Origin of the sequence: Dyella sp. ASV21 (genome assembly GCF_016428975.1) — a bacterium.
In the GTDB taxonomy this organism is placed as follows: Bacteria; Pseudomonadota; Gammaproteobacteria; order Xanthomonadales; family Rhodanobacteraceae; genus Dyella.
Window position 1 is genome coordinate 1 of record NZ_JAELTT010000021.1, and the last position, 55,740, is coordinate 55,740.

Annotated in this window: 52 protein-coding genes; 22 read left to right on the forward strand and 30 right to left on the reverse strand. The window is 64.7% G+C overall.

Annotated elements, in window-relative coordinates; translation table 11 throughout:
* Nucleotides 1-607 precede the first annotated feature (607 nt).
* From JHD67_RS09245 to JHD67_RS09255, 3 genes are all read left to right on the forward strand, one after another.
* The gene (locus JHD67_RS09245; protein ID WP_199098891.1) at nucleotides 608-1,024 is read left to right on the forward strand and encodes a hypothetical protein; all 417 of its coding nucleotides are present in this window, start codon (nucleotides 608-610) and stop codon (nucleotides 1,022-1,024) included.
* Nucleotides 1,025-1,100: 76 nt separating this feature from the next.
* Complete coding sequence (locus tag JHD67_RS09250) at nucleotides 1,101-1,784, forward strand: hypothetical protein (RefSeq protein ID WP_199098892.1); 684 nt, start codon at nucleotides 1,101-1,103, stop codon at nucleotides 1,782-1,784.
* A gap of 529 nt (nucleotides 1,785-2,313) precedes the next feature.
* On the forward strand, nucleotides 2,314-4,110 hold the full coding sequence (locus JHD67_RS09255) for a sodium:proton antiporter (RefSeq protein ID WP_199098893.1): 1,797 nt from the start codon (nucleotides 2,314-2,316) through the stop codon (nucleotides 4,108-4,110).
* A gap of 66 nt (nucleotides 4,111-4,176) precedes the next feature.
* Here the strand turns inward: JHD67_RS09255 and aceA are convergent, their stop codons facing one another.
* Nucleotides 4,177-5,481: an isocitrate lyase gene (gene aceA / locus JHD67_RS09260; protein ID WP_199098894.1), complete on the reverse strand. Its 1,305-nt coding sequence runs from the start codon at nucleotides 5,479-5,481 to the stop codon at nucleotides 4,177-4,179.
* A 50-nt stretch (nucleotides 5,482-5,531) separates the two neighbouring features.
* The gene (aceB, locus tag JHD67_RS09265) at nucleotides 5,532-7,127 is read right to left on the reverse strand and encodes a malate synthase A (RefSeq protein WP_199098895.1); all 1,596 of its coding nucleotides are present in this window, start codon (nucleotides 7,125-7,127) and stop codon (nucleotides 5,532-5,534) included.
* A 123-nt stretch (nucleotides 7,128-7,250) separates the two neighbouring features.
* Here aceB and JHD67_RS09270 point away from each other — a divergent pair, with 123 nt between their 5' ends.
* The gene (locus JHD67_RS09270; RefSeq protein ID WP_199098896.1) at nucleotides 7,251-8,282 is read left to right on the forward strand and encodes a LysR family transcriptional regulator; all 1,032 of its coding nucleotides are present in this window, start codon (nucleotides 7,251-7,253) and stop codon (nucleotides 8,280-8,282) included.
* 293 nt (nucleotides 8,283-8,575) lie between these two features.
* Here the strand turns inward: JHD67_RS09270 and JHD67_RS09275 are convergent, their stop codons facing one another.
* The 8 genes from JHD67_RS09275 to JHD67_RS09310 form a co-directional block, all read right to left on the reverse strand.
* Nucleotides 8,576-9,214 (reverse strand): LysE family translocator, encoded by a 639-nt coding sequence (locus JHD67_RS09275; RefSeq protein ID WP_199098897.1) that lies wholly within the window; start codon nucleotides 9,212-9,214, stop codon nucleotides 8,576-8,578.
* Nucleotides 9,215-9,223: 9 nt separating this feature from the next.
* Nucleotides 9,224-9,808: a 1-acyl-sn-glycerol-3-phosphate acyltransferase gene (locus JHD67_RS09280; RefSeq protein WP_233171768.1), complete on the reverse strand. Its 585-nt coding sequence runs from the start codon at nucleotides 9,806-9,808 to the stop codon at nucleotides 9,224-9,226.
* 8 nt (nucleotides 9,809-9,816) lie between these two features.
* Entirely contained in the window at nucleotides 9,817-10,239 is a 423-nt protein-coding gene (arfB, locus tag JHD67_RS09285; protein WP_199098899.1) for an alternative ribosome rescue aminoacyl-tRNA hydrolase ArfB, read from the reverse strand.
* 51 nt (nucleotides 10,240-10,290) lie between these two features.
* Entirely contained in the window at nucleotides 10,291-10,992 is a 702-nt protein-coding gene (locus tag JHD67_RS09290; protein ID WP_199098900.1) for a pseudouridine synthase, read from the reverse strand.
* A 151-nt stretch (nucleotides 10,993-11,143) separates the two neighbouring features.
* Complete coding sequence (gene ubiB / locus JHD67_RS09295; protein ID WP_199098950.1) at nucleotides 11,144-12,760, reverse strand: ubiquinone biosynthesis regulatory protein kinase UbiB; 1,617 nt, start codon at nucleotides 12,758-12,760, stop codon at nucleotides 11,144-11,146.
* A 29-nt stretch (nucleotides 12,761-12,789) separates the two neighbouring features.
* The gene (locus JHD67_RS09300) at nucleotides 12,790-13,443 is read right to left on the reverse strand and encodes an SCP2 sterol-binding domain-containing protein (RefSeq protein WP_199098901.1); all 654 of its coding nucleotides are present in this window, start codon (nucleotides 13,441-13,443) and stop codon (nucleotides 12,790-12,792) included.
* Between the two features lie 58 nt (nucleotides 13,444-13,501).
* Complete coding sequence (trmL, locus tag JHD67_RS09305; RefSeq protein ID WP_199098902.1) at nucleotides 13,502-13,969, reverse strand: tRNA (uridine(34)/cytosine(34)/5-carboxymethylaminomethyluridine(34)-2'-O)-methyltransferase TrmL; 468 nt, start codon at nucleotides 13,967-13,969, stop codon at nucleotides 13,502-13,504.
* Nucleotides 13,970-14,021: 52 nt separating this feature from the next.
* A complete protein-coding gene (locus JHD67_RS09310; RefSeq protein WP_199098903.1) occupies nucleotides 14,022-14,222 on the reverse strand; it encodes a hypothetical protein in 201 nt (66 codons plus the stop codon).
* A 332-nt stretch (nucleotides 14,223-14,554) separates the two neighbouring features.
* On the opposite strand from JHD67_RS09310, the gene JHD67_RS09315 reads away from it, so the two are divergent.
* The 7 genes from JHD67_RS09315 (at nucleotide 14,555) to pssA (ending at nucleotide 23,473) form a co-directional block, all read left to right on the forward strand.
* A complete protein-coding gene (locus JHD67_RS09315; RefSeq protein WP_199098904.1) occupies nucleotides 14,555-17,422 on the forward strand; it encodes a pitrilysin family protein in 2,868 nt (955 codons plus the stop codon).
* Nucleotides 17,423-17,515: 93 nt separating this feature from the next.
* Nucleotides 17,516-17,941 carry a DUF4156 domain-containing protein gene (locus JHD67_RS09320; protein WP_199098905.1) on the forward strand — a complete coding sequence of 142 codons (426 nt, stop codon included), beginning with the start codon at nucleotides 17,516-17,518 and terminating at the stop codon, nucleotides 17,939-17,941.
* Between the two features lie 165 nt (nucleotides 17,942-18,106).
* Nucleotides 18,107-18,601: a MarR family transcriptional regulator gene (locus JHD67_RS09325; protein WP_199098906.1), complete on the forward strand. Its 495-nt coding sequence runs from the start codon at nucleotides 18,107-18,109 to the stop codon at nucleotides 18,599-18,601.
* 3 nt (nucleotides 18,602-18,604) lie between these two features.
* The gene (locus JHD67_RS09330; RefSeq protein ID WP_199098907.1) at nucleotides 18,605-20,746 is read left to right on the forward strand and encodes an FUSC family protein; all 2,142 of its coding nucleotides are present in this window, start codon (nucleotides 18,605-18,607) and stop codon (nucleotides 20,744-20,746) included.
* The gene (locus JHD67_RS09335) at nucleotides 20,736-20,936 is read left to right on the forward strand and encodes a DUF1656 domain-containing protein (protein WP_199098908.1); all 201 of its coding nucleotides are present in this window, start codon (nucleotides 20,736-20,738) and stop codon (nucleotides 20,934-20,936) included. Before JHD67_RS09330 ends, JHD67_RS09335 begins: the two co-directional genes overlap by 11 nt.
* A 9-nt stretch (nucleotides 20,937-20,945) precedes the next feature.
* The gene (locus JHD67_RS09340; RefSeq protein WP_199098909.1) at nucleotides 20,946-21,974 is read left to right on the forward strand and encodes an HlyD family secretion protein; all 1,029 of its coding nucleotides are present in this window, start codon (nucleotides 20,946-20,948) and stop codon (nucleotides 21,972-21,974) included.
* A gap of 104 nt (nucleotides 21,975-22,078) precedes the next feature.
* Nucleotides 22,079-23,473: a CDP-diacylglycerol--serine O-phosphatidyltransferase gene (gene pssA / locus JHD67_RS09345; RefSeq protein WP_199098910.1), complete on the forward strand. Its 1,395-nt coding sequence runs from the start codon at nucleotides 22,079-22,081 to the stop codon at nucleotides 23,471-23,473.
* A gap of 34 nt (nucleotides 23,474-23,507) precedes the next feature.
* Here pssA and JHD67_RS09350 read toward each other — a convergent pair whose 3' ends face one another.
* The 5 genes from JHD67_RS09350 to JHD67_RS09370 form a co-directional block, all read right to left on the reverse strand.
* Nucleotides 23,508-24,092: a YdcF family protein gene (locus tag JHD67_RS09350; RefSeq protein ID WP_199098911.1), complete on the reverse strand. Its 585-nt coding sequence runs from the start codon at nucleotides 24,090-24,092 to the stop codon at nucleotides 23,508-23,510.
* Between the two features lie 87 nt (nucleotides 24,093-24,179).
* Nucleotides 24,180-24,776 carry a GNAT family protein gene (locus tag JHD67_RS09355; protein ID WP_199098912.1) on the reverse strand — a complete coding sequence of 199 codons (597 nt, stop codon included), beginning with the start codon at nucleotides 24,774-24,776 and terminating at the stop codon, nucleotides 24,180-24,182.
* 100 nt (nucleotides 24,777-24,876) lie between these two features.
* Nucleotides 24,877-25,629 (reverse strand): DOPA 4,5-dioxygenase family protein, encoded by a 753-nt coding sequence (locus JHD67_RS09360; protein ID WP_199098913.1) that lies wholly within the window; start codon nucleotides 25,627-25,629, stop codon nucleotides 24,877-24,879.
* A 166-nt stretch (nucleotides 25,630-25,795) separates the two neighbouring features.
* Complete coding sequence (locus JHD67_RS09365) at nucleotides 25,796-26,221, reverse strand: DUF1801 domain-containing protein (protein ID WP_199098914.1); 426 nt, start codon at nucleotides 26,219-26,221, stop codon at nucleotides 25,796-25,798.
* A gap of 183 nt (nucleotides 26,222-26,404) precedes the next feature.
* Complete coding sequence (locus JHD67_RS09370) at nucleotides 26,405-26,611, reverse strand: DUF465 domain-containing protein (protein ID WP_199098915.1); 207 nt, start codon at nucleotides 26,609-26,611, stop codon at nucleotides 26,405-26,407.
* 100 nt (nucleotides 26,612-26,711) lie between these two features.
* Between JHD67_RS09370 and ttcA the strand changes: the two genes are divergently transcribed.
* The 8 genes from ttcA (at nucleotide 26,712) to JHD67_RS09410 (ending at nucleotide 33,023) form a co-directional block, all read left to right on the forward strand.
* Nucleotides 26,712-27,575, forward strand: coding sequence for a tRNA 2-thiocytidine(32) synthetase TtcA (ttcA, locus tag JHD67_RS09375; protein WP_199098916.1), 864 nt, complete (start codon nucleotides 26,712-26,714; stop codon nucleotides 27,573-27,575).
* Between the two features lie 29 nt (nucleotides 27,576-27,604).
* Nucleotides 27,605-28,804 carry an amino acid aminotransferase gene (locus JHD67_RS09380; RefSeq protein ID WP_199098917.1) on the forward strand — a complete coding sequence of 400 codons (1,200 nt, stop codon included), beginning with the start codon at nucleotides 27,605-27,607 and terminating at the stop codon, nucleotides 28,802-28,804.
* Between the two features lie 69 nt (nucleotides 28,805-28,873).
* Nucleotides 28,874-29,791 carry a recombination-associated protein RdgC gene (locus JHD67_RS09385; RefSeq protein WP_199098918.1) on the forward strand — a complete coding sequence of 306 codons (918 nt, stop codon included), beginning with the start codon at nucleotides 28,874-28,876 and terminating at the stop codon, nucleotides 29,789-29,791.
* Nucleotides 29,792-29,916: 125 nt separating this feature from the next.
* The gene (locus tag JHD67_RS09390) at nucleotides 29,917-30,687 is read left to right on the forward strand and encodes a YgjP-like metallopeptidase domain-containing protein (RefSeq protein ID WP_199098919.1); all 771 of its coding nucleotides are present in this window, start codon (nucleotides 29,917-29,919) and stop codon (nucleotides 30,685-30,687) included.
* 68 nt (nucleotides 30,688-30,755) lie between these two features.
* Nucleotides 30,756-31,430 (forward strand): sigma-70 family RNA polymerase sigma factor, encoded by a 675-nt coding sequence (locus JHD67_RS09395; protein WP_233171770.1) that lies wholly within the window; start codon nucleotides 30,756-30,758, stop codon nucleotides 31,428-31,430.
* Nucleotides 31,427-31,789: a hypothetical protein gene (locus tag JHD67_RS09400; protein WP_199098920.1), complete on the forward strand. Its 363-nt coding sequence runs from the start codon at nucleotides 31,427-31,429 to the stop codon at nucleotides 31,787-31,789. The genes JHD67_RS09395 and JHD67_RS09400 overlap by 4 nt, the downstream gene beginning before the upstream one ends.
* Nucleotides 31,786-32,349, forward strand: a complete 564-nt coding sequence (locus JHD67_RS09405; RefSeq protein ID WP_199098921.1) for a hypothetical protein — start codon at nucleotides 31,786-31,788, stop codon at nucleotides 32,347-32,349. Before JHD67_RS09400 ends, JHD67_RS09405 begins: the two co-directional genes overlap by 4 nt.
* 95 nt (nucleotides 32,350-32,444) lie before the next feature.
* Entirely contained in the window at nucleotides 32,445-33,023 is a 579-nt protein-coding gene (locus JHD67_RS09410; protein WP_199098922.1) for an isoprenylcysteine carboxylmethyltransferase family protein, read from the forward strand.
* 84 nt (nucleotides 33,024-33,107) lie between these two features.
* Here JHD67_RS09410 and JHD67_RS09415 read toward each other — a convergent pair whose 3' ends face one another.
* The 7 genes from JHD67_RS09415 to JHD67_RS09445 all read right to left on the reverse strand — a co-directional run bounded on the left by JHD67_RS09415 (nucleotide 33,108) and on the right by JHD67_RS09445 (nucleotide 41,994).
* On the reverse strand, nucleotides 33,108-34,112 hold the full coding sequence (locus JHD67_RS09415) for an alpha/beta fold hydrolase (protein WP_233171771.1): 1,005 nt from the start codon (nucleotides 34,110-34,112) through the stop codon (nucleotides 33,108-33,110).
* A 76-nt stretch (nucleotides 34,113-34,188) separates the two neighbouring features.
* A complete protein-coding gene (locus JHD67_RS09420) occupies nucleotides 34,189-36,045 on the reverse strand; it encodes a M1 family metallopeptidase (protein WP_199098923.1) in 1,857 nt (618 codons plus the stop codon).
* 115 nt (nucleotides 36,046-36,160) lie between these two features.
* Nucleotides 36,161-36,472 carry an EF-hand domain-containing protein gene (locus tag JHD67_RS09425; protein ID WP_199098924.1) on the reverse strand — a complete coding sequence of 104 codons (312 nt, stop codon included), beginning with the start codon at nucleotides 36,470-36,472 and terminating at the stop codon, nucleotides 36,161-36,163.
* A gap of 94 nt (nucleotides 36,473-36,566) precedes the next feature.
* Complete coding sequence (gene acpA, locus JHD67_RS09430) at nucleotides 36,567-38,261, reverse strand: acid phosphatase (protein WP_199098925.1); 1,695 nt, start codon at nucleotides 38,259-38,261, stop codon at nucleotides 36,567-36,569.
* The gene (locus tag JHD67_RS09435) at nucleotides 38,258-39,820 is read right to left on the reverse strand and encodes a peptidase S10 (RefSeq protein ID WP_199098926.1); all 1,563 of its coding nucleotides are present in this window, start codon (nucleotides 39,818-39,820) and stop codon (nucleotides 38,258-38,260) included. Before JHD67_RS09435 ends, acpA begins: the two co-directional genes overlap by 4 nt.
* 20 nt (nucleotides 39,821-39,840) lie before the next feature.
* Nucleotides 39,841-41,382, reverse strand: coding sequence for a peptidase S10 (locus JHD67_RS09440; RefSeq protein ID WP_199098927.1), 1,542 nt, complete (start codon nucleotides 41,380-41,382; stop codon nucleotides 39,841-39,843).
* A gap of 102 nt (nucleotides 41,383-41,484) precedes the next feature.
* On the reverse strand, nucleotides 41,485-41,994 hold the full coding sequence (locus JHD67_RS09445; RefSeq protein WP_199098928.1) for an Lrp/AsnC family transcriptional regulator: 510 nt from the start codon (nucleotides 41,992-41,994) through the stop codon (nucleotides 41,485-41,487).
* A gap of 106 nt (nucleotides 41,995-42,100) precedes the next feature.
* On the opposite strand from JHD67_RS09445, the gene JHD67_RS09450 reads away from it, so the two are divergent.
* Together JHD67_RS09450 and JHD67_RS09455 are read left to right on the forward strand one after the other, a co-directional pair.
* Nucleotides 42,101-43,024, forward strand: coding sequence for an EamA family transporter (locus JHD67_RS09450; protein WP_199098929.1), 924 nt, complete (start codon nucleotides 42,101-42,103; stop codon nucleotides 43,022-43,024).
* 63 nt (nucleotides 43,025-43,087) lie between these two features.
* Complete coding sequence (locus tag JHD67_RS09455) at nucleotides 43,088-43,771, forward strand: glutathione S-transferase family protein (protein ID WP_199098930.1); 684 nt, start codon at nucleotides 43,088-43,090, stop codon at nucleotides 43,769-43,771.
* Nucleotide 43,772: 1 nt separating this feature from the next.
* Here JHD67_RS09455 and JHD67_RS09460 read toward each other — a convergent pair whose 3' ends face one another.
* From JHD67_RS09460 to JHD67_RS09490, 7 genes are all read right to left on the reverse strand, one after another.
* Nucleotides 43,773-44,429, reverse strand: coding sequence for a Pr6Pr family membrane protein (locus tag JHD67_RS09460; RefSeq protein WP_233171772.1), 657 nt, complete (start codon nucleotides 44,427-44,429; stop codon nucleotides 43,773-43,775).
* Nucleotides 44,430-44,436: 7 nt separating this feature from the next.
* Nucleotides 44,437-45,075 carry a TMEM175 family protein gene (locus tag JHD67_RS09465; RefSeq protein ID WP_199098931.1) on the reverse strand — a complete coding sequence of 213 codons (639 nt, stop codon included), beginning with the start codon at nucleotides 45,073-45,075 and terminating at the stop codon, nucleotides 44,437-44,439.
* 83 nt (nucleotides 45,076-45,158) lie between these two features.
* The gene (gene ubiE / locus JHD67_RS09470) at nucleotides 45,159-45,911 is read right to left on the reverse strand and encodes a bifunctional demethylmenaquinone methyltransferase/2-methoxy-6-polyprenyl-1,4-benzoquinol methylase UbiE (protein ID WP_199098932.1); all 753 of its coding nucleotides are present in this window, start codon (nucleotides 45,909-45,911) and stop codon (nucleotides 45,159-45,161) included.
* Between the two features lie 197 nt (nucleotides 45,912-46,108).
* Nucleotides 46,109-47,470: an amidohydrolase family protein gene (locus tag JHD67_RS09475; protein ID WP_199098933.1), complete on the reverse strand. Its 1,362-nt coding sequence runs from the start codon at nucleotides 47,468-47,470 to the stop codon at nucleotides 46,109-46,111.
* Nucleotides 47,471-47,559: 89 nt separating this feature from the next.
* On the reverse strand, nucleotides 47,560-50,205 hold the full coding sequence (gene plsB, locus JHD67_RS09480) for a glycerol-3-phosphate 1-O-acyltransferase PlsB (RefSeq protein WP_233171773.1): 2,646 nt from the start codon (nucleotides 50,203-50,205) through the stop codon (nucleotides 47,560-47,562).
* Between the two features lie 53 nt (nucleotides 50,206-50,258).
* Entirely contained in the window at nucleotides 50,259-51,278 is a 1,020-nt protein-coding gene (locus tag JHD67_RS09485) for a hypothetical protein (protein WP_199098935.1), read from the reverse strand.
* Between the two features lie 296 nt (nucleotides 51,279-51,574).
* Nucleotides 51,575-52,480, reverse strand: coding sequence for an HAD family acid phosphatase (locus JHD67_RS09490; protein ID WP_199098936.1), 906 nt, complete (start codon nucleotides 52,478-52,480; stop codon nucleotides 51,575-51,577).
* 163 nt (nucleotides 52,481-52,643) lie between these two features.
* On the opposite strand from JHD67_RS09490, the gene JHD67_RS09495 reads away from it, so the two are divergent.
* Nucleotides 52,644-53,675, forward strand: a complete 1,032-nt coding sequence (locus tag JHD67_RS09495) for an AI-2E family transporter (RefSeq protein ID WP_199098937.1) — start codon at nucleotides 52,644-52,646, stop codon at nucleotides 53,673-53,675.
* Between the two features lie 25 nt (nucleotides 53,676-53,700).
* Here the strand turns inward: JHD67_RS09495 and JHD67_RS09500 are convergent, their stop codons facing one another.
* Nucleotides 53,701-55,680, reverse strand: coding sequence for a UvrD-helicase domain-containing protein (locus tag JHD67_RS09500; protein ID WP_199098938.1), 1,980 nt, complete (start codon nucleotides 55,678-55,680; stop codon nucleotides 53,701-53,703).
* Between the last annotated feature and the right edge of the window lie 60 nt (nucleotides 55,681-55,740).

Sequence of the window (55,740 nt, forward strand, 5' to 3'; positions counted from 1 at the left end):
ATTGCGCACAATCCCAGGGTCGAATCCAATGGGTGGGAATTGCAGCGCTTGTTGTCGCGTGGCTGGCGATTGCCGCCTTCAACAACCTGCGTCACTAGGCATTTTCGTGAGGTCCGCTACCGACCCGTAGCGGACATCACAAAAAGCTACTGCTCAGCAAAGGAAACGGGGATGGTTGAAATAGGCATGTCCAGGGCGATGAAGTATTGTCTTGTTGGCAACGCCATCGGGCTCGTCCTATACGTCGTTGCTTGCTGGAGTGTGCTGGCTGCCGGCTCGGATGGTCGTATCGAGGCTGACGACGGTCCTGCATTCATATCTCTCGGCCTGACTGTACTGCCAGTCCTTCTCGCATGCACCCTTCTCAATATCGTTGTGTTCGTCAGAGCTGTGCGCCATTTATTTACGGGTAGAGGATGGAGCTTGCTCGCGGCATGGCTAGCTTCAATCACCATTTGGACGTGCGTTCATTTGTATGTTCGAGGCCACATTGGCTAAATCTTCGCCGATTTTTCCGGTAACGAAAGTGTCCGCTCCCGACCCGTAGCGGACGCTACAGAGTTCAAAACGCTCTAACCTTGCGAGGCGACGGATAAGGGGGCTGCCGATGCGCGGATTCATATTCGCAATTTGCACAACGTTGTCGATCTTTGGCTTCTTTGTGGCATTTAGCCTTCCGCCGGTATTTCCATCGTGCGCAGAGTGTTTGTCGCATCACCAACGCAACGTCTTGGCGGCTGGCTTTGCCTTCCACATTGTGATGCTAGCCTCCGCGTTGATCGCCTATTTTCGTATGGGTATCGCCTGGGCCCTGGATCGCCGTCTTGGCTTGTTTTGGCCAGTCTTCGGAACAGTCGCCGCGACCTTGACGCTTGCCGGCGTTGGAATGAACCTCAACGGCGTGATGGGCCCTGACTTTGGACTGGCGAGGCTCGGCATGGTCGTTACAGCGCCTGCCATATTGCTTTCCATTTGGATGGTTGTATTCCATGCCAGACGAGCGAAGCGTGGCGCGGCTAGGTAGTCCCTGTTGGTGCGAAAAGCGGTAAGGTCCGCTTCCGACCCAAAGCAGACCCCGTGAACATTCGACAAGGTTGCCCATGCGCAATGACAGCAGGTTTGGCCTGATCGTATTCGCAGTCGCTGTTTTGGCTTCCCTGACGCCACGCTATGCGATCGGGCAAAGCGCGCCTATCGGCGAGGGGCCAGAGAATATGTGTATGAGGGGATTGTGGAAGGCGCTGTTGCCCTTGGTGGAAACCCATGGCGGCTATATCGTCGCCGGGGACCTAGAGCGTATCGCGAAGATCAAGCTGCCTGCGCCCGTTTCCGTAAGCTCTACCGATACCATCAGTAGTCTCGAATGGATGGCGCCCTATTCGATCCCCTCGGCCGTCCCGGGGCGGCCCGCTTGGACCGGGGAAGCCAAACTTTCGACGCGATTGGAGCTGCATCATGAATCTTCTCCCGCACCGCTTCTGTATACCTGGCAGCGGATGCAGCGTCGCATCAATGGCAGCCGATCCTCGAATCTCGACCTGGCGTGCATAGGTGGTGCCGATGGCCTGAATCTCAGCGAGGCCGAAGCGGACCTGGAGGCGATGGGCCTTAAGCGGATCGGCAGCCTTTCCGCGCCGCAGCCAGTCGAAGTCTTCTATCAGGGCATGCATGGGCGCGTAGACCTGTATTACGCCACCCCGGTAGCGACGGTTCCATACGTCGTCTCCGTGCATATTTCCGGCACAGATATGACGCGGACATCAGCACAACCGAATTCACCGTAGGTCAGCTTTCGACCCGAAGCGGACATGGCCTCGCCTGAAGCCGGTTGATGAACCGCGGTGCTGGCAAGTAGGCCAATCTCGCCAATGCGCGAGACACCCCTTTGCGGGCATGCTGGAAATGTCTGAAAGCTCACGTCAGTTCCGGAAGTCGCGTTTTTCTGGAGACCAGATTGCTTTCTAAATGATTGTATATACTTGGTTTATTGCTGTTCCGAGTCTCGCGGAAAACACCATAGTTTGTACCAACGTCCATTTGATCCAAAACACCGTGGTCCGGATCAGGGCAGTCGCAATTTTTGAACTGACGGGTATTGACTTGCCTCGTTGGCGGCGTATTATCTGTACCCGCTAGTTCTTTAATGAACTCAGCCCGCCACCCCGGTATCGGTACTCCCTCCCCCTCCCCCGTCCGATACCGGGGCTTGGCCTCTCTCCTTCCCCTTTTTCTCGGAGCTCGCGCAAGCCGCGGTGGACGCATGGCGTATGCGCGTGGTCCGATAGATTCATGGCGGATGGCGAAGGAGCGTGCATGTCGTTGGATCTGGGACTGTTGTTGGTGTGCATGCTTGGCATTGGCTTTCTCGCGCAATGGCTGGCGTGGCGCGTGCGGCTTCCGGCGATCCTGTTCCTGCTATTGGCAGGCATCCTGCTCGGACCGGTCGGTGGCGTGCTGCAACCGGACAAGCTGCTGGGGCCGTTGTTGTTCCCGGTGGTGTCGCTGGCGGTGTCGTTGATCCTGTTCGAGGGCAGCCTCACCCTTCGCTTCAGCGAACTACCGGGCATCGGCAAGGTAGTGCGTGGGCTGGTCAGTTACGGCGCGGTAGTTGCGGTGCTGTTGCTGGGCGTGGCGGCGCACTACCTGGCGGGCCTCAGCTGGGAAGTGGCATGGCTGTTCGGTGCGCTTACCTGCGTCACCGGCCCAACCGTGATCGCGCCGATGCTGCGCACGGTGCGCCCCAATGCGCGCATCGCCAACATCCTGCGTTGGGAAGGCATCGTGATCGACCCGCTTGGCGCCTTGTTCGCCGTGCTGGTGTTCGAGGCGGTGGTATCGCATCACGAAGGGCGCACGCTGGGCGTTTTCCTGGGCGTGGTGGCTTGTGGCACGGGGATGGGTTTGCTCGCGGCGTGGCTGCTCGCCTTTCTGTTGCGTCGACAGATGATTCCCGACTACCTGCAGAACTACGGCGCGCTGGTAGCGGTCTTGTTGGCGTTTTCGCTGTCCAATGCCATGGCGCACGAATCGGGCTTGCTGGCCGTCACCGTGATGGGCATTGCGCTGGGCAATATGCGCGGCATCCACATCGATGACATTCTCGACTTCAAGGAAAACCTCACCACTCTGTTGGTGTCATCCCTGTTCATTCTGCTGGCGGCGCGATTGACCTGGCCTTTGCCGCACGGTGTTTTGTGGTCAGGCGTTGCGATCTTCCTCGTTGCGCAAATCGTGGTGCGTCCGGTAACGGCAATCATCGCCACCGTGGGTAGCAGCTTGAGCTGGCGCGAGCGCGCGTTGATCGCGTGGATCGCACCACGCGGCATCGTGGCGGCGGCGGTATCGGCCTTGTTCGCCCTGAAGCTCGACGCCTTGGGCATACGTGGGGCGGAATACCTGGTGCCGTTGGTATTTATCCTCATTATCGGCACGGTGGTATTGCAGAGCGCCACCGCACGGCCGCTGGCGTTGTGGCTGAAAGTGTCCGAGCCCGATCCGCATGGCGTGTTGATCTATGGTTCGGATGCCGCGGCTCGCGCCATGGCGTTGGCACTGCACGAAGCAGGTTTTCGCGTGGTGGTGGCCGATGAGAACTGGGAAGGTATTCGTCAGGCGCGCATGGACGGCCTCGTCACCTTCTACGGCTACCCTGCTTCCTCGTACGCGGAGCGGCATCTGGATCTGACGGGCATTGGCCGCTTGCTGGCGATGTCGCCCAATCGGGAGCGCAATGCGCTGGCGTGCGTGTACTACCGCCAGGAATTTGGGCGCACCAAGGTCTATCGCCTGCAACACGAAAATACGCAGAGCAGTTCGGACCGCGCCCAATTGGGTGGGCATCTCTTGGCGCCAGTGTTGTTCGATGCACAGATGACGCACGAGCATTTGCTTGAACGGCTCGCGGAGGGTTGGCGCATCAAGTCCACGCGCCTCACGGCGACGTTCGATTGGCCGCATTTCATAGAGCAATATGGTTCGGCCACGGTGTTGCTGTTTGGCGTGGAAGAGAAAGGCGCGTTACGCGTGGCGTCGGTGAAGCGTGAGCTGGAGCCGCGTCCGGGCTGGCTGGTCATTGCGCTGGTGCCGCCGGAGCCGGCCGCCGCAAGCTGAGCGATCGACGCGGGTTCGCCGCGTCGATCGCTCAAGGTTGGCTGGTGCGCCAGTGGTCGAGGTTGCTCAGGCCGCACTGGCCTGGCGGGCCGCCTGGAACTGCGCTTCTTCGGTGGAACCCTTGAGCGCGGTGGTGGACGACTGGCCTTGCTGGATCGCCTGCGTGACCGCATCGAAGTAGCCGGTACCCACCTCACGCTGATGCTTCACCGCGGTGAAGCCGCGTTCTGCAGCAGCGAACTCGCGTTCCTGCAATTCCACGAAGGCGCTCATCTGGCGGCGTGCGTAGCCATAGGCCAGATCGAACATGCCGTAGTTGAGGCTGTGGAAGCCGGCCAGCGTAATGAACTGGAACTTGTAGCCCATCGCGCCCAGTTCCTTCTGGAACTTGGCGATGGTGGCGTCGTCCAGGTTCTTCTTCCAGTTGAAGCTGGGCGAACAGTTATAGGCCAGCAGCTTGCCCGGGAACCTGGCGTGGATGGCTTCGGCGAACTTGCGCGCTTCTTCCAGGTTCGGTTTGCTGGTTTCGCACCACACCAGATCCGCATACGGCGCATAAGCGAGGCCGCGACTGATCGCTTGATCCAGCCCCGGACGCACGCGGAAAAAGCCCTCCACGGTGCGCTCGCCGGTAACGAACGGCTTGTCGTTGTCGTCGATATCGGAGGTGAGCAGGTCGGCAGCATCCGCATCGGTGCGCGCGACGATCAGGGTCGGCACGCCGAGCACGTCGGCGGCCAGTCGCGCGGCATTGAGCTTGTCCACCGCTTCGCGGGTGGGCACCAGCACCTTGCCGCCCATGTGGCCGCACTTCTTCACCGAGGCGAGCTGGTCTTCGAAATGCACGCCGGCCGCGCCTGCTTCGATCATCGCCTTCATCAGCTCGAAGGCATTGAGCACGCCGCCAAAGCCGGCTTCCGCATCCGCCACGATCGGTACCATCCAATCGATGTCGTTCTGGCCTTCGGCATGATGCAGCTGATCGGCACGCAGCAGCGTGTTGTTGATGCGCTTAACCACCAGCGGCACCGAGTTGGCCGGATACAGCGACTGGTCGGGATACATTTCGCCAGCGACATTCGCATCGGCGGCTACCTGCCAGCCGCTCAGATAGATCGCCTGCAAGCCGGCTTTCACCTGCTGCATGGCCTGGTTGCCGGTGAGCGCGCCGAGTGCGTTGACGAAGTCCTCCTTGTGCAGCGACTTCCACAGGCGTTCGGCGCCGCGACGGGCGAGCGAATGTTCCACCGCCACCGTGCCGCGCAGGCGCGCCACATCCTCGGCGCCGTAATTGCGCTGGATACCGTTCCAGCGGGGATTGTTCTTCCAGTCCAGCGCGATCTGTTCGGCGGTGGGCAGCGTGTTCTTCATGGGAATCTCTCCTGCGTATCCGTGATGCGTGAAGGCAAAACTGGTAAGGCTCAGAGCTGCTGATAGGCCGCCAGGGTGAGGAAGTCGCCGAGTTCGTCGGCGTGTGTGAGTTGCTTGAGCAGGGTCGCGGCCTGTTCGGCGCGGTGCGCGTACGGGCCGCCGCTCTTGATCAGGCGATGGGTGTGCTTGACCAGCGAGTGATCGAACAAGGCGAAGTCGATCGGCGCGTGATCGGTGAATTCCAGGGGGCCCAGGTGCAGCCACTGCCACAACTGCGAGCGGGCGATCTCGGCGGTGGCCGCGTCTTCCATCAGGTGATGGATGGGCACGCAGCCCTGCCCGTCCAGCCACGAGGCGGTGTAGCGCAGTGCCACGTCCACGTTGTTGTCGAAGCCTGCACGCGTGATAGTGCCGCTGCACGGGGCAATCAGTTGGTTGCGCGTCACGTGCACGTCCGCACGCACCACGTTGAGCTGGTTCGGTGAGGGCATGTACTTGTCGAACACTTCCTGTGCCACCGGCACCAGCGCCGGATGCGCCACCCAGGTGCCGTCATGGCCGGCCTGCACTTCGCGCAGCTTGTCCGCGCGCACCTTGGCCAGCGCCGCTTCGTTGGCCGCTTCGTCGCCCTTGATCGGTATCTGCGCCGCCATGCCGCCCATGGCGAAGGCGCCACGGCGATGACAGGTCTGGATCAGCAGCTCCGAGTACGCCTTCAGGAACGGCACCGTCATCAACACCTGGCCGCGATCCGGCAACAGGCGGTCGCGATGGGCACGGAAGGTCTTCAGGTAGGAGAAGATGTAATCCCAGCGTCCGCAGTTGAGGCCCACGACGCGGCCGCGCAGGGCATGCAGGATCTCGTGCATCTGGAACACCGCGGGCAGCGTCTCGATCAGCACCGTCGCCTTGATGCAATCAGGCGGAAGATCCAGTGCCGTTTCGGCGGCGGCCATCACCTCGTCCCACAACGCGGCCTCTTCCATCGACTGCAGCTTGGGAAGGTAGACATACGGGCCGCGATCGCGTGCCTGCAGCATGCGGGCGTTGTGAAAGACGAAAAGGCCGAAATCCACCAGCGCGCCCGCCATCGGCTCGCCATCCACCTCGATATGGCGCTCAGGCAGGTGCCAGCCGCGCGGACGCACGATCAGCACGGCCGGGTTGCCGTTCACGCGGTAGTGCTTGCCCTCGGGTGAGGTGTATTCGATGGTGCCGCTCACCGCGTCGTGCAGGTTGATTTGGCCATCCATTTGGTTGGCGAAGGTGGGCGCCGAGGAATCCTCGAAGTCGGCCATGAACACCTTCGCGCCGGAGTTGAGCGCGTTGATGATCATTTTGCGCTCGACTGGGCCGGTGATCTCCACGCGACGGTCGCGCAGGGCTGCCGGAATCGGCGCCACGGACCAATCGCCTTCACGGATGGCGGCGGTGTCGGCACGGAAGTCCGGCAGCTCGCCTGCGTCGTAACGGGCCTGGCGGGCGCCGCGGGCTTGCAGCAGTTCCAGGCGGCGTTCGTCGAACTGGCGATGCAGGTGGGCCAGGAAGCTCAGGGCTTGGGGGGTGAGGATGGCATCGTGTTCCGGACGCGTGGCGCCGAGGATCTGGGCCGGGGTCGGGGCGACGCGTTCCTTGGGGACAGCCATGGGAATCTCCGTGATGACGATGGGATGACACTAGGTCCCATGACTTGGCTTTGACAAAGCAAATGTTTCAATTTTTGGTATTGTTATTCTCAATACAAAGTGTAAGTACTTGTCCCAAAAGCTATGAGCAGACCACTAAAACGGCTGAACAAGGCAAAAAAGGGCCGTGTTGCGGCGCAAAAACGACGCAAAGGCGAGGGCGCCGACGAGGAGCGCTTCTACTACAAGGGCAATCGCCAGAAGCAAATGCGCGCGTTTGTGTACACCGTGAAGCTGGGCACGCTGACCCGGGCGGCGGAGGCCCTGTTCCTGTCTCAGCCAACGGTGAGCTTGCAGTTGCAGGCACTGGAGCGGGAGTTGGGCGTGAGCCTGCTGGAGCGCCGCCGCCGCCGCATCAATCTCACCGACGCAGGCGAAGCCCTGTACGAACTGGCCCGACCCCTGGTGGAGGGCTGGGAGAACCTGGATCGTGACTTCCAGGCCAAGGTAAAGGGGCTGCAGAGCGGGCGCCTGACCATTGCCGCCGGCAGCTCCACCATCCAGTACCTGCTGCCGGACTTGGTGCGTCGCTACCGCGAACGTTTCCCCGAAGTGCAACTGCAACTGGCCAACGTTACCGGCAAGGACGGCCTGGCGTTGCTGCGCGCCGACCAGGCGGATTTTGCGGTCGGCTCCATGCTCGACGTGCCGCATGACATCGCGTGGGCGCCGGTCTATCACTACGACCCCATGTTGATTACGCCGCTGGATCACCCGCTGGCGTCCAAGGCCACGGTGACCTTGCAGGATCTCTCGCCCTACGGCCTGATTCTGCCGCCGCAGCGGCTATCCACGTTTCGTTTGGTCGATCTGGTGTTCCAGCAGCGACAGGTGCCCTACCGCGTGGCTATCGAGGTGGGCGGCTGGGATGTCATCAAGGAGTACGTGGCGATGGGGCTGGGCATCTCCATCGTCACCGGCATCTGCATCACCGACGCCGACCGCACGCGTTTAGCCGTCCGTAACATGAAGCAGTATTTCCCCCAGCGCAGCTACGGTGTGGTGATGCGCAAGGGCAAGTTTCTCAGTGCGGAGGCGCGGGCCTTCGTGGATCTGGTGAGGCCGGGTTTGCTGACGCATCGCGACTACGATGAGTCGGGGCATTCGGAGCGTTGATGCGCTCGGATGCGCTATCGAGAGCGACTCGTGTTGGCCCTAGGGGGAAGATCGAGTGGCAGTTCTATGGCCTGGTTGGCAATCGCCGCCCGGCGGGCGTTTTGATCGCCTGCCGGCGCTCGAGTCACTTTTCATTTGCCGGCCCAAAAGAAAAGTAACCCAAAAAAATGGCCTCAAAGGCTCATAGCGATAGAAGGGATAGAAGCCTGGCGGTCTGCGTCCAGTCGGCCAGCCAGCGTGTTACCTCAAAGCGACGGCTGCACCGTGGGGCGAGCGACCTTTGCGGATAGGCGTTACCCCGGCCGATGCAGCGCCAGCTTTACTCCGAAACCCATCAACACCGTTCCGCAGACACGGTCCATCCACTGGCCCACGCGTGGCCGTGCGTTCAACACGTGGTGGATATGGCCGCCCAGCAACGCCAAGACCAGCGACCAGCATGAACCGGTGCCGATAAAGCTCAGGCCCAACACCATCAGGCCCAGTTGCGGATGCGGCGCGCTCATCGAGACGAACTGCGGCAGGAAAGCCAGGAAGAACAGCGCTACCTTGGGGTTGAGCACGTTGGTCAACATGCCCTGGCGAAACGCCGCGACAAGGCCGGTGCCGCGCGTGGCGCTCGGTTGACGCGGGCCATCGGCGCGGGTGAGCAGCATGCGCAGGCCGATCCATACCAGGTAAGCCGCACCCAGGTACTTGAGTGCCGTGAAGGCGATCGCCGAGGTCATCAGGATCGCCGAGATACCCAGCACGGCCGCCAGCGTATGCACGATGCAGCCGGCCTGGGTGCCGAGCGCGGCCATCGCACCCACGGCGCGGCCTTCGCGGCCGCTGCGGGTAAGGATGTAGAACGTATCCAGCCCGGGCGTCAGGTTCAGCGCGACGCAGGCGAGCAGGAACGCTTCGAAATGCTGGATGCCGAGCGAACTCATGGAAAGCCTTTAGTCGTTGGCGTTGCGGTGCTTGCCGCGGTAGGGCGTGAACAGCGCGCGGATCTTCGCCATGTCGGCGTCGTGATCGGCGGTGGCGTGCACCACGGGGCCAAGCGTGAAGGTCTTGCTGGGGTAATCAAGGAACAGCGTCTGGATCGGCACGTTGGCCTCGTGCGCAATGCGCAGAAAGCCGGACTTCCAGTGCGTGACGCGCTTGCGCGTGCCTTCGGGCGTAATACCCAGCCACATGCGGCCCTTTTCATCGAACCGCTGCACCATTTGATCCACCACGTTGAGCGCGGCGCTGCGATTGATGGGGATCATGCCGATCGGGCGCAGGATGATGCCCAGCGGGCCTTCCAGTACTTCGCGCTTGATCATGATGTTGATGTCCACGCCCAGGCCGATCTTCATCAGCAGGCCGTAGTAGCCGTCCCAGTACGACGAGTGCGGCGCGCCGATAAGGATCAGCTTGGGCACGTTGGGCAGCTCGCCCAGCAACTTCCAGCCGGACAGGCGCAGCAGGCAGCGCGCCAGCCAGGGCCAGAATCGGCTATTGAGCTTGGGTGCTTCGGGCGGGGCAGGGGGGAGCATCGGGATGCTCATTCACGACTCCAGTCACGCGAACGCGTCTGCTTGAGCTTGCCTCGTTGCTGCTTGCCGACGAGGCGGCGTTCTTGCGAGCCGCGAGTAGGTTTGGTGGCGATGCGCGCCTTGGGTACCACCAGCGCACCTCGAATGATCTCGACCAGTCGCTCGCGTGCGTCCTCGCGGTTGCGGCCCTGGTCGCGAAAGCGGCGTGCCTGGATCACCAGCACGCCGTCGTCGGTGAGGCGCCGGTCGCGGCGCGCCAGCAGTCGCGCGCGCAAGGGCTCGGGCAGGGAAGGCGAGTGCGCCACGTCAAAGCGCAGTTCCACCGCGCTTTCGGTGCGATTGACGTGCTGCCCGCCGGGACCGTCGGCACGCAGGAAGCGCTCGGTCAGCTCGGTCTCTGGCAGGACAATGGATCGGCTGATGGTGAGCATGCTGCACAGTTTAGCGGGCGCGCATGACACGCTCCACGCCGCGTTGCCGCATCAGGCCGTGGGCAGCGACCAGCCGAAGCGCTGCAGCAGTTGCTGGTAGGCGGCATCCAGTGGGGCCTCCAGGCACATGGCCGCCCCGGTGACCGGATGCGCGAAGCGCAGCCGCCAGGCGTGCAGCAGCATGCGGTGGCAGCTGAAGTACTGCTTATACAGGCGGTTGTGGTCGCCGCGGCCGTGCTGACAGTCGCCGATGATCGGGTGGTGGATATGCGCCATGTGCTTGCGGATCTGCCGGAACCGCCCGGTCTGAGGCTCGGCCAGCACCAGCGCGTAGCGCTGCTGCGGATAGCGGCCCAGCGCAATGGGTACTTCGATGGTGGCCAGGCGTTGGTAACGGGTTCTTGCCTCGCGGCGTGGGCCGGAGTCCTTGGAGCCGGGCAGGGGGTAATCCACCACGGCCTCCTCCGGCTCAGGCCAGCCGCGCACCACCGCCAGATATTGCTTGTGCACGTCGCGCCCCATGAATTGCTCACCCAGTGCGGCGGCGATCTCGCTGGAGCGCGCCACCAGCAGCACCCCGCTCGTGGCGCGGTCCAGGCGATGCGCGAGGTAGGTGGTGCCACCCACTTGTTCGCGCAGCAGGTCGATCAGGAATTCTTCCGCGTTGCCCACCATCTTGGAGCGATGCACGGCGAGCCCCGCGGGCTTGTTGACCGCGATAAGGGCGTCGTCCTGATAGAGGATGTCGAGCATGGGAATGATTCACCTGGGCAGAAATACGCCGTGGATCACAGAGAGCCGTCATGCCCGCGAAAGCGGCGAGCCGGTGTCGTTGGCCCTTGTCGACCCACAGCCGAAGCGAAGCACGGGTGCTCCGCTTTCATGGGGATGGCGAGGGTGAGCGTCAGCGCCGCGGCCAGCCTGCGGCGAACGCGATCAACCCGGCCACGCCCACCGTGGTCGCGTGCCACGCGCCATGCGCCGGCGCCAGCGTCCACAGCACCGCGCTGCTCACCAGCAGGCTGCTGCCCAGCAGGCTGAACGACAGTGCGCGACGCGTGCGCTGGGCGTCCTCTTGCCGTTGTTCCAGCTCGCGCGGGTCGCACACAGTGCGCTGTTCGCCCTTGGCTACCTGCTGCAGGGCATGGCGCACCAGTTCGGGGAACTGCGGCGCGGCGTGGAACCATTCCGGCAGGTGCTTGCGTACCTCGCGCAGGGTGCGCAGCGGGCTGTAGCGCTCGCGCAGGATGCGCTTGAGCACCGGGTGCGCCACCGCCCAGATGTCGATCTGCGGATCGAGCATGCGACCCACGCCTTCGATATTGAGCAGGGTCTTCTGCAGCAGGATCAACTGCGGCTGCAGGGTGAGTTCGTAGCGGCGTGCTGTCTGGAACAGTTTCACTACCAGCTCGGCCAGTGAGATCTGCGACAGCGGGCGGGTGAAGTAGGGTTCGCACACCGTGCGCACGGCCGCGGTGAGTTCGTCCAGGCGCACGGTGGAGGGCATCCAGCCGGCGTCGACGTGCAACTGCGCGATGCGCGCGTAGTCGCGCTCGAACAGCGCGATGAAGTTCTGCGCCAGCCAGTACTGATCCTCTTCCGGCAGCGAACCCATGATGCCGAAATCGAGGGCGATGAAGCGCGGTTCGCCCGGACGTGCCGTGTCCACCCAGATGTTGCCGGGGTGCGCATCGGCGTGGAAGAAGTTGTCGCGGAACACCTGTTCGTAGAACAGGCGCACGCCCTTTACCGCCAGCGCCTTGCGATCCACGCCGGCGGCATCGAGCGCGGCGATGTCATCGCAACTCACGCCGTACACGCGTTCCAGTGTAAGTACGCGCGTGGCGGTGAGGTCCCAGTGTACGGCTGGCACGTACAGGTCCACGCCGCTCTCGAAATTGCGGCGCAGCAGGCTGGCGCTGGCGCCTTCGCGCTGCAAATCCAGCTCGTTTTCCAGCATTTTCTCGACTTCTGCCACCACGTCGAGCGGGCGGATTTTGTCGGCGTTGGGGTGCCAGCGTTGCGCCAGTTCGCCCAGCGAGCGCAGCAGCTTGATATCGCGTTCGATGCGCTTGTCGATGCCTGGGCGCAGTACCTTTACCACCACCGCACTGCCGTCGTGCAGGGTCGCGGCATGCACCTGGGCGATCGAGGCGGAGGCCAGCGGGGTTTCGTCGAAGCCGGCAAACAACTGGCTGACCGGCGCCTTCAGTTCCTGCTCGACGATGGCGCGAGCCTGGGCGCCCGGGAACGGCGGCACCTGGTCCTGCAACTGCGCCAGTTCATCGGCGATGTCGGCCGGCACCAGATCGCGGCGGGTGGACAACACCTGGCCGGCCTTCACGAAGATCGGGCCGAGATCGGTCAGCGCCAGACGCAGGCGGGCACCGCGCGAGAGCGTGCTGATATCGCTGCGCGGGCGCGCCACGAAGGGGCGCACCAGTTTGAGCGGACGAAACAGATGCGCTGCATCGACCAGTTCGTCGAGGCGATAGGCCAGCAGTACGGAAGCGACGCGCATGGCGCGCGGTATAACCTTGAGCGGTGTCCTCACGCGGCGGGTCCTTTCTTCAAGCGTTGCTCCAGGCGCGCCAGGCGTGCTTCCAGGCGTTCGCTGCGTTCGCGCACCTCGTCCACCCCATCGAGGAAGCCTTCCACTTCGCCCGGTGCGGCAGCCACGCGCACTTCATCGCGCAACCAGTCGGCGGTGTCGGTGGTGAGGTGGCTGGCGGTGTCCTTGGCATGCGCGAGGCCTTTGCGCACGGCCTTGGCAAGCGGCACGCCGAGCACATCGCCGAACGTGCGGGCAAAGGCCTCTTCGAAGTCCGGGGCAAACTTGCTGGCGAGTTTCTCCAGACGGCGAGCCAGGTCGGCATCACCGGCGATCTCCACCTTGCCCGGAGCCACGCCGTCGTCGTCGCGCTTGACCAGCATGGCGAGCAGGCTGCCCGGCGTGGCGGCCACGCGCAGATGGCTGTCTTCCTGCGCCGGACCGACCTTGAGCCGTTCGCCCTGCACGGTGACCGACAAGGCCAGCTCGGGGCCACGCAAATGCAGTTGCACGCTGCGGCCATCGAGTGCGGCCAGTCGCGTGGCGGTATCCGGATCGAGCGACAGCGTGTGATTGAGCGCGGTTTCCAGCGCGCGGCCGGCGAGGGCGCGCAGTGGGCGAGGCAACAGGGAAAAGGGTGAGGCGGCAGTCATGCCGACGATTGTAGCGGCTCGGACCGCACAAGCTCCTCTCCTTCAGGGGAGGCGGGCGTCAGCTCGCGGCACCGTCGAAATCCAATTGTCGCCAGGCTTCGTACACCGCCACCGCCACGGTGTTGGAGAGGTTGAGGCTGCGGCTGTTGGGCCGCATCGGCAGGCGCAAGCGTTGTGCCTCGGGAATGGCATCGAGCACGTCACCGGGGAGGCCGGCGGTTTCGCAGCCAAACAGCAGGGCGTCGCCATCGACGAAACGTGCATCCACGTGAGCGACGCGTCCACGGGTGGAAAATGCAAACACACGTGGCTGGCCGATGCTATCCAGGCAACTGGCGAGGTCGTCATGTACGGCCAGCTGCGCATACTCGTGGTAATCCAGGCCTGCACGGCGCAGGCGAGCATCGTCCAGCTCAAACCCCAAGGGCCTGATCAGGTGCAGCGTGGCGCCGGTATTGGCACACAACCTGATCACATTGCCGGTGTTGGGAGGAATCTCGGGGCGAAAAAGAATGACATGTAGCATCGGGCCATTATCGGGCCTCTCCCATGGCCCAGGGAATGGCGAGCATCCATGCTCAGCCGTTCGAACGCGGGCACACCACGCCATCCGGCGGCAGCGCACAAGCGGTGGGGGCGGCAATCAGCTGGCCGGCGCTGCCTGCGGCGGCGAGGCGAACCGCGTCCGGCGAGGCGTTCACCATGGCACCCAGCACGAGTCCACAAACCAGCAGGCAGGCAACGAACAGGCCGCGCAGCATAAAGGTTTCGAATTTCATGATCATATCTCCGATGAATGAGTGGGTAGGTCCTGCACCCTACCTATGGCAAGGCCCGTGCCAAGCCTTGAATCGAAGATAAGTATTTATTTATAAAGCATATTTTTCAGGGTGTTCGGTGCGGGTTCGCTGTCCGCGGACAGCCGCCGGGCGCGGCCGGACAGACGAGCGGACACCCGCGTCGCCGGTGCGGACAGCCCGCCACCTGATCGTCACCCTACCGGGACGATGCTAGAAGGCGAACTGTCGACCCTGTCTTTGGTCATTTGCCATGCCCAAGTGGCATCGTTAGCCTCGGATCGTTCATCCTCAGAAACAACAGGAGTGTCGTGATGGCAAGAAAGCCCCTCGCCCTGCTCGTCGCAGGTCTGCTCAGCGTGTCCGCAGGCCTGCCGGCCGTGGCCGTGCCCGCAGCCGCCGTCGAGTCCGCCGCTACGGCTGTGCCGGACATTGCCTATACCCGCTTCACCTTGCCCAATGGCCTGACCGTGGTGGTGCACGAAGACCACAAGGCGCCGGTGGTGGCGGTGAGCATTTGGTATCACGTCGGTTCGGCCGATGAGCCCAAGGGCAAGACGGGCTTCGCACACCTGTTCGAGCACCTGATGTTCTCCGGTTCGGAAAACCACAAGGGCACTTACTTCCAGCCGTTCGAGCTGGCCGGTGCCACCGACATGAACGGCACGACCTGGTTCGATCGCACCAATTACTTCGAGACGGTGCCCACCACCGCGCTGGATATGGCGCTGTGGATGGAATCGGACCGCATGGGCCATTTGCTCGGCGCGATCGGCCAGAAGGAGCTCGATACGCAGCGTGGCGTGGTGCAGAACGAGAAGCGCCAGGGCGAAAACCGTCCGTACGGTCGCGTGGACCAGAATGTCCTGTCCAACACTTATCCGGGCAACCATCCGTATCAGCACGACACCATCGGCTCGATGGAAGACCTCAACGCGGCCTCGCTGGCGGACGTCAAACAGTGGTTCCATGACTATTACGGCGCCGCCAACACCACCCTGGTGCTGGCGGGCGACATCACCGTGGCCGAAGCCAAGGCCAAGGCCGAGAAATACTTTGGCGACATTCCGGCGGGCCCGCCGGTGCCGCGCCAGCAGGCGTGGATTACCCCGTTGACGAAGTCCACCCGCGGCGTGCAGCACGATCATGTGGCGCAGCCGCGCATTTATCGCACCTGGGTGGTGCCGCAGTTGGGCACCGATGATTCGGTGCAGCTCGATCTTGCCTCCACCGTGCTCGGCGGCGGCAAGACCTCGCGCCTGTACCAGCGCCTGGTCTATCAGGACAAACTGGTCGATGACGTATCGGCCAGCATCGCGCCGTTCGCGCTGGCCGGCCAGTTCCAGATCCAGGCCGACATCAAGGAAGGCGTGGACCAGGCCAAGGTGGAAGCGGTGATCGCCGATGAGCTAAAGAAATTCCTCGCCGACGGCCCCACCGCCGACGAACTGGAGCGCGCCAAGATCGGCAACCGCGCCGGTTTCGTGCGCGGACTGGAAAAGGTGGGCGGTTTCGGCGGCAAGGCGGTGATCCTGGCCGAAGGTCAGGTCTATCGCGACGATCCGGGTGCCTATAAGAAGGATCTGGAGCGCGCCGATGCGGCCACGCCCGCCACCGTCAAAGCCGCGGCCGACAAGTGGCTCAGCAAGGGCGACTACCTGCTGACCGTGTTGCCCGCCGGCCCTGACTTCAACCCCGATGCGGAAGACGCCAAGGTCGCCGCGCTCGGCCCGGTCGAGGGTCGTCCCGCCGCCAAGCTGCCGGCCAAGCGCGATTACCGTGTGGCCAAGAGTCAGGTGGAGCGCAGCAAGGGCGTGCCCGAGGTGAGTAGATTCCCCGACCTCAGCTTCCCGTCGCTGGAGCGCGGCAAGCTCAAGAACGGTATCGAGGTGATCCTGGCTCAGCGCCACACCGTTCCGGTGACGCACGTGCAGTTGATGTTCGATGCCGGCTACGCGGCGGACCAGGGGCGCAAGCTCGGCACCGCCAGCTTCACCACCACCCTGATGAACGAAAGCACCCAGGAGCTCGATTCGGTGGAAGTGGCCAAGCGCAAGCAGCGCCTGGGCGCCATCACCCGGATCGGTTGCGGCCTGGATACCTGCTCGGCCTCGCTCAACGCGCTCAATGACCAGTTGCAGCCATCGCTGGCGCTGTTCGCCGACATCGTGCGCAACCCGGCGTTCAAGTCCGAGGACATCGAGCGCGTACGCGGCCAATGGCTGGCCGGCATCGCCCAGGAGAAGACCCAGCCCACCGCGCTGGCGTTGCGCACGTTGCCGCCGCTGCTCTACGGCGCCAACCACGCCTATGGCATCCCGTTCACCGGCTCGGGCACGGAGGCGGCGATCAAGGCCATGCAGGCCTCGGATCTGCAGACCTTCCAGCGCGATTGGCTGCGTCCGGACAACGTAAAGATCCTGGTCGCCGGTGACACCACGCTGCAGCAAATCATTCCGCAGCTGGATGCCGCGTTTGGTGACTGGAAGGCCCCGTCCAGCGCGCTGCCGAAAAAGAATGTCGCCACCGTCGAGGCGCAGGCCAAGCCGCGCGTATTCCTGATCGATAAGCCGGACGCGCCGCAGTCGCTGATCCTGGCCGGCCTGTTGGCGCCGTCCAGCAAGGCGCCCAACGAGTTGGCGATCGACGTGGCCAACGGTGCCTTCGGCGGCAGCTTCACCTCGCGTCTGAACATGAACCTGCGCGAGGACAAGCGTTGGGCCTATGGCGCCTTCAGCTTCATGCGCGATGCGATCGGCCAGCGTCCGTTCCTGATGTACGCGCCGGTGCAGACCGACAAGACCGCGGAGTCCGCGCGCGAAGTGTTCAAGGAAGCTTCCGAAGCGGTCGGCGCCCGTCCGCTCACCGCGCAGGAGGTCAACAAGATCAAGGACTCCAACGTGCGTGGCCTGCCGGGCAGCTTCGAGACCAGTGTCGAGGTGCTGAGTGCGATGAACGACATCGTGCAGTACGGGCGTCCGGACAACTATGTGCAGACGCTCAAGGCCCGCACCGAGTCGGTGAGCCAGCCCGATGCGGAAAACGCGCTCAAGGAGATCATCAAGCCCGGCGCGCTGACCTGGGTCATCGTGGGCGATCTGAAGAAGATCGAGCAGCCGGTGCGCGACCTCAAGCTGGGCGACGTCCAGGTGATCGACGGCGACGGCAAGCCGGTGAAGTAATTTCTTGTGGGGACTGTTCACGTCCCCACGGTAGGATGCAGGCCGGACGGGCAACCGCCCGGCCTTTTCACTGTTCCGATTGCGGAGTTATCCATGCGCAAGACCCTGCTGTTGCTCGTTCCCGTCGCGCTGCTCGGCGCCTGCACCTGGGGCATCACCCTGGACGATGCCGCGAAGAACGTCCGTACGGCCTGGAGCGGCGACGTATCCTCCTGTCACGACATGGGCAAGGTCACCGTATCAGTGATGGACCATGTCGGTCCGGTCAATCGCAACGACATCAAGGTGCGCGACGAGCTGGAAGTCATGGCGCGCAACGAGGCCGCCAAGATGCATGCCGACACCATCAAGCCGCTGGGTGAGCCCAACAATGGCTCCCAGCCCTGGGGCGCCTACCAGTGCGGCAATACCCAGCTGGCGCCCGCCAATCGTCCGGCCGGCAACGCCAACCCGGCCAATCCGGCGCCGCCGGCCACCACGCCGGGCGGGTTTGAGACCTACCCCATCAAGAGCAACTGAGCCGCCGGCCCCCAGCCCCGCTGGGACGGTTCGCTTCAGTCCCCGAAAAGGCGCCCTCGTGGCGCCTTTTTCACATCCAAAAGCTGACGCTCTTGCGTGGCCCTCGCGGCAGGCATAAAATTTACATGTATATATTACATATATGTACTATCTGGGCCGAGCGCCATGAGCAGCTTCCTTCCGACCGAACAGCGATTGGCGGTGACACGCCAGCGGCATCCCGCGTTTCCGCGGGAGCCGGCCGTGCTCATTCGCCTGATCCGCCACATCTTCAAGCGGGTGCATGACGACGCCAATGCCATGCTCAAGCCCTACGGCATCAATCATCCCGAGTACAACCTGTTGATGATGCTGTACGGCACGGAGGGCTACACGCTGCATCCCACTGAACTGGCCGATGCGGCGGGCGAAAAATCCGCCAACATCACTCGTCTCACCAACGAGTTGGCGGAGAAGGGGCTGATCGCGCGCCAGGCCAGCGACGAGGATCGCCGCAAGATCGCGCTTACGCTTACCGAGCAAGGTCTGGCGCTGATCGAGAACTTCCTTCCCGCCGTGTGCGCCTTGCTGGAGCGCCAGATCGGCGACATGCAGCCGCGCGACATGGCACAGCTGGAAAAACTGCTGAAGAAATTCCTCGCCCAGCTGGAGCGGGAATAAGCCATGGCCGCCGTTCCCTCCGAGCTTCCCGCCAAATCGCGCTGGCCCTGGTTGAGCGAGTTCCTTGTCGGCGAGCGGCAAGCCTGGATCTTCGTGTTCAAGTGCCTGCTGGCGTTTTACATCGCCGCGTGGCTATCCATGCTGTTCCAGCTGGAGCAGCCCTCGACCACCATGATCACCGTATCCATCGTGATGCATCCGCACAGCGGCATGGTGCTCGCCAAGAGCTTCTATCGCACCATCGGCACGGTGGCGGGCAGCTTGTGCGGCGTGTTGCTGATGGCGGCGTTCCCACAGCAGCGCGAACTGTTCCTGGTATCGCTGTCGCTATGGGTGGGGCTGTGCGCCGGCGGCGCAGTGCTCTACCGCAACTTCATGTCCTACGGCTTCGTGCTGGCAGGCTATACCGCGGCCATCGTGGCCCTGCCGGCCATCAACAACCCCTACACCGTATTCGACTCCGCGATGATGCGCGTGAGCGAGGTGCTGCTAGGCATCGTGGTGGCGGGCCTGGTCAGCGACGTGGTGCTGCCCGAGCGCCTGCGCCAGGTATTGCGCCGCAATGCGCGCGAGCACTATGCGCACTTCATCGAATTCGCGCGCGGCAGCCTGGGTGGCGCCATCCCCCGTTCGGAGATGGAACAGGCGCATCTGCGCTTCGTGCGTGCGGCGGTGCAACTGGAAGACCTGCGCGCCTCGGTGATCTTTGAAGATCCGGAGGCGCGCGCGCGCAGTAGCCGCATGCAGTTGCTCAACCTGCGCTACATGGCGGCCGCGACCACCTTTCAGTCCCTGCACCACCTCATCAATCGCCTGCAGCGCAACAACCATCCACGCACGGCCGGCGCGCTTATTCGCCTGTACGCGCCGGTGGGCGAGGCGTTGACGCCGCCGGCATCCGAACGCGGCATGCCACGCCAGCTCACCACCCGCCTCGAAGCCTGCGAAGCCCAGCTGCCCGTGTTAGCGGCACAGCTGCGCGAAGAGCTGCGGCAGGACCCGGAGCTGTTGCTGGAGTTCGATAGCGGCACCGCGCTGCTGTACCGATTCGTTGCCGAACTGCGCGACTTCACCGCGCTGGAAGCCACCCTGCGCGAAACCCAGGGGCGCCTCACCGGTAACGTCGAACGGGTGGATTTCAAGCGCGCCAACGATTACGTGGCGCCCCTCATCGCCGTGATCCGCACCTTCCTCACCATGATCACGCTGAGCGTGTTCTGGCTGTGGACCGGCTGGCCGTTCGGCCCCAGTGCGATGCTGCTCGCCACCATCTTCAGCGGCCTGATGGCGGCCTCGCCCAACCCGGTGGCCAACACCGTCAACACCTGGATCGGCTACGCGGTCGGCATGACTGCGGCGTACTTCGTGGTGTTCTACCTGATGCCGGGCAGCGATGGGTTCGTGATGCTGTTCCTGGTCACTGCGCCCTTGCTGGCGGTGGGCCCGTACCTCACCACGCGCAACGCCACGCTGCCGGGTATCGGCGCGGGCTATACGCTGGGCTACGTGTATATCCTCGCGTTGAAGAATCCGATGGTGTACAGCCCGGAGCATTTCCTTAACGACGCCATCGCCTCGCTGTTCGGCCTGATGATGTCGGCCACGGCATTCATGGTCATTCCCACTGTAATCGGCACCGAGTGGTTGCGTCGCCGCCAACTGGTGCAACTGCGCCGCCAGGTGGCGTTGGCGGCGACCGCGCCGCTGCAAGGCCTGGTGTACCGCTTCGAAACGGAGAACCGCGACCTGTTCCACCAGATCGTGCAGTTTACCCAACCCAATAGCGCCGAATCGCGCGCGTTACTGGGGTGGGCGCTGGCTGTGCATGACAGTGGCCGCGCGCTGATCGAGTTGCGCGAGGACATGCGACACACCGAACTGCCGCCGCCCGTGGCCGAGGCCATGCAGCGCGCAGTGGATGCGCTGGCGCGCCTCTACGACGAGCCGGATCAGGCGCGCTGGCGCGACGCCGACCGCAGCGTCGAGCACGCGCTCACCCTCACCATGCACACGCTGCCGCAGGCGCGCGCGAGCTGCCGCCCGGCGCTGGCGCACCTGCTGCAATTGCGTACCGCCCTGCGCGATGACGAATCCGCGCTGGCCCCTTATATCGACAAGGCGCAGGAGACCGCCCGTGCCGTTTGAAATCGCTCTAGCCGACGCCTTGGTGCCTAGCATCCTGCTGGTCTACGCCGGCTGCCTGCTGGTCCTGTGGGTGATCGACACCATCGTGGGCCGCTATGGCCTGTATCGCTACGTCTGGCATCCGTCGCTGTTTCGCGTGGCGGTGTTCTTCGTCCTGTTCGGCGTCGCCGGCCTGCTGCTGTATCCCTGAGCCCTCACTATGAAGATTCAAACCCAAGCCCTGCTCCGTTTCGGCATTACCGCCATTGTGGTCATCGTGGCGCTGCTGCTCTGCCGCGCCCTTTGGGATCACTACATGTACTCACCGTGGACCCGCGACGGCCGCGTGCGCGCCGAAGTGGTGCGTATCGCACCGGATGTGTCCGGACTGGTGACGCGCGTGGCGGTGATCGACAACCAGGAAGTGAAGAAGGGCGATGTGCTGTTCGAGATCGACCCCGAGCGTTACCACATCGCGCTGGCGCAGGCCGAGGCCAATCTCAACGCCGCCAAGGCCAGCGCGCGCGCCGCCGGCGCCAACATCGATGCCGTGCTCGCCAGCGCCAGTGCGCGCAAGGCCGAGTACGACATGCGCCAGGAGCAGGCCAAGCGCCGCCAGGCGCTGGCCGACGTAGTGCCCAAGGAGGAGCGCACGGACGCCAAGTCGGCCGCCGATACCGCGCTGGCGATCTGGCAGCAGGCCCAGGCCAGTGGCCATCAGGCCAGCGCGGCGCGTGAGCAGGCCGAGGCCGCCGTGGTCCAGGCACAGGTGGCGGTGGATCGCGCCAAGCTCGACGTGGAACGCACCGAAGTACGCGCGCCGGTCGACGGCTATGTCACCAACCTCGACGTGCGTGTGGGCGACTATGCCGCCACCGGCAATCCGCGCCTGGCGCTGATCGATCGCCACAGCTACTACGTCTACGGCTACTTCGAGGAAACCAAGCTGCCATACCTGCGCGTGGGCGATCCGGTGGACGTGCGCCTGATGAGCGGTGGCGTGCATCTGAAGGGCCACATCATCGGCGTGGCGCGCGGCATCACCGACCGCGACAACCCCACCGGCCGCGACCTGCTCGCCGACGTCAATCCCACCTTCAACTGGGTGCGCCTGGCCCAGCGCGTACCGGTGCGCATCGCCATCGACGAGTCCAGCGTGCCCAAGGATGTGGTGCTCGCGGCGGGTATGACGGCCAGCATCGACGTGCAGCCGCGCCGGGTCCTGGATCAGCCGCAAGCGCAGCACTGACGCGTCTTGGCGCCATGGTGGACGCCGTGCTGCTGCACGGCGTTGACGCGGCGCGTACGGGGGCGGCTCCTACATTGGGGCGCGCTTGATTACCATGGCGCCCCATGAATCGACCTTTGCCCTCACCGCGTAGCCTTGCCCGTCGGCTGCTGTCCCTGCGTCGGCGGCGGGAGCTGGACATGTCCGGCTTTCCGCAGCTGGCGGTGCCCGCTACGGCCATTACCACGCTGGCGGGGCCGGCCGCCTTTCGCCAGGCCTTGCTGGAGCTGATCGGCTCGGCGCAGCGCCGTATCGTGCTGGTGGCCTTGTACCTGCAGGACGACGATGCCGGCCGCGAGGTGCTGGACGCGCTGTATGCCGCGCGCGCGGCGCGGCCGCAGCTGAAGGTGGAGGTTTACGTCGACTGGCATCGCGCCCGTCGTGGGCTGATCGGCAAGGGCGCCAGCGAAGGCAATGCGGCGATGTATCGGGAGTATGCGCAGCGCCTGGGCGAGGGCGTGGTGATTCGCGGTGTGCCGGTACAGAACCGCGAGTTGTTCGGCGTGCTGCACCTGAAGGGCTTCATCGTGGACGATGCCGTGCTCTACAGCGGCGCCAGTCTCAACGATGTGTATCTCAACAAGCACGGGCGTTATCGCCTGGATCGCTACCATCTGATCCGCCATCGTGGCCTCGCCGACAGCATGGCGGATTTCGTCGCGCGTGAGTTTCACGCCAGCGATGCCGTGCCCCGTTTCGATCAGTTGCCGCTGCCCAGTACGCGTGAGCTGCACGAACCCATCCGCCGCCTGCGGCAATCGCTGCAACAAGCCCGCTACCAAGGGCCGCACGATGAGGCCGGCGCGGGCGAGGTCACGGTGATTCCACTGGCCGGCTTCGGGCGTGGCGACAACGCGCTCAATGAAACCCTGCTGGGTCTGCTGCGCAACGCGCGGCAGCGGGTGATTCTGCTCACCCCGTACTTCAATCTGCCGCGCCCGGTGCGCGCGGCCATCGGTCAACTGCTGCGACGCGGCTGTCAGCTCGACATCATGGTCGGCGACAAGGTGGCCAACGATTTCTACATCCCGCCCGAGCAGCCGTTCAGCCGCATCGGCCTGTTGCCGTATCTCTACGAGAGCAACCTGCGCCGCTTCGCGCGCTCGCATCAGGGCGCCATCGAGCGTGGTCGCCTGAACCTGTGGCTGTGGCGCCACCACGACAACAGCTATCACCTCAAGGGGCTGTTCGTCGATCACGACGTGGCGGTGCTCACCGGCAACAATCTCAATCCTCGGGCATGGGCGCTGGATCTGGAAAACGGTCTGCTGTTGCGCGACCCCTCGGGCCTGCTGGTCGCGCAGCACGAGGCCGAGTGGCTGGCGCTGCGCCAGCACGCCACGCGTCTGAATCATTACCGAGAGTTGCAAGGTGCACGTGGCTATCCGCCCGAGGTGCGGCGCCTGCTCAAGCGTTTGCGCCGAGTGCGCCTGGATCGATTGATCGGGCAGTTGCTCTAAGGACGCGCGCGCCGCTTGGGGGCCCGCCAGGCGCTCAGCGCCAGCGCAGCCAATAGGCCAGGTACCCCGGCACTTCGCGCAGGCTCGAATACACGTCGCGCGCGAACCATTGATGCGGATAGACGCCGCCGGCCACCACCGCGCCCGACTGCTGCAAGGCCAGTTCGGCGCGCGGCAGATGGTAGTACTGGGAAACCACGACCACACGCCGCTTGCCGTTGGCCTGTAGCCATGCCTGCGCATGGTCGGCCGAGGCGCGCGTATGGTTGCCAAGGGCATCCTCGATCACCGCGTGCTCGGGCACGCCATGTTCCACCAGCCAGCGCTTCATGCCCATGGCTTCGTTGCGGCCGTCACGCGGGTCAATGCCGCCGCTGACCATGATGATGGTGCACCCACCACGCGCGTAGAGCGCGCGGGCTGCCTGGAGTCGCGCCTCCAGGCGTGGCATCGGGCGACTGTCATGGCTCACGGTGTTGCCTAGCACCAGGGCCAGGTCGGCGGTCGCGGGCGTATTGCGCAGGCCCGCATGGGCAATGGCGCATGCACCGATGACCCAGGCCAGCGCCAGCGTGCACGCGCCGCGCCGTAAGCATCTGACTAGGACTCTGTTCGCCATGCGGCTGCCGCTCCGTCGACCAAGGGCGGCAGTCTGCGTGTTTGCCATGGCGTTTCGCGGGCGGCCACCGGGCGGCCCCGGGGCGGTTCAGCCGGCGAGCCGTTCCAGGCGCATCGTCAACCAGCGCGACACGTCCGGCCATTCGCTGGCGATCACGCTGAAGCACACGGTGTCGCGCAGGGTGCCGTCCGGGCGGCGCTTGTGGGCGCGCAGCACGCCATCGCGACGCGCGCCCAGGCGCTCGATGGCGCGCTGCGAGTCGAGGTTGCGATGATCGGTGTGAAATTCCACCGCCACGCAGCCCAGCGTGTCGAACGCATGCTGGAACAACAGGCGCTTGCAGGCGGTGTTGAGATGACTCTTCTGCCAGCGCTTGGCATACCAGGTGTAGCCAATGGCGACGCGCGGCAGTTCGGGCACGTAATCGTAGAAGCGGGTGGTACCCACGATCTCGCCGCTGCTTTTTTCGCGCACCGCAAAGGGCAGCATGATGCCGGCTGCGTGGCCTTCCAGCGCCTTGGTGACATACGCCGCCGCCTCGCCTGGCGCGGGCGCGCTGGTGAACCACAGGTTCCACAACTCGCCATCCGCGGCCGCCGCTTCCAGCGCGGGCGCATGTGCGAGCGTCAGCGGTTCGAGCGTGACAAAGGCGTCTTCCAGGCGGACAGGCGACAACACAGGCATGGGGGCTCCGGCGGGCGGACGCGCAGGCGTCCCGATCGCCGCTCAGCTTACCGTTAGGCCGGCGCGCTGTCGCTTGGCAGCCGGTCGATGCGAGGCTGCATCATGTTTCGAGCGTCACATGCGGCTTAGTGTTGGGATAGATCTGCTCGACGCTGAGATCCTTGCGTTGTTCCCGGGTTGGCCAGTCGAACGCGTTGACCGGTTGACTGCGATTCACCCACAGCGCGTAGTAGAGATGATCCGCGCGGGGGTCGTCCGTGTTGGGATGAATCAGTATGGTCAGGCCAAGGCTGTTCAGTTGCAGCCAGGGCAGCACGGTAGGCAGCAGCGCGTTGGCAAAGCCAAAGTAGAACGATGGCGTGGTGTGCGGGCCACGCGGCTCCAGGTTCCAGTCGCCCAGTTCCACGGCGAAGCGCTCGGCTGCCCAGCGGCGGATCAGGGCGGCCTTTTCGTAGCTGTCTTCGTCGAAATAGATATGCGCGTGGTAGCTCTTGATGTCGGTATACGCGCGTGGCCTGGCCGGTAGCTGTTTCTCGCCAGGCCGAATGCCTGCGGGTCGTGGCGTGGCTTGCTTATAGGTTTCATAGCCCCAGGGGCTTTCGCCGGGTTTGTGCACCGGCTCGGCGAGGTTCTTGCCCGCATCCGCCACGCCCGATGCCTGTGGGCTGCCCGTCGCCCTGGTCGGCGCGGCCAAGCCGGCAAAGGCCAGGGCGCCGATGGCCAGGCCGCTGTCGCGAATCAACTGTCGCCGCTGCGGGGAGAGCAGGTTGGCCCATTCGCCATCGACCGCTTGATTCACCGGTGCGGTATCGAGTGGGTGGTTGTTCTTTGGCGCGTCGGTCCGGTCTGTCATGGGTATCCCTTCGATTGCCGGCATGAATCGATGGCGTCGAGGCGACGCCTTGTCTTTTCATCGAATACGGCAGATGGGGAAACCCCGCGAATGACCTTTTCGCATGAGGTTAGAACCGCCGGTTATATGCGATTTGGACGGCCAAATCGACGGCGGTCGAGGGCGGCTAGCTGCCGCTCTTGCGCCGCTTGCCGGCGGCCGCGGTGTTCAGCGCGATGGCGGCCTTGATAAGTGCTGCCAGGGCTTTCTCGTTCAGCGTGTCGCCTTCGTGGATATCGATGGCGCGCCGCGTATGGCCTTCCAGGCTGGCGTTGAAGAGGGCGGCGGGGTCGTCCAGCGAGGCGCCTTTAGCGAAGGTCAGCTTCACGGTGCTCTTGTACGTTTCGCCGGTGCACAGAATGCCCGCGTGGGACCACACCGGCACGCCGCGCCACTTCCATTCTTCCACCACCGCCGGGTCGGTTCGCTGGATCAGTGCCCGTACGCGGGCCAGCATGTCGCCGCGCCAGTCACCCAGTTCCTTGATCCTGGCGTCGATGTGCTGGGAAGGCGTGGCGCCCGCGGTGTGGTCGTCGGAATCACGCTTGCTCATGGCCGTGCTCGTCTCGTCGTCGCTGGGCTGACCCGGGGCGGGTAACGGGTCGGCTGTCGGCAAGGCCCCGTGCCGTTTCGCGGTCGCCGACTCAGCCGGGGTTGCCCCGTGGGCCAGCGAAAGGTAACGCGGCGATCGGGTTGCCGCCCAGTGTGGAATGGCACGGCGATGCCGCGTGGCGGCTCAGGCGTCCAGATCGGGGATCAGCTTGCTTTCCAGGCGGGCGATATGGTCTTTCAGCAGCAGCTTGCGTTTCTTCAGGCGGGTGAGCTGCAGCTCGTCGCGCCCCATCGAGGCGGCCATATGCTCGATGGCCACGTCAAGGTCGCGATGTTCTACGCGGAGCTCGGCCAGCAGATGGGCCATCTCGGCTTGATCCTGAACCTGCATGGAGGCGGGGCGGCTGAAGGAGAAGCTTCAAGTGTACTCCCGCCGGACCTCGGGCGGTCAGATCGCTACAATGGGGGGCCGAGCCGTCCCGATACCACCCATGTCCGCCCAGCCCGAAGCCACCCGCAAGCAGCACTACGAGGTCAGCAAGCTGGCCAAGCGCCTGCGTCACCAGGTGGGCCAGGCCATTGCCGACTTCCATATGATCGAGGACGGCGACAAGGTGATGGTGTGCCTGTCCGGCGGCAAGGATTCCTACACCCTGCTGGATATCCTGCTGTCGCTGCAGGCCAAGGCGCCGGTGCGTTTCGAGCTGATCGCGGTGAACCTGGACCAGAAGCAGCCGGGTTTCCCTGAACATGTGCTGCCGCAGTACCTCACCGGGCGCGGCGTGCCGTTCCACATCATCGAGCAGGACACCTACAGCACCGTCACCCGGGTGATTCCCGAGGGCAAGACCATGTGCAGCCTGTGCTCGCGCCTGCGACGCGGCGCGCTGTACAAGTGGGCGGCGGAGAACGGTGTCACCAAGATCGCGCTGGGCCATCACCGCGACGATATCCTGGGCACGTTCTTCCTAAATATGTTTTACCAGGCCTCGCTCAAGGCGATGCCGCCCAAGCTGCGCTCGGACGATGGTCGCCACGTGGTGATCCGTCCGCTGGCCTACTGCAAGGAAAGCGATATCGCTGCCTACGCCGAGGCGCAGGCTTTCCCGATCATCCCGTGCAACCTGTGCGGCTCGCAGGAAAACCTGCAGCGCAAGGCGGTCAAGCGCATGATGGAGGATTGGGAGAAGACCCAGCCGGGTCGTTCCGAGAACATTTTCCGCGCGCTGGGCAACGTGGCACCGTCCCAGTTGGTGGACCGCAACCTGTTCGACTTCGCCGCGCTGGGCGCGCGCGAAGGTGTCGCCCGCGCCGAAGCGCATCAGTGGCTCGCCGGTTCGCCGGACGAGTCGTGACCTCATCACCTTTTCAGTCGAGTAACGCCGTGTCTCTCTTTGCATCCGTTGAAATGACCCCAGGCGATCCGATCCTGGGACTCACCGAGGCCTACCTGGCCGACAGCCGTCCGGGCAAGGTCAACCTGGGCGTGGGCATCTACTACGACGAACAGGGTCGTATCCCCTTGATGCGCGCCGTGCATGAGGTGGAGAAGGCGCTGGCGCTGGAAGCCAAGCCGCGCGGCTATCTGCCCATCGACGGTATGCCGACCTACAACCTCGCCACGCAGAAGCTGGTGTTCGGCGCAGACTCGCCGCTGCTGGCCGCCGGCCGCGTGGCCACCTCGCAGACCATCGGCGGCAGCGGCGCGCTGCGCATCGGTGCCGATCTGCTGAAAAAGGTGCTGCCCAACGCCAAGGTCGCCATCAGCAACCCGAGCTGGGAAAATCATCGCGTGGTGTTCAGCGCGGCGGGTTTCGAGGTGGTCGACTACGCCTACTACGACGCCGCCACGCATGGGCTGGATTTTGCCGGCATGCTGGCCGACCTGGGCAAGCTGGAGCCGGGCACCGTAGTGCTGCTGCACGCGTGCTGCCACAACCCCACCGGTGTGGACCTCAACGCTGAGCAGTGGCAGCAGGTGGTGGACCTGGTGAAGGACCGCGGCCTGATGCCCTTCATCGACATGGCCTATCAGGGCTTTGACGAAGGCATCGACGCCGACGCCACCGCGGTGCGCCTGTTTGGCGCCTCGGGCATCGAATCGTTTGTGGTCGCCAACTCCTACTCCAAATCGTTCTCGCTGTATGGCGAACGCGTAGGTGCGTTGTCGGTGGTGGGCAAAGACCGCGACGAAGCGCTGCGCGTGCAATCGCTGGTCAAACGCACCATCCGCTCCAACTACTCCAGCCCGGCCACGCACGGCGGCGCGCTGGTATCGGCGGTGCTCAACAGCACCGAGCTGAAGGCCATGTGGGAGCACGAGCTGGGCGAGATGCGCGAGCGCATCCACGCCATGCGTGCCGGCATGGTGGAGAAGCTGGCGGCGGCCGGTGCGCCGCAGTTCGGCTTTATCCAGGAGCAGGCGGGCATGTTCTCCTACTCGGGCCTGAGCAAGGCCCAGGTGGATCGCCTGCGCGAGGAGTACGCCATCTATGCCATCGGCACGGGCCGTATCTGCGTGGCGGCCCTCAATCGCGCCAACCTGGATACGGTGGTTAACGCCGTCGCCTCGGTCAGTCGCTGAGACCCACTTCCCTCACTGTCATCCCGGCCGTTGCCGGGATGACGGCCAAGCATTGCCTCCGGATACCCAATGTTCTTCCGCAACCTCACGCTGTTCCGCTTTTCCCCCGCCGTCGCCGAAGACCTGAACCGCCTGGACGAAGCACTGGGCGAACATCGCCTGCGCCCCTGCGGCCCGATGGAAATGGGCACCAAGGGTTTCGTGCCGCCCGTTGGACGGGGCGAAGAGGCACCGCTGACGCATACCGTGCATACCTGCACCATGGTCACCGTGGGCGGCGAGGACAAGCTGCTACCCGGTTCGGTGGTGAACGACGAACTTCAACGCCGTGTGCAGAAGATCGCCGAGGAAGAAGGCCGCAAGGTCGGCGGTCGCGAGCGCAAGCGCCTGAAGGAAGATGTGCTCAACGAGCTGGTGCCGCGGGCCTTCATCCGCAGCTCGCGCATGCGCGCCTATATGGACAGGAAGCTGGGCTGGCTGGTGCTCGACACCTCCAGTCGCAAGTCGGCTGAGAACACCATTACCCAGATCCGCGAGGCGCTGGGCAGCTTCCCCGCCGTGCCGCTCGCGCCGGAGGAAGGCCCCCGCGTGCTGATGACCGACTGGCTGGCCAGCGGCAACCTGCCCGCCGGCCTTGCCCTGGGCGACGAGGTGGAGCTGCGCGACCCCGCCAGCGCCACGGGCGCCATCGCCAAGTGCCGCCGCCAGGATCTGGATAGCGAGGAAGTGAAAGAGCATCTGCGCAACGGCAAGCAGGTATTCCAGCTCGGTCTCATCTTCGATGAGCGTATGAGCTTCGTACTGGGCGAAGACCTGATCGTGCGCAAGCTCAAGTTCCTCGACGTAGTCACCGACGAGCTGGGCGACAGCCATCCGGATGCCGCCGCCGAGGCCGACGCCACCTTCGCCCTGCTCACCATGGAGCTGGAACGGCTGCTGGGCAAGCTGGAGGAATGGTTCGGCCTGCCGCGTCCCGCTGACGCTTGAGATAGCAACCCCTGGCCAGAAATCAGGGGTATCCGGTCACCGGTTCGTCTTGCGAAGCCTGCATGCTCCCCCCACATTCCCTAAGGGACACTGAGGGCTTGGACGCCACAGCAGTAGGGCGGAACATGACGCAGCACCTCGACGGCGATTGGCTCGAACTGGCCACGGCAAGCGGCAGCACCATCCGTGTGCTCAAGGCCGCGCATCCGCGCGCACGCCGCTTGCGTCTTACGGTGACGCCCAAGGGCGCGCGCGTGTCCTATCCGCATGGCACGCATCCCGCACAAGTCAGTGCATTCCTTCGCCATCATGCCGATTGGCTGGAACGCAAGCTCGATGAGCTGCACCTGATCGTCAAGCCGTTGCCGCCCTTGCGCGTCGGCACGCCCACGGAGTTTCCGCTGCGCGGCGAAACCGTGCAGCTGGATTGGGCCGATGGCGATTACCCGCGCGTTGAAGCGGGCGATGGCAGCATCACGCTGCGTCTGCCGCGCCCACATACGCGCGCCTTGCCCGTAGCGCGCGGTTTGCTCGCCTCTTATTTCGAAGCGCAGATCCGGCGCGACGTATCGCGCTGGCTCGCCAACTACGTGCCGCAGCTTGGCCTTGCACCCACCGCCTTGCGCGTGCGCCCCATGAAGAGCCTGTGGGGCAGCCTGGATACACGCGATCGCATCAATCTGGATCTTGCCCTGGCGCTCGCGCCGCCGGCCGCACTGCGCTATGTGCTCGCGCATGAGTTGTGCCATCTGAAAGTGCGCAGTCACGCGCCGCGCTTCTGGGCGCAGGTGGAGCTGCTGTTCCCCGATTGGCGCGAGCAGCGCGACTGGCTGCGCTTGAATGGCGCCTGGCTGAAGACCGAGCTGGATCGCCTGATTGCCGATGTCGCCGATTGAGCCGGCTGCTTTAACCCCATTTCGTCGATTCCAGCGATCATCTCCAGGTAGCCCCTGGAATGGACGTCATGTCGGCCACGCTTGCCTACCCGCCTGATCATTGGAAACATGGCTGCGCCACGCTGCTGGCGCAGTGGCAAACCCTGTGGACAGAGCCGGTGCCGGTGGTCGATGTCGCCGCACCCAGCGATGCCGATTGCATGCAGCGCTACCGCAACGGCGATGCGCAGGCCTTTCGCGTGCTGTACGCGCGTCACCGCGACAAGCTGCATCGCTATGTATTGCGCCTCGCCGATCGTGCCAGCGATGCCGAGGAAATCTTCCAGGACGTGTGGATGGCCGTGATCCGCGGCAAGGACAGCTACACGCCTGACGCACCATTCATTACCTGGCTGTTCGCCATCGCGCATCGCCGCGTCGCCGACCGCTGGCGCACGCTGGCGCGGCATGCGCCCGAGGCCACCCATGCCGATGACGAAGGCGAAGCGTGGCTGGCGCAGCAGGCGTCGTCAGCTATGCACGCGCCCGAGCAGCTCGCGCATAGCGCAGCCTTGGGCAAGGCGTTGCTGGATGCCATCCGCCAGTTGCCGTTGCCGCAACGCGAGGCTTTCCTGATGCGCGCGGAAGGCGGCTTGAGCGTGGACGACATTGCCTTCGCCACCGGCGTGAACCGCGAAACCGCCAAGAGTCGCCTGCGCTATGCGCAACAACGGCTGCGCGAGGCGATGGCGACATGGCGATGAACGATCCTTCCCTGGACGAACTGCTGCAGCTATACCGTTCGGCGGCACGCGAAACGACCGCGCCCGGCATGGATGCGCGCGTCCTCCACGCTGCCGAGCGCGAGGCACGCACCCGGCGTGCATGGCGCCATCGCGGCTGGCCTATCGCCATCGCCGCATCGCTGGTGTTGTGGGCGGCATGGCATCCGGTGGCTCCCATGCTGGGTGCCGCGGTCACGCTGCCCAGCGAAGAAACCCTGCGCCTGCGCCATGAGTTGCAACAGTTGCCGGTCGCATCGCCCCATTCGGATATCACCCAGTACCTGCTGCGCGACGACGCGGCATTCCATCCCTTGATTCAACCGGAGAACACGCCATGAGGAAGACATTGTCGATTGCTGTGCTGTTGTGCGGCCTGCTGGCGGCCGGCGCGCATGCCGAGACCCCGCGCGGCTGGTACTTCGGCGGTCCGGCCGCCAAGGATTTCGATGTGAGCACGGAGGCGGCGAACGGCGATGCCAGCGGTCGCGTGGTGCATATCCACACCAAAAGCGAGAGCAGCGGCTTCGGCACGCTCAGCCAGGGCATCGATGCCACCGACTACCGTGGCAAGCGTGTGCGCCTCTCCGGCTACCTGCGCACCAAGAACGCTGGCAAGAGCATGCTGTGGCTGCGCATCGACGATGCGGAACGCAAACCCATCAGCATGGACAACATGGATCAGCGAGCCGTGCGCGGTGACACCGATCGACGCAATTACGCCGTGGTGCTCGACGTGCCGGATAGCGCCCATGCGCTGGTCTTCGGGGTGATCCTGGACGGCCGCGGCGATGTCTGGGCCGATGGCCTCAAACTGGAAGTGGTCGGCAAGGATGTCCCCACCACCACCAACGTGATGGCCATGCCCCGCACGCCGGTAAACATGGACTTTGCCAACTGAGGACGTGTGCACGTGCGGGCGGGGTGATGCATGTCACTTGTACCCGGCCCGCACGTGCTGGAAGCTCGGCGCATCCAATCGCAAGGGGATGCGCCGTGGAACTGCCGATCGCCCTGATCATCAAGCTGCTGTGGCTGTGCTTTGGCCTTTACTGGCTGTGGGGCTGGCGCCGGGTAAAGGGTGCGCAGCGCAGCGAACCGGTGCTGCCGCGTCTGCTCAAGTACTGGTTGCCGCTTGCGGTGGCGGTGGCGCTGATCGGTCCCAGCGACTGGTTCGTCGGTGGCTGGCTGGGTCAGCGCATGTATCCGCCTTCGCTGGCGATCGCGCTGATCGGTACCGCAGCGGTTGCACTGGGTATCGGCTTTGCCTGTTGGGCGCGCTACGTGCTCGGCCGGAACTGGAGTTCCGTGGTGCAGGTAAAACAAGACCACGAATTGATTCAGCGCGGCCCTTACGCCTTCGTACGCCACCCCATCTATACCGGTTTGCTGCTCGCCTTTCTCGGCACGGCCATCGCCATCGGCGAGTGGCGCGGGCTGGTATGCGTGGTGATCGTCTTCGCCTCGTTCTGGTTCAAGCTGCGCCTTGAGGAGCGCTGGATGCGCGAAAGCTTCGGTCCGGTGTACGAGGCCTATATGCATCGCGTGAAAGCGCTGATTCCAGGCGTGCTCTAAGCGCTTGCTCTCGACCTTTGGACGTCGCGGTGAGTGAAGCCGTGATCCCCGCGAAGGCGGGGATCCAGGGCCTGCGCGTGCGATTCAGTGCGACAGCGAGAACGAGGTGAGAATGCGCGCGGTTTCTTCCGGCTTCTCGATGATGGGCATGTGATTGCAGCCGTTGAGCGTACTGGTGCTGATGGCGCTGGCGTTCTTCAGGCCATTGCGCAGGCTGTCGAGGGCGGAGATGTCGATGATCTTGTCGTCATGGCACCACAGCCCAAGCACCGGCATGGAGAGCTTGTCCAGGCGGCTCTGCAGGGACAGGTACTGCGACGGGTCGCGCAGTTCGTTGAAGGTATGCTCGATGAAGGCGCGGTTCTCCTGGTTGTGCTTGATCAGCACATCCTGGAAGCGGCCGGGAATCGACGGCATCTTGGCGAAGGCCAGCAAGGTGGCCTTGGCGAACTGCTCACGGTTGTCGAACACGAACGGGTTCTTGCCGCTCATGGCCTCGCGCGAGAAGTCGTTTTCGTTGGCCTTGAGGCCAAACGCATCGAGCAGGGCCAGTTCGGCCACATGTTCGGGGTGTTCGGCGGCGTAGACGCCGGCGATGGCGCCGCCCATGGAGTGGCCGATCAGCACGAAGCGCGGCAGGCGCAGTGCTTCCACGAAGGCCTGCAAGCGCGAGGCCTGCGCGTCGATGTTGTAGCTGGCGCCATCCACGCGGCTGGACTCACCCCAGCCCGGCAGGTCTGGCGCAATCACGTGAAAGTGCTGCGTGAGCAATTGGGCCTGCTTGAGCCACACCTCTTTGCTGGCGGCAAAGCCGTGCAGCAACACGAGGGTGGGGCCTTCGCCGCCTTCGAAGTAAACCCAGCGCGTATCGCCTACCTGCACCGAATGGGTTTCCAGGTGCGCCGCCACGGCCTGGCGCTTGATGTCGGCGCTGAGCAGCCACTGGGGCGCGAACAGGTAGGAGCCACCGAGCAGCACCACCAGCAGCAAGGCTACGAAGCCCAGGAATTTCAGTCGGCGCAGGGCCAGCCGCTGCCACAGCGGGCGCGTGGCGGAGCTTGTCTGGGTCGAGGAGGCTTTGGGCTTCATGGGTGGCTCGGTTGGCTTGGGGACGCGTGATCCATGGCGACGCGCACCGCCGTTTGCAAGGCGGTGCGCACGCGATCTACTTGCTGTTCTTGGCGGCCTTGGCGAACACCGCTTCCACCGCTTCCTGCGTCATCGGGTGGTAACCGGGCTTGGCCTTGGCGTACACCTGCTTGGCGAACGCCAGGCCGTCTGGCGTCTTGGCGAAAGCCTTGTACAGCGGCATGGTGAGGTACAGGCGGCCGATGCGGGTCATGTGCTCAGCGGCGGCGTTCCATACGTCCTTGTCGCCGGCGGCGATGGCGTGGCTGTACCAGCGCATGCCGATCTCGGCATTGGGCGTGCCGGTGAGGTGCCAGTTGGCGTCGATCTGCTTGATCTTCTCCAGCGGCGTCACGTCCGGCAGGCCGTCGAGGAAGTACATCCACTCCTGCGTGTTCCAGCCCTTGGCGTCGAGTTTGTCGGCGGTGAGCGAACCGGCGAGCAGGGCGGCGCGCTCCTTGTCGATGGCGTTGAAGCGCGGCGAATCGGGCAGCGGCGCATCCTTGGGAATGCCCGGCTGGTATACCCACGCCTTTACCTCGTCCCAGTTCATCTTGCCGGGATTCTTGTCGAACAGATTGGCCTTCAGGTAGTCGAGCATCTGCTCGGTGGTGATGCTCTGGAAGGCGAAGTGTGCGAAGTAGCCCTTGAGGTAGGCATCGAAGGTTTCGCGGCCGAAGCGCTGCTCCAGCGTGCGCAGGAACCACGATCCCTTGTCGTAGGCTACGTCCGAAAGTGCGTCGTCGGCGCCGATGCCGCGCGGCTCGGGCGCGAGCTTCTGCGCATTGGCGGGCATCTCACCGATGTTCTTCTGCAGCGACCGCGCCGAGATCAGTGCTTCTTCGTCCGCCAGCGCCTTGCCGTAGACGGCCTCGGTAATGCGTCCCTGCACGTAGGTAGTGAAGCCTTCGTTGAGCCAGATGTCGCGCCATGCGGCGCTGGTCACCAGGTTGCCCGACCACGAATGCGCCAACTCATGCGAGATCACCGAGACCAGGCTCTTGTCGCCCACCAGCAGGGTGGGCGTGGCGAAGGTCATGTTGGGGTTTTCCATGCCGCCGAACGGAAACGAGGGCGGCAGCACCAGCAGGTCGTAGCGACCCCAGGCATAGGGACCGTAGAGCTTCTCGGTGGCAGCGATCAGCTTTTCGGTGTCTTCGAACTCCTTGGCGGCCTTGCCCACGACGCTCGGCTCGGCATACACGGCCGAACGCGGGCCGGTTTCCCTGGCGGCGATGTCGCCCGCGGCAATGGCCAGCAGGTAGGAGGGAATCGGGTGCGGCTGCTGGAAGCTGAAGCTGCCATCCAGCGGGTGCCTGGCGTCGTTGAGCGCGCTCATCACCACGCGCACATCCTTCGGCGCGCTCACGTGGGCGCTATAGGTAAAGCGGATGGCCGGCGAATCCTGCAGCGGCACCCACGAGCGCGCATGGATGGATTCGGACTGCGAGAACATGAAGGGCAGCTTCTTGTCGGCGGTCTGTTCCGGCGTCAGCCACTGCAGGCCCGAGGCGGTGGGCACGGTCGAGTAGACGATGCGCACCTGCGCCGGATGCTGCGGCGTGGCGATGGTGAGCTTGCTCCCCAGCTCCTTGTCGCGCGGCGCCAGGGCGTACTTGAGTGCGCTCGCCTTGCCGGCGTCGTCGATGGCCTCCACGCGGGCGATTTTCAGGTCGCGCGTATCGAGCACCAGCGACTGCGCCTTGGGATTGGTCCAGTCCAGCTTCAGCGTGGCCTGACCGTCCAACTGCTGGTGCGGAAAGTCGATGGTCAGGTCCAGGTCCAGGTGAGTCACTTTCACCTGATCGGGCTGGGCGTAGGAATGCGGATCGGTGGCAAAGGCGCTCAACGGCAGCACCAGGGCGCCGAAGGCAAGGGCGTGGAACGGACGCATCGGGGAAACTCCATCAGCAGGAACGCCGAGTATGCCATCGGCGGCCCGCCGGTACGGGTACCGGTGGTCACGCTTGGCCGGTGCCCGAAGGGCTCGGGCGCCGGCCCGGAGAGTCTCAGTGGCTGGAACTGGCGGCGGCTGGCGCGGCCTTGTGCAGCGAGCGGATGTAGTCCTGCACATCCTGCTTGGACACGACGCCGCGATGGGTCTTGTCGATCTCGTCGAAGTGCGCGCGGATAAACGGCACCGGGCCCTTTTCGGCTTCTTCCTTGGTCAACAGACCGTCGTGATTCTTATCGGCGATATCGAAATTCTTCACGATGTTGGCGGTGGAATTGGCCATGCTGCCCAGGCCGATCTGGGCATGCGAGACGCCGGCGGCACAGGTCAGGATCAGGGCGGCGGCGATAAAGCGGGTGCGTTGCATGAGGGACTCCTGTCGTGGACGCGCGGAGTATCGCACCGCTTTCGTTAGCAGTCCGTGCGCGCTGGCGGAGCGATCCGCCAGCGCGCGGTGGCACTCAGGCGCTGAAGCTGAGTGCGTTGGTGAGGTCGCCTGGCGGCGGTCCGCCCGCGGCGATCATGGCTTCGTCGCGCATGCGCAGGCCGGGTAGTTGCTCCAGGCCAAAGCGGCGGGTGAGGAAACGCGCAATGGAGCCGGTGTCGTAGATGGTGTGGTCCACATGGCCTTTCTTGGCGAAGGGCGACACGATCAATGCCGGAATGCGTGAACCCGGCCCCCAGCGGTCACCCTTGGGCGGTGCGACGTGATCCCACCAACCGCCGTTCTCGTCGAACGTGATGACCAGCAGCAGATGCTTCCATGCCGCCGAGCGCTGCAAGGCATCCACCACCCGCATGATGTGGCGGTCGCCCGCATCCACATCGGAGTAGCCGGCATGCATGTTCAGGTCACCCTGCGGCTTGTAGAACGTCACCGCGGGCAGGCGATTGGCCTCGATATCGGCGAGGAAACGGTTGGTCTGCGCGCTGTCGCCCACGCCGCCGTCGCGCAGGTGCTTGGCGCGCGCCTGGGTACCGGGAGCGAGGCTCTTGAAGTAGTTGAGCGGCTGGTGGTGCAACTGGAAATTGGGTCGCTGCGGGAAGTTTTTCTCGTCCCCGTCGCCCTTGCCGTCGAGCGCGAGCTGCCAGCCGCCGGCATACCAGGCCCAATCCACGCCTGCTGCGGAGAGTACGTCGCCGATCGTCTTGTGCGTTTGTGGCACCAGTGTGTTGGGGCTGTCCGAGTCAGCCAGCAACGGATTGCTGCCCGACTCGGTGGCGCTGGGTGCATACGGCGGCATCATGGTATTCACCGCCCAGAAATCCGGCGTGAGCGTGCTGCGCGAGGCGTACTTGGGGCGGCCTTCCATGGCGCTGCGCGGCGAATCTTCCGCCAGCTTCAGGCGCGTGTCGGTGGGCGAACCACTCTCGGTCACGGCGATGTTGAAGCGCGCCGGGCTCTCGTCCGCCTTGGGGTAGAACGGCGGTTGCGCGGCCACCAGATACTGGTGATTGAGGAACGAGCCACCGAAAGCGCCCATGAAAAAGTGGTCGCACAGGGTGAATTGGCGGGCCAACTGCCATAGGCGCAGGTTGGCTGCGCTGTCGTCGTAGTGGCCCATCACCATGGCGCCGGTATCGCCCCAGGCGACGAAGCCATCGTTCTTGCCGCCGTTGATCTGGCGCTGGTTGTCGTAGAAGGCGTGCACCAGGTCGCGCGTCACCACGCCGTGCGGCAGTGGTGCGCCATCGCCCGTACGCAGCGCCCACGGCGCGTTGGGCAGGCCCGTGATGTGCTCTTGCAGCACCTGATAGGTGGTGTGGTTGACCACCTGCTTGTGCGGTGCCAGACCGTGCCAGATCGGCGGCAGCGTGGCGAGCACCGTGCCATCGCGGTCGCGTTGAAGATATTGCTCCGGCTTGAGTGCGCTGAGTGGCTGCGCCACCCCGGGGAAATTGGCGAACAGGTTGTTGAAGCTGCGGTTCTCCGCATAGATCACCACCACCTGCTGGATGTGCTGGCGCAGGCTCTCATCCAGCGGCGCGCTGCCTGCCGTGGGCACGGCAGCGCGGCCAGCGATGGCATCGCCGCCGGCGCCTACGGCCAGCGCGGCGCCGGTAACCGCCAGGCCGCCAAGCAGGCGCCGGCGTGCGGGATCGAGCGGGAGCTCGTGGTTGTCGTCGGGGGGCGGGGGAGAAACGTGTTTAGTCATGGTGCGGCGTCATCGTAGAAGCGGGCCAGGTCCGCCTTGGATTGCTCCAGCGAACGCTGATCGATATAGATCATGTGGCCCGACGGGTAAAAACCGAAGGTGATGTTCTTGCGCTGTGCGGGTTCCAGGCCAAGGTGGCTCAGGTCGAACTCGGTGGCGTAGAACGGGGTGGCCAGATCGTAATAGCCATTGGCCGAAAATACTTTCAGGTGCGGGTTGCGACGCATCGCATCGCCCAGGTCATCGCCCACATAGGTGGCTTGCAACCAGCCACCGTTCTTCTTGCGCTTCCAATCCCAGTTCATTCCGATGGCGCCATAGTTGTTGGGCAGGTAGGGGTGCTCTTCGGTGAACTTCAGTTCGGTGGCTGCGTACTGGTTGAAACTGGCGACGTAGGCGCCGGTGATCGCATCGCTGGCGGTGTCGCCATCGGGCGTTTCGCCGGCGGCATCGGGGTCGATGCCCTGGAAACGGCCGTCCAGACGTCCCACGGTAAGGCGCTGGTCGCGCAGCAGCTCCTTGCGGAAACGACTGGGTCCCACGCGCAGATTGGCCTCCTTGATGTACTGCGGGCTCAGGCCGAGATAACGGCTCATCTGATGGGCGATGCGGTCGGCTTCGGCCGGTTCGATGGCGTCGCCCTTGGCCAGGGCGAGGGTGTAGTCGCCCGCGGCGAAGCGGCGCACTTCGGCGAGGAACGTGCCGATGTCGGCAGGCTTGTTGGGCACCTTGTCGTGGTACCAGGCAATCGCCGCTTCGGTGGGCAGGTTGACGATGTAGCCGTGGTCGATGCCGGGCGCGGCCACCGAGAAATCCAGGATGGAGGACATCAGCACCACGCCGTTGAACTCCATCCCCTTGTCCTGCAGCGATTTCACCAGCACCGCCGAGCGGGTGGTGCCATAGCTTTCGCCGAACAGGAACTTGGGCGCATTCCAACGGCCATTGAGGCTGACGTATCGGGTGATCATGCGGGTGAACGCATCGGCGTCCTGATCCACGCCCCATACATCCTTGCCCTCGGTCTTGCCGACGAGTTGCGAGTAGCCGGTGCCGGGCGCATCGATGAACACCAGGTCGCTTTTATCGAGCAGGCTGAATTCGTTGGGCACGAAGTGATACGGAGCCGGCGGAATCGGCTGGTCGCCGTCGTTGGCGACGCGCACGGGACAGTAGGAGCCCATGTGCAGCCACATGGAGGACGAACCTGGGCCGCCGTTGTAGAAAAAGGTGACCGGACGCTTGCTGTTCTTGCCGCCATCGGCGGTATAGGCCACGTAGAAAAAGCTTACCGTCGGCTTGCCCTTGTCGTCGCGGATCAACAGCGTGCCGGCCGTGGCGGTGTAGTTCACGGTGCGCCCGCCGATGCGCACGCTGTGCTTGGTCACCACGGTTCGTTCGGGCGGAATGGGTTGGTCGTCGGCGGCCTTGTCCTTGTTACCCGCGTCGGTGGCTGCCTTGGTCGCATCCTTGGGCGGATTGTCGGCGGCACGCAGCGGAGAGGAACTCAGCACCAGCACGGTGGCGAGGGCGAGCGAGGCGAAGGGAAGCGAGCGCATCAGTCGAGTCTCCGGGCGGATCAGGAGTGGGTGGTGTCGTCGTAGTAGCGCGCCAGATCGGCCTTCAACTGCTTTAGCGCATCGGTGTTGAGATAGATCATGTGGCCGGACGGGTAATACAGGAAGCGCACGTTGTCGCGCAGCGACGCGTCGAGGTTCATGTGCGCAAGGTCGTACTCGGTGATGAAGAACGGCGTGGCGAAATCGTAGTAGCCGTTCACCGATAGCACTTTCAGATGCGGATTGGTGCGGATCGCATGGCCCAGGTCGCCCGCGACGTAGGCGGTGGGCAGTGGACGCCGTACGCCGGCGGCCTGGTGCTTCCAGTCCCAGTTCTTGCCGATCTCATCGAAAGTGGGGCGGTAATCCAACGCGCTGTGATAGTTGAGCTGGGTGGTGATGTAGTCATGGAACGCGGTAATGAAGGCACCGCTGATGCCGGCATCGGACGCGTCGTAGTCGGGTGTCTCGCCGGCGGCGTCTTCATCCACGCCTTCGAAGCGGGCATCGAAGCGACCGATGGTGCGGCGCTCGTCGCGCAGCAGTTCCTTGCGAAAGCGCGCGGGTTCCACGCGCAGGTTGGCCTGCTTGATGTAGTCCGCGCCCAGCCCAGTATAGGCGGCAAGCTGGCGCGCCACCGCATCGGCTTCCGCGGCCGGCACGTTCTGGCCCTTGGCGAGCGCGGTGGCGTACGGGCCACGGGCGAACGCACGCACTTCGTCCAGGTAGGTTTTCAGGTCAGCCGGCGCATGGGCGAGCTTGTGGTGATACCAGGCGGCCGCCGCGTAACTGGGCACGTAGCCGATATACATCTCGTCGTAGCCGGGCAAGCGCACGCCGTAGTTGAGGATGGAGGACATCAACACCACGCCGTTGAAGGCCATGCCCTTGTCTTGCAGCGCGTCCACCAATGCGGCCGAGCGCGTGGTGCCGTAGCTTTCGCCGAACAGGAACTTGGGTGAATTCCAGCGGTTGTTGAGGCTCACGTAGCGCTGGATGGCGCGGCTGAAGGCGGAGATGTCCTGATCCACGCCCCAGAAATCCTTGCCCTCGGCCTTGCCCAGCGGGCGCGAATAGCCGGCGCCCACCGCATCGATGAAGACCAAGTCGGTCTTGTCGAGCAGGCTGTCGTTGTTGGGCACCCTTTTGTAAGGCGCGGGGCCGGTGGCGGCAGGGCTGTCGGTGACGATGCGCTCGGGACCGAACGAACCCATGTGCAGCCACATGCTGGAAGAACCCGGGCCACCGTTGTAGAGAAAGGTCACCGGGCGCTTCTCCGGCTTGCCGGTGTCCACGGTATAGGCCACATAGAACACGCTGGCCTGCGGTTGGCCTTTCTCGTCGCGGATCACCAGCGTGCCGGCGGTGGCCGTATAGGCGACCGGGCGGCCGCCGATGCTCACGCTGTGTTTGGTGCGCACCGCTGATTCGGTGCTCGGCGCCTGGGCCTCTTCATCCTTGCTGGCGGCGGGTTGGTCGGCGGGCGCGTCCTTGGCCGGCAGGGTGAATGAAGACAAGAGGGCAAGACCGCTGCCCAACAGCAGAACCCACAGACGACGCATGCAACGTTCCCCGGATAGGTAAGAAGTAACCGAACCGAGTATGCGTACCGGGGTCACAGGGCGACCGTGACAAAAGTAAGGGGTGGTCTGTAAGGGGGCGGCTCAGTCCAGCAGCTTGGAGCGGCCCGAGGTCCACATGGCGCGCGTCAGCGGCCGGTTCTCGTGCGCGGTCTGCAACACGATCAGCGTCGTCGTGCTGATGCTGGCGTGCAGTTTGAGCAGGCGATCGAGCACCGTTTCCAGATGCGAGACCGACATCGCCACCACGCGCAGCAGGGCCGAGTCCTCACCCGCCAGGCGGCGACAGTCGATGACCTCGGGGATGTCCGCCACCAGCGTGCCTACGCGTGCGCAAATGCCGCCATCGCAGCGCAGGCGGATCATGGCGTCGATCTCATAGCCGAGCTTGCGGGGATTCACCACCGCGCGGTAGCCGGCGATCACGCCCGCTTCCTCCAGCCGCTTCACACGCTCGGCCACGGCGGGCGCGGACAGGCGTACTTTGCGGCCCAGTTCGGCATAACCCAGGCGTGCGTCCTGCTGCAGAGCCTCCAACAGTTGCCAATCCGTGGCGTCCCAGGTGGGTTTCGATTCAAAGGTGACAGCGCTCATTGGACATTTCGTTCGTTGGCGAAACATCTGCATCGTACGCTGATCCATCATTCAAGCGCATCTTACGCAGACGTACGATGCCCACCTTCCCCAGCGGAGTTTCACCATGCACACCCCGGAGCGCCTGGACGGGCGGGCACTCAGTTACATCGGCATTGCCCTGCTGACGTGGTCCTCGGCCTATGCCGCCATCGCCTATGCGCTGGCCTCGTTTACCCCGGGGGAAGTGGCGCTGGCGCGCCTGTCGATCGGCTCGCTGTGCTTCGCCGTGCTGCTGCTGATCAAGCGCGTACCGCTGCCGGCGCGGCGCGACTGGCCGGCGCTGGCGGCGCTGGGCGTGGTGGGCCTGAGCGTCTATCACCTGTGCCTCAATACCGCCGAAACCAAGGTGGCCAGCGGCACGGCCGCCATCCTGATCTCGCTGGTGCCAGCCGCCACGGCGGCGTTGTCGGCCGTATGGCTGCGCGAGCGCTTGTCACCGCGCACGTTAACCGGCCTCGCCGTGGCGCTGCTCGGCGTGGTGGTGGTGGTGTTGACCAGCGGCAAGCAGGTGAAGGTGGAGCCGATGGCGGCGCTGGTACTGGTGAGCGTGCTGTCCTCGGCGGTGTTCTTCGTGGGGCAGAAGCCGTTCTTCGCCCGCAGCAGCATGCTTGGCGTCACTGGCTTCACCTTCTTCGCCGGTACGTTGGGCACGCTGCCGTTTGGCCTGGATTTGCCACACGCGTTGGCTGCCGCGCCGGCCTCGCATATCGGCGCACTGCTGTGGCTGGGCATTGCGCCCACCTTTATCGGCTACATCGCGTGGAACGCGGCGCTGCATCGCGCGTCGGCATCCCAGGTGAGCAGCTTCATCTACTTCTCTCCGCCCATCGCCGTGCTGATCGGCTGGGTGTGGTTGGGCGAGCGGCCGACCTTGCTGACCCTGGTGGGTGGCGTGATTACCGTAGGCGGCGTGGTGCTCGCCAATGCGCGTCGTCGGCCGCCGGTGCCGGTGGCACCCGTGGTCGCCACACCGGTCAAGCAGGGCTGAGCCGATGACATCGATCCATTTAGCCAACCCTCGATAATTGACCCTCGCCGTTGGAGACCACGCATGCACACGCTCTACATTGCCAACAAGAACTACTCCTCATGGTCGCTGCGCCCCTGGGTGCTGATGAGCGAACTGGGTATTCCCTTCGAGGAGCAGGTGGTTGCCTTCAACGAAGGGTCCAACTGGGAGGCCTTCCGTCGCTTTTCGCCGAACGGGCGGGTGCCCTGCCTGCGCAACGGTGACACCGTCGTGTGGGATTCCCTGGCCATCGCCGAATACCTGGCCGAAGCATTCCCCGCCGTGTGGCCGTCCGAACGCGAGGCACGCGCCTGGGCGCGTTGTGCCGCCGCGGAGATGCATTCGGGCTTCGGCACGCTGCGCGAGGAGTGCGGCATGAATTGCGGCCTGCGCGTAACACTGCATGCCATCGGTCCGTCGTTGCGGCGCGATATCGATCGTGTCGCCGAGCTGTGGAATGAAGGGCTGGCACGTTTCGGTGGGCCGTTCCTGGCCGGCAAGACATTCACCGCGGTGGACGCGTTCTTCGCGCCGGTAGCCTTTCGCGTGCAGACCTACGGGCTCGCGCTACCGGGCGCGGCCGCCGACTACGCCGCGCGCATGCTCGCGCTGCCATCCATGCAACGCTGGTACGCGGCGGCGCTGGCTGAGCGCTGGCGCGACGAAGCGCATGAGCGCGAGATCCGCCATTACGGCCAAGTGCGCGAGGACCTGCGCGCGGCCTGAACTACATGGCATGCGGTGCGGCGACACCTTGTCGTCGTGCCTGCCAACGCGCCAGCGCCAGCAACACCAGCGCCACCGCCACGAAGGCTACCAACACCCCCAGGGCATCCATCAGCACCTGCAGGTAGCCCAGCGCGCGTACGTCGAGGAACGGGTACGGATACCAGCCATCGACGGCGCCGCGCAGCAGCACGTACAGGAAATAGCCGGCTGGATAGCTCTGCCACACCAGCACCTGTGACCAGCGCAGGCCGCCCTTGGGTACGGCCAGCCACCAGTACAACAGGTACAGCAGCGGCATCACGTCGTGCACGATCACATCGGCCAGCAGCAGCCAGCCCTCGGGATGCCATAGCTGACGCAGCATCAGGTTGTAGATCAGGCTGACGATGGCGATGCTCATGGCGATCGCCGTCTGCACGCCGGGGCGCAGGTAAAAGCGCAGCATGGCATTGCGCGGGCCGATCGCCGCCGCCGACAGCACCTTGGTCACCAGGATATTGGTGAGGATGGTGTAGAAGCCCAGATACAGCCACACGCCGCCCAGCACCGTGCCCCCCTTGTCCAGCGTCATGCGGATGGAGAACCACAGCTGCAAGGCCAGGCCAAACGTGCCCAGCGCGGCGCCGAAGAAGGCAAATGGGCGATAGCGCAACATCAGGACCTCAGGCGGTGGCCGGTGCGCTCGCCAGGCGCAATGCGCGGCGCCGCCCCATCATTGCATAGAGCCGTACCAGCAATGGGATGCCGATAAGCACCAGGTTATTCCATCCCGGTGCGAACCAGGCGATGACCAGCGACAACGCTGCCGCGGTGGGCAGGCCCCACGAACGCCAGCGCGTTGCCGATACCAGCTCCGGCGCCAGCTCGTGGCGCAAATACGGTGCCCGCAGCGCGCGCGTGAACAGCATCCGCTGCAACAGGCCAGCGACGAGCAGGGTGCCCGAATAGAACATTTCCGGTACGCGCGCCAAGGGCGCGGAACTCATGAACGCCGTGGCAAACGGCATAAAGGCCACCGCCATCAGCAAGAGCATGTTGGGCCACATGATGGCCGGGCTGTAATCCGCCAGCATGCCGAACACGCGGTGATGCGCCACCCACAGCGCGCCGATAACCAGGAAGCTCAGCACGAAACCCATGAAGCTCGGTTGCAGTTCATGCAGTGCCGAGAGGAAAGCGCCATCGTCGCCGTTGCCGATATGCGGCACATGCACCTCGATGATGAGCAAGGTGATGGCGATGGCGAACACCGCATCGGAGAAGAACGTGAGACGTTCGAGTTGAAAAGCGCTCTTGCCCATGGCGGCCCCCCTGGCGCGAAAAGTATCGTGCCCCAAGCAGCCGGAGCGCCCCGCAGGTTAGCAAGGGCGCCGGGCGGCGACTATCAGAACTTGTAGCCGCGATGGATCGCCACGATGCCGTTGGAAAGATTGCGCACATCCACGCGGCCAAAGCCTGCACGCTCCATCATGCCCTTGAGCGTCTCCTGATCCGGATGCTTGCGGATCGACTCGGCCAGGTACTGATAGCTGTCGGCGTCACCGGCGAACAGTTGGCCCAGCTTGGGCAGGATCTTGAACGAATGGAAATCGTAGAGCTTGCTGAAGGTCTCGTTCTGCACGCGCGAGAACTCCAGCACCAGGGCGCGGCCGCCGGGCTTGAGCACGCGGCAGATATCGGCCAGCGCCTTGTCCTTGTCGGTGACGTTGCGCAGGCCAAAGGCCATGGTCACCGCGTCGAAGCTGTTGTCCGGAAACGGCAGACATTCGGCATTGAGCTGCGCCCAGCGCAGGCCTGAAACCAGGCCGCGGTCGGTCAGGCGGTCACGGCCCACGCCCAGCATGGCGGCGTTGATGTCGCCCACCACGACTTCGCCCGAAACCCCCACGACCGGCTTGAGCAGCGCGGCGATGTCGCCGGTGCCGCCCGCCAGGTCCAGCACGCGGTCGCCGGAGCGCACGCCGCTGATCGCCACAAAGTGGCGCTTCCACAGGCGATGGATACCCATGGACATCAGGTCGTTCATCAGGTCGTAATTGCGCGCGACGGAGGTAAACACCTGGCCGACAAGCTTTTGCTTGTCGGTGACGGGGACATCGCGGAAACCGAAGTGGGTGGTCTGGGGCTGTTCGCTCATGGGCTAATGGTAGCGGATCGGGGGCAGGGCTTCCTGATTGCGGTCCAGTTCCCCCTCTCGCCGGGACCGGGGCCCAAAGCAGGGCACTGGGGACCTGCCCTTCGGCTGTTGAAAAGCGCCTCCTGCTTTCGCAGGGGGCGACGCAGCAGGGATGACGATTAGCGAAGGCGCGGCTGACTCGCGCGCCCCCACGTGCCTCACATCACCGGCTTCCCATCTTCCTTGTAAATCACCCCATTCTTCATCACAAAACTCACCTTCTGCATGAGTGTGATGTCATCCAGCGGATTGCCCGGCACCGCGATCACATCCGCATAGCGGCCCGCCGCTACCTGGCCCAGCTCGTTCTGCTTGTGCAGCAACTCGGCGGCGTGCGTCGTGGCGGCCTGCAGCACGAACATCGGCGGCATGCCGGCTTGCACCATGTATTCGAACTCCTTGGCGTTCTGCCCGTGCGGATACACCGCCGCATCGGTGCCAAAGGCGATTTTTACGCCGGCCTTATAGGCCTTGCCCGCCGTGGCCTGGATGATGGGGCCGACCTGCATGGCCTTGGCCGCCACTTGCGGCGGGTAGTAACCCGGCTTGGCGGCCATTTCCTGCACGTACTTGCCGGCGATGATGGTGGGCACGTACCAGGTACCGTGTTCCTTCATCAGCTTCATGTCCTCATCGTTCATGAAGGTGCCATGCTCGATGGAATCCACGCCGGCCAGCACGGCGCGACGGATCGCCTCAGCGCCATGCGCATGCGCGGCCACGGTAAAGCCGTAGTCGTGCGCGGCGGTGACCACGGCCTTGATCTCCTCGATGGTCATCTGCGCGTTGTCCGCGCTGCTGCTTTCGTCGAGCACACCACCCGAGGGCATGATCTTGATCACGTCCACGCCGTCTTTGTAGTGCTGGCGCACGGCCTTGTAGGCGTCTTCGGGACTGTTGATCACGCCGTCCTTCGCGTTCGGGTCGCCAGCGAGGTCTTCCCGGTAGCCGTCGGTGGGATCGGCATGGCCGCCGGTGGTGCCGATGGGCTTGCCGGCAGTGAACATGCGCGGACCCGGCACGATGCCGGCGTTGATGGCGTTGCGCAGGGCGATGGATTCGTTGTTGCCATCCCCCACGTTGCGCACGGCGGTAAAGCCGGCCAACAGGGTACGACGCGCATACACGGTGGAGCGCACCGCGTAATCGGCCACGTTCCAGCGGAACTGGTCGGAGTAGCCGGTGGGACTGGTTTCGAACGAGAGATGGGTGTGCGAATCGATCAGGCCGGGCAGGCAGGTGGCGTCGGCCAGATTCACCGTGGTGAAGCGCGCGCCGGTGCTGCTGGCAGCGTCGTGATACGGGGCATCGTCGGCGCGGCCGTTCTTGATCTCCTTCACGCGGTTGCCTTCCACCACCACGGTGGTTTCGCCCAGCAGCTTGCCGGCGGCGGGATCGACCATGCGTGCGCAGTGCAGCACGGTGACGTCGTGGTTGCTGGCGGGTGCCTCGGCCGCCAGGGCGGCGGGCAAGGCGAAGACGGCGGCAATCGCCGCGGCTAAGGCAAGGCGTGTGGTCATGGCGAGCTCCCCGATTGAAGCCCCCATCTTAGGCGAGTGCCGCCAACGAAAAGGGGTGACTTTCGTCACCCCTCGGGTATCGGCTCGGGCTATTCCTTGTGGACGCCCGCGGTGCTGTCTTCGGTCACCGCCGTAGGCTCGCTCGGCGCGTGGGCGTGATGCTCGGCCGCCACATGGCGTTCGTGCAGCGCCTCGCTGGAGGCATCGGCGGGCACCGGCCTGGCCGCTTCCGGCGTCGGCGCGTGTTCCTTCTCGCCGTCGCCGCCAGGTGTGATCTTGAGGATCGAGTGGCGTACTTCCCGCGCCAGGATCACGCGGGCATCGCGCACCATGTCTTCCAGTGCGCTGTCGTAGTCGAGCTTGCCGGCTTCGTCGGTCCATACGATGCGGCTTTCGCGCAGCTTCTGGATGAAGCCGCGGAATAGCGCCTTGTCGAAGAACTCCGGCGCCGACAGTTCGTTGAGCAGGGCCAGGCGCTGCGCGGTGAGCGTGCAGGCGTTTTCCAGCTCCGCGCCGGTGAGCGTATGCGGGCCGTTCTTCACCAGCGCGGCGATGGTGATGTAGTAACGCTCAAAGGCCTGGATCAGGCTACGCGCAATGATCTTGAGCTGGAACGCCGCATCGTCCTGGCCGGGACCGCGCTCCAGCACGCGGCCTTCGCCGGTGCTTTCCAGCAGGCCGCGACGCACGAAGAAGTCGATGGTGGCCTGCAACTGCGCGCAGAAGCCGTCCGCGTCCCACGGCAGGAATAGTTCGCCCTGGATGAACGGGTAGATGATGCGGCCCAGGCGTAGCACCGAGGCGCGCGACATGCGGCGGTTGTTGAGGAAACAGCACGCCACCCACGCCGCGGTGGCGGTGAGGTGCAGCACGTTGTTGCGGAAATAGCTGAGCAATACCGCCTGCTCGTCCTCGGTCACCAGCACGTCGCCCAGCGGGTGGCGCACGCGACGGATCCAGCCCATCTGCTCGCCGTAGGCGATGATGCCGGCGGGGTCCATCGATGTGAGGGTGACGCGGTCCGAATAGGGCAGTTCTTCCAGCAGCGACTTGGTCAATTCCAGCTGCGCCAGCAGGTCGTTCTCCGCCATGGCGTGCTTGGGCGTGGCCAGCAAGGCCAGCGCCAGGAGATTGATGGGATTAACGTCAGCGGCACGGTTGATGTTGATCTGGATGCGATCGGCCAGCGTATCGACCACGCGATTGAGCCACTCGGGCTTGGCATCCGGATCGTCGATGGCCGAGCGCCAGTTGGGGCTGGCGGCATCGAGCAGCGGATTGAGCTCGATCGGCTCGCCGAAGTTGAGCGCCACATGGCCGTAGCGCTGGCGCAGCACTTTCAGGCCACGCAGCAGGCCCAGCAGCGATTCCTTTTCCTTGGGCTTGCCGGAGAGCTCGCCGATGTAGCTCTTGCCTTCCATCAGCTTCTCGTAGCCGATGTACACCGGCTGGAACAGCACCGGTCGGCGCGGCGCGCGCAGGAAGGCGCGCACCGTCATCACCAGCATGCCGGCGCGCGGCGCCAGCAGGCGACCCGTGCGCGAGCGGCCGCCTTCGATGAAGTATTCCATCGGCACGCCACGGTCGATCAGCTGGGCCACGTACTCGTTGAACAGCACCGAGTACAGCGCATTGCCCTTGAAGCTGCGGCGCAGGAAGAACGCGCCGCCACGGCGCAGGATCGGGCCGATCACCGGCAGGTTGAGGTTTACGCCCGCCGCGATGTGCGGCACCACCACGCCCGATACGTGCAGCTGATACGACATCAGCAGGTAGTCGGCGTGGCTGCGATGGCAGGGCACGTACACCACTTCGTGGCCGGGCGCGGCGGCGCGGGCCTTCTCGAAGTGATGCATGGCGATGCCGTCGTACAGCTTGTTCCAGAAGTTGGACAGCAGGAACGACGCCGAGCGCACGACCGGGTGCGAGTAGTCGGCGGCGATCTCCATGACCATGTCATGCGCCTTGCGCCACGCCTTGGCCGGGCTGATGTTTTCCTTGGCCGCGGTGGCCGCGATGGCTTCGCGCACTGGCTCGGCGTTGAGCACCGCGTCCACCACCGTGCGCCGGTGCGAAAGATCGGGGCCGATCACCGCCGCGCGAATGCGACGGAAGTGCGTGCGCAGCACGCGGGCGATCTTGCGGGTGAGGCGCTCGGGGCGGGTGTCGCCTGCTTCGCTCATCACCGTGCGCAGCGACACCGGCTGAGAGAAGTGCACCACCGTGTCGCGGCCGTTGAGCAGCAGCGCCAGCATGCGGCGGAAGCGGCCCACCATTACCCAGTTCTCGGAGAACAGCACGCGGAACCAGCCCGACTCGCGGGTGGGGGCGCGGCCGACGTAGATGGAAACCGGCACGACCTGGATGTCGCGTTCGGGGTCGCCTTCCAGCGAGCGCACCAACTGGCCCAGCGGTTCGGTGGGCGAGCGCTTGCGGTTACGCCCGAACAGCCAGCCGTCGCGGCGGGCCAGGGCGAACACCGAACGCTTGCGGCGGGTGCCGCTGAGCGCTTGCATGGGCGTAGGCAGGCCGGCCTCGCGGCAGGCGCGTTCAAGGATGAGCGCATCGGATAAGCCGTCGCGCTCGATGACGTAGCAAACCGGCACGCCCGGCTGCAGCAAGGCAGCCGGTTCGGCGGGATCGCGGCGGATGCGCACCCAAGGTTCGAGCAGTTGCCCGGCCAGGTTGAACCACCAGGGCGCGCGGCTACGGGCGGGAGTGTCCGTGGTCGACATATTCAGCATCCGCAGATTGTAACCGGTCGAACTGTTAGAACCGGGTTCGGCGCTCAGTGCGTGCGCTTTTCGGCCGGCGCGGGGGCATGCGCGGACGCGCTGGCGGCGGGGTGCACCTCAAGCGTGCCGACCGTGCTGGAGGCTGGCGCCGGAGCGCTGCCGGCAGCGGCAGGCGCCAACAGGCGCTCGTGCGCCTCGCGCGTGTTCTGCAGTACGTCCGCGCTGTACCAGCGGTTGTCCTGCTCGATCAGCTCCGATTCCATCGCCAGCGGCTTGCCGAGCAGGGTGTAGTCGATACGCACGCGGGCATGGCCGTTGCGGTTCTCCAGCACGCTGACCTTGACCGAGTCCAGGGTCTCGTCGACCGACAGCCCGTACAACGAGAGCACCTGCTTAATGCCGAGGAAGCCCACGCTGTACTTTTGCATGGCGGTGTCGAAGTCCATCGCGCGCAACTGTTCGGGCGTTTTCAGGTCGAGCTTGCGAGCGGTGTCCACCGCCACGGCGATGGCCTGTTTGGCGCGGGCCTGGTCGAACCAGGGTACCTGCTGCGCCCACGGCGCAAGCACGTTGATGACCTCGGTGGCCTGCTGCTTCTGCGGGGTGGTGAGGTCCTTGCTTTGCGCCACGCCGGTGGCCGCTATGGCCTGCCCCACACCGATCATCACCGGGAGCTGATCGTGATACTGCGCCTGCAACTGCTGCAGCTTGGGCTTGGCCAGCGCGTAGAGCTTGGTCTCCGCGTTGGGCTCGGTCATCAGCTGCATGTTCTTGATGAAGTCGGCGCGCTCTTCCGGCGTGATCGGTTGCTCGTCCGGGCGCGGGCGCGTCCAGTCGGCGCGCAGCGTGTCGTAATCGGTCGGCGGTAATGCGTGCTTCCAGAAGCCGGCGAAGTCGCCCGCCTTGATCAGCGCCACGGACTGTTGCACCGAGGCCTCGGGCGTTTCCCCGCCCGCCACCACGATGGGTGGCGCGCTTGTGGTGTGCCTGGTCATGACCAAGGCGATCACCGAGGCCAGTACGAGCAGGGCGACGAAGGCACCAACGGCGTAGAAGACGGATGAGCGACGCATGGGGTCTCTTGAGGTAGCGCCCATCCAACGGCAGCGTATGGGGCGGTCGGCGGAGGGTAAGCGGGGCGCTGCGGGGCCACAAGGCCCAGGGGCTTATGCTGGGGGCTGCCCAAAAAGAAAACCCCGCGGGCGTTGGGCCTCACGGGGTAATCCGGCAGAGCCGGAAGGGAAATGGCCTTGCCTGCGGAATATTCAAGGTCAGCAGGTGTTGGCGGGGAGGATCTTACCTCCCCGATAAACTTAAGGCAATACTTTAAGTTGAGCCACGTAAGCTGCTGATTTTATTTAATTATTAATCAGTCGAAACGCAGCGATTGAATCTTCTGGCGGCGACGTTCGTCGCGCGGTGCCGTCCAGTCATTATTAAACAAAGACGGCTCCCATGCGCCATAGGTCGGGTTGGGCAACACGAACCAGCGGGTGCCGAACCAGCTCATATAGGGCGCCACGGCTTTCTCGCGGCCTTCGGCATTATTGGCCAACACGGTTACAAAATCGGCGATCTGGTCGCCAAACTGCATCAATACGCGGTATTTGTGGCTAACCAGCTGGCGGCGGCAACCCTTCTCGGTGCCCACCTGCTCGCAATCTTCCACGAAGGTGCCGAGGCCCAGAAACGCTTCGGGGCCGGACACCGGCAGGCCTTCCTTGCGCAGGTTGGCCAGGGTGGCCTGGTCCAGGTCCTTGGCGCGATTGGAGATGTAGATCACCGCCACGCCGTGCTTGGCCGCGAACTGGGTGAACTCCACCACGCCCGGCAGGGCGCGGGCGCGCTGCTCATTGCACCAGGCGGCCCAGTCGGCCTCGTTGTACTCGCCGCCACTCTTCACCAGGCGGGCCTGGTAGGGCGAGTTGTCCAGCACGGTTTCGTCGATATCCAGCACCACCGCTGGCTTGAGGCCCTTGGCCGGGGCCACGCGATCATCCTTCGGCAGGGCGTCCCAGGTGGGGTCGGCCAGGGCGGCCAGCAGGCGCGCCTGGGCGTCGCGGTAAGTCTGCAGATAGATCAGGTTGTGCTCGATGGCGGTCTGGCTCCAGGCCACCGCATTGAGGTTGTCGTCCGCCGGGGTGCCGGCGCGGGTGGGAGCGGAAGCGACCGCGGCGGTCGGCGCCGAGGGGGCGGCCGGGGCTTTGGCGGGTGGACTGGCGCAACCGGCGAGCAGGAGCAGGGCGGCCACGGCGGCCGGCAAACGGATCGACATGAAGGATTCCCGGAGAAGCAAACAGACAGAATCGGACAAGTTTACGACAGCACCGTGTCGCGCTTCCCTGGCTGCGCCCAGTTGCGTCGGCCTACACGCGGGGCTGGCGGCCCCGGCCCCCGGCTGACAGACTCAGGCCATCCCCACCGTCGCACGAACTTGCATGGAACCTGAGCAGACGCTCCCGTCGCACCCTTCCAAGGCCATCCGTATCGTCAGCTATGTGCTGGCGGCCGTGGCGTTGATGCTGATGCTGGGTCTGCATTTGCTGCCGGCCTTGTTTGCCGGCCTGCTGGTGTACGAGCTGGTGCAGTCCACCGCCCCGCTGCTGGGCAAGCGCGTGCCCAGTGTACGGGCGCGCGCACTCGTGGTGGCCTTGCTGGGCACCATCGTGGTGGGTTTGCTGGTGTTGCTGATCCTCGGCGCGGTGAGTTTCCTGCGCAACGAGATCGGCAACCCTGAACTGCTCTGGCAGGAGCAATTGATGCCGCTGGTGGAAAAGGCGCGCGAGCAATTGCCGGCCACGGTGGTGGGTTGGTTGCCCGATAGCGTGGACGACTTGCGCATGATGGCGATGGAGCTGACCCGCAAGCATTCCGTAAGCCTGCAGACGCTGGGCAAGGAAGCCGCGCGCGTGTTCGTGCATATCCTGATCGGCATGGTGCTCGGCGCCATCGTGGCGTTGAGCCGCGCGCGTCCGGCGCATCAGGTGGGGCCGCTGGCCTCCGCGCTGGGGCTGCGTGCCCAGCGTCTGGCCGAGGCGTTCCATAACATCGTGTTCGCGCAGATCAAGATTTCGTTGCTCAACACGGCGTTCACGGCGGTCTTCCTGCTTGGCGTGCTGCCGGTGCTGGGCATCCATATTCCACTGGCCAAGACGCTGGTGGTGGTGACCTTTATCGTTGGCCTGCTGCCGGTGATCGGCAACCTGGTGTCCAACACCGCCATCACCATTGCCGGCCTGTCGATTTCGCTCAGCGTGGGCGTGGCCGCGCTGGGCTTTCTCATCCTCATCCACAAGCTGGAATACTTTCTCAACGCGCGCATTGTCGGCGGGCAGATTCGCGCCCGCGCGTGGGAATTGCTGGTGGCGATGCTGGTGATGGAGGCGGCGTTCGGCCTGGCCGGCCTGATCGCCGCACCGATTTTCTACGCCTACCTCAAGAGCGAGCTGGAGGCCGAGCGCTTGATTTGACGGTTCCGCCCGCGCTGGCCGGCCTTTAGCCGGCCAGCATGGCGGCGATCTTGGCCAGGTGCGACTCGGCCGTCTCGCGCACCACTTCCTTGTCCGCCTCCGGGTCCTTGCCCTGCCAATGCAGGTCGTCCTGCGGCAGTTCGTGCAGGAAGCGGCTGGGTTGGTTGCTGGATACTTCGCCGTAGCGCTTGGTCTTGGAAGACCACGACAGGGTCAGCATTTCCTTGGCGCGGGTAATGCCCACGTACATCAGGCGTCGCTCTTCATCGATACGGCCTTCGTCGATGGCGCCATCGTGCGGCAGCGTGCCTTCCTCGCAGCCAACGATAAAGACAAAGCGGAACTCCAGGCCCTTGGCGGCGTGCAGCGTCATCATGCGCACCGCGTTGCCGGGTTCGTCGCGATCGGCATGCGTAAGCAGGGCGAGCTGCGCGGCAAGGTCGCCGGTGGTGTGTTCGTTGCGCTGCATGGCGCGGAACCAGTCGGCCAGTTCGCGCAGGTTGCCCAGGCGACGCTCGCGCAAGGCCTGGTCGGCGGTGCTGGCGGCGATGTGCGCCGCGTAGCCGGTACGCTCCAGCACGGTTTCCACCAGGTCCGCCGCACTCTGGTGCAGCGAGGCGCTGCGCAGTTCGTCCATCAGTGCGGTAAACGAGGCCAGCGCCGCTGCCGGCCGCGGCGTGAGCTGGCGCAGCACGGCGTCGCTGCGTGCGGCGTCGAGCAGCGGTGCATGGCGCGTCTGGGCGATCTGGCCGAGCTTTTCCAGCGTGGTCGCGCCGATCTCGCGCTTGGGCACATTCACCACGCGCAGGAATGCGGCGTCATCGCTGGGGTTGGTGAGCAGGCGCAGGTAGCACAGCAGGTCTTTTACTTCGCCACGGTCGAGAAAGCTCAGCGCGCCGGACAAGTGATACGGCACGCGTGCCAGGCGCAGCGCCTTTTCCAGCGGACGCGCCTGGAAGTTGCCGCGATACAGGATGGCGATGTCGTGCCAGCGCGCCTTGTGCTTCTCCGCCAGGGTGGCGGCGATGGCGGCGACGCGCTCGGCTTCGTGCTCGTTCTCCTTGCACTCCAGCACGCGGATCTGCGGCCCTTCCGGGTGCTCGCTCCACAGCTTTTTTTCGTGCAAGTGCGGGTTGTTGGCAATCAGCTTGTTCGCTGCGCGCAGAATGCGCTTGCCGCAGCGATAGTTCTGTTCCAGCTTGATCACACGCAAGCTGGGCCAATCCTTGCCGAGCTGGTCGATGTTCTCGGGATTGGCGCCGCGCCAGGCGTAGATCGACTGATCGTCGTCGCCCACGCAGGTAAAACGCCCGCGCTCGCCGGTGAGGGCCTTGAGCAGGCGGTACTGCGCGTCGTTGGTGTCCTGGTATTCGTCCACCAGCAGGTAACGCAAGCGCTCGCGCCAGGTCGTGCGGCATTCCTCGTCGTCTTCCAGGATGCGCAGAGGCAAACGGATCAGGTCGTCGAAATCCACCGCGTTGAAGGCGGCGAGGCGCTGTTGGTAGAGGTCGTAGATGGTGGCGGCATCCAGCTCGCGCGGACTGCGCGCGGCGGCCAGCGCCTCCTCGGGCGACAAGCCTGCGTTCTTGGCGCGGCTGACCAGGTTGCGGATGCCGAACAGCACATCCGGTTTGATGCCTTTGGGCGCCAGCTCCTTGATGATGCCTTCGCTGTCGTCCGCGTCCAGCACCGAAAAGCCTTTGCGCAGGCCGGCGCGTGCGTGTTCGATCTGCAGGAACTTGAGGCCCAGCGCGTGGAAGGTACATACGGTGAGTGCTGCGGCGTCCTCGCTGCTGATCAGCTTGGCCACGCGCTCGCGCATTTCCTTGGCGGCCTTGTTGGTAAAGGTGATCGCCGCGATCTTGGAGGGGGCCAGTTTCTTGCGCGCGATCAGGTACGCGATTTTTTGCGTGATGACGCTGGTCTTGCCCGAGCCCGCGCCGGCCAATACCAGCAGCGGGCCGTCGCAATGTTCGACGGCGGCCAATTGTTGGGGGTTGAGCATGGGAGGGCGCAGGCAGATGACAGGCGCAGGATGTTAGCAGAGGCGGCCCGGCCAGCCCGT

Excerpts from the sequence above, each read along its gene's own strand:
- JHD67_RS09245 (WP_199098891.1), top strand. The coding sequence starts at position 608 with ATGCGCGGATTCATATTCGCAATTTGCACAACGTTGTCGATCTTTGGC.
- JHD67_RS09250 (WP_199098892.1), top strand. The coding sequence starts at position 1,101 with ATGCGCAATGACAGCAGGTTTGGCCTGATCGTATTCGCAGTCGCTGTT.
- JHD67_RS09255 (WP_199098893.1), top strand. The coding sequence starts at position 2,314 with ATGTCGTTGGATCTGGGACTGTTGTTGGTGTGCATGCTTGGCATTGGC.
- aceA (WP_199098894.1), bottom strand. The coding sequence starts at position 5,481 with ATGAAGAACACGCTGCCCACCGCCGAACAGATCGCGCTGGACTGGAAG.
- aceB (WP_199098895.1), bottom strand. The coding sequence starts at position 7,127 with ATGGCTGTCCCCAAGGAACGCGTCGCCCCGACCCCGGCCCAGATCCTC.
- JHD67_RS09270 (WP_199098896.1), top strand. The coding sequence starts at position 7,251 with ATGAGCAGACCACTAAAACGGCTGAACAAGGCAAAAAAGGGCCGTGTT.
- JHD67_RS09275 (WP_199098897.1), bottom strand. The coding sequence starts at position 9,214 with ATGAGTTCGCTCGGCATCCAGCATTTCGAAGCGTTCCTGCTCGCCTGC.
- JHD67_RS09280 (WP_233171768.1), bottom strand. The coding sequence starts at position 9,808 with ATGCTCCCCCCTGCCCCGCCCGAAGCACCCAAGCTCAATAGCCGATTC.
- arfB (WP_199098899.1), bottom strand. The coding sequence starts at position 10,239 with ATGCTCACCATCAGCCGATCCATTGTCCTGCCAGAGACCGAGCTGACC.
- JHD67_RS09290 (WP_199098900.1), bottom strand. The coding sequence starts at position 10,992 with ATGCTCGACATCCTCTATCAGGACGACGCCCTTATCGCGGTCAACAAG.
- ubiB (WP_199098950.1), bottom strand. The coding sequence starts at position 12,760 with ATGCGCGTCGCTTCCGTACTGCTGGCCTATCGCCTCGACGAACTGGTC.
- JHD67_RS09300 (WP_199098901.1), bottom strand. The coding sequence starts at position 13,443 with ATGACTGCCGCCTCACCCTTTTCCCTGTTGCCTCGCCCACTGCGCGCC.
- trmL (WP_199098902.1), bottom strand. The coding sequence starts at position 13,969 with ATGCTACATGTCATTCTTTTTCGCCCCGAGATTCCTCCCAACACCGGC.
- JHD67_RS09310 (WP_199098903.1), bottom strand. The coding sequence starts at position 14,222 with ATGAAATTCGAAACCTTTATGCTGCGCGGCCTGTTCGTTGCCTGCCTG.
- JHD67_RS09315 (WP_199098904.1), top strand. The coding sequence starts at position 14,555 with ATGGCAAGAAAGCCCCTCGCCCTGCTCGTCGCAGGTCTGCTCAGCGTG.
- JHD67_RS09320 (WP_199098905.1), top strand. The coding sequence starts at position 17,516 with ATGCGCAAGACCCTGCTGTTGCTCGTTCCCGTCGCGCTGCTCGGCGCC.
- JHD67_RS09325 (WP_199098906.1), top strand. The coding sequence starts at position 18,107 with ATGAGCAGCTTCCTTCCGACCGAACAGCGATTGGCGGTGACACGCCAG.
- JHD67_RS09330 (WP_199098907.1), top strand. The coding sequence starts at position 18,605 with ATGGCCGCCGTTCCCTCCGAGCTTCCCGCCAAATCGCGCTGGCCCTGG.
- JHD67_RS09340 (WP_199098909.1), top strand. The coding sequence starts at position 20,946 with ATGAAGATTCAAACCCAAGCCCTGCTCCGTTTCGGCATTACCGCCATT.
- pssA (WP_199098910.1), top strand. The coding sequence starts at position 22,079 with ATGAATCGACCTTTGCCCTCACCGCGTAGCCTTGCCCGTCGGCTGCTG.
- JHD67_RS09350 (WP_199098911.1), bottom strand. The coding sequence starts at position 24,092 with ATGGCGAACAGAGTCCTAGTCAGATGCTTACGGCGCGGCGCGTGCACG.
- JHD67_RS09355 (WP_199098912.1), bottom strand. The coding sequence starts at position 24,776 with ATGCCTGTGTTGTCGCCTGTCCGCCTGGAAGACGCCTTTGTCACGCTC.
- JHD67_RS09360 (WP_199098913.1), bottom strand. The coding sequence starts at position 25,629 with ATGACAGACCGGACCGACGCGCCAAAGAACAACCACCCACTCGATACC.
- JHD67_RS09365 (WP_199098914.1), bottom strand. The coding sequence starts at position 26,221 with ATGAGCAAGCGTGATTCCGACGACCACACCGCGGGCGCCACGCCTTCC.
- JHD67_RS09370 (WP_199098915.1), bottom strand. The coding sequence starts at position 26,611 with ATGCAGGTTCAGGATCAAGCCGAGATGGCCCATCTGCTGGCCGAGCTC.
- ttcA (WP_199098916.1), top strand. The coding sequence starts at position 26,712 with ATGTCCGCCCAGCCCGAAGCCACCCGCAAGCAGCACTACGAGGTCAGC.
- JHD67_RS09385 (WP_199098918.1), top strand. The coding sequence starts at position 28,874 with ATGTTCTTCCGCAACCTCACGCTGTTCCGCTTTTCCCCCGCCGTCGCC.
- JHD67_RS09390 (WP_199098919.1), top strand. The coding sequence starts at position 29,917 with ATGACGCAGCACCTCGACGGCGATTGGCTCGAACTGGCCACGGCAAGC.
- JHD67_RS09395 (WP_233171770.1), top strand. The coding sequence starts at position 30,756 with ATGTCGGCCACGCTTGCCTACCCGCCTGATCATTGGAAACATGGCTGC.
- JHD67_RS09400 (WP_199098920.1), top strand. The coding sequence starts at position 31,427 with ATGAACGATCCTTCCCTGGACGAACTGCTGCAGCTATACCGTTCGGCG.
- JHD67_RS09405 (WP_199098921.1), top strand. The coding sequence starts at position 31,786 with ATGAGGAAGACATTGTCGATTGCTGTGCTGTTGTGCGGCCTGCTGGCG.
- JHD67_RS09415 (WP_233171771.1), bottom strand. The coding sequence starts at position 34,112 with ATGAAGCCCAAAGCCTCCTCGACCCAGACAAGCTCCGCCACGCGCCCG.
- JHD67_RS09420 (WP_199098923.1), bottom strand. The coding sequence starts at position 36,045 with ATGCGTCCGTTCCACGCCCTTGCCTTCGGCGCCCTGGTGCTGCCGTTG.
- JHD67_RS09425 (WP_199098924.1), bottom strand. The coding sequence starts at position 36,472 with ATGCAACGCACCCGCTTTATCGCCGCCGCCCTGATCCTGACCTGTGCC.
- acpA (WP_199098925.1), bottom strand. The coding sequence starts at position 38,261 with ATGACTAAACACGTTTCTCCCCCGCCCCCCGACGACAACCACGAGCTC.
- JHD67_RS09435 (WP_199098926.1), bottom strand. The coding sequence starts at position 39,820 with ATGCGCTCGCTTCCCTTCGCCTCGCTCGCCCTCGCCACCGTGCTGGTG.
- JHD67_RS09440 (WP_199098927.1), bottom strand. The coding sequence starts at position 41,382 with ATGCGTCGTCTGTGGGTTCTGCTGTTGGGCAGCGGTCTTGCCCTCTTG.
- JHD67_RS09445 (WP_199098928.1), bottom strand. The coding sequence starts at position 41,994 with ATGAGCGCTGTCACCTTTGAATCGAAACCCACCTGGGACGCCACGGAT.
- JHD67_RS09450 (WP_199098929.1), top strand. The coding sequence starts at position 42,101 with ATGCACACCCCGGAGCGCCTGGACGGGCGGGCACTCAGTTACATCGGC.
- JHD67_RS09455 (WP_199098930.1), top strand. The coding sequence starts at position 43,088 with ATGCACACGCTCTACATTGCCAACAAGAACTACTCCTCATGGTCGCTG.
- JHD67_RS09460 (WP_233171772.1), bottom strand. The coding sequence starts at position 44,429 with ATGTTGCGCTATCGCCCATTTGCCTTCTTCGGCGCCGCGCTGGGCACG.
- JHD67_RS09465 (WP_199098931.1), bottom strand. The coding sequence starts at position 45,075 with ATGGGCAAGAGCGCTTTTCAACTCGAACGTCTCACGTTCTTCTCCGAT.
- ubiE (WP_199098932.1), bottom strand. The coding sequence starts at position 45,911 with ATGAGCGAACAGCCCCAGACCACCCACTTCGGTTTCCGCGATGTCCCC.
- JHD67_RS09475 (WP_199098933.1), bottom strand. The coding sequence starts at position 47,470 with ATGACCACACGCCTTGCCTTAGCCGCGGCGATTGCCGCCGTCTTCGCC.
- plsB (WP_233171773.1), bottom strand. The coding sequence starts at position 50,205 with ATGTCGACCACGGACACTCCCGCCCGTAGCCGCGCGCCCTGGTGGTTC.
- JHD67_RS09485 (WP_199098935.1), bottom strand. The coding sequence starts at position 51,278 with ATGCGTCGCTCATCCGTCTTCTACGCCGTTGGTGCCTTCGTCGCCCTG.
- JHD67_RS09490 (WP_199098936.1), bottom strand. The coding sequence starts at position 52,480 with ATGTCGATCCGTTTGCCGGCCGCCGTGGCCGCCCTGCTCCTGCTCGCC.
- JHD67_RS09495 (WP_199098937.1), top strand. The coding sequence starts at position 52,644 with ATGGAACCTGAGCAGACGCTCCCGTCGCACCCTTCCAAGGCCATCCGT.
- JHD67_RS09500 (WP_199098938.1), bottom strand. The coding sequence starts at position 55,680 with ATGCTCAACCCCCAACAATTGGCCGCCGTCGAACATTGCGACGGCCCG.